The organism is Geobacillus sp. FSL W8-1251, assembly GCF_038005945.1.
Lineage (GTDB): Bacteria > Bacillota > Bacilli > Bacillales > Anoxybacillaceae > Geobacillus > Geobacillus stearothermophilus.
Map to the genome: position 1 here is coordinate 1,515,965 of NZ_JBBOUF010000001.1, position 57,671 is coordinate 1,573,635.

Here is a 57,671-nt window from a genome sequence, read left to right on the forward strand (position 1 = left end):
CGCGAGCGCCCGACGGGTCATCGTGTTTTTATACACTTTGAACTCAATGCCTGCTTCGCGCAGCTGTTTGCGCAGCTCGGTCATTTCCGCCACGTTCAGGCCGCGGTAATCGACGATGACGGTTGCCTTGCTGGCGCGGAATTTGTCCGCAATCTCGGCAACCACTTGTTTTTTCAGTTCAATCGCGCTCGACACGTCCTGCACCTCCTGCAAAGAAAATGGTGGAATACCAGTTATACCGTTTGGCGGCTCAATAAAAAACCTCCATGCCGCGTAGACATGGAGGTAGCGTTCAACGCACGGCCGCCGGCTGCTGCCGGCCTATGGCGCGCTGCTTATCGTCCACATACCTCGGTAGGAAATTAAGCCGGGAACGGCACCTACTGTCTACGGTATAAATGATATTCGTTTGTTCAGCCAAATGGCATTTTATCAGACTCGACACAGAAAGTCAACCGTTACTGTGCAACAGCCACCGTCGTCGGGTCCACTTTAATGCCAGGACCCATCGTTGACGTAATCGTCACGTTTTTGACGTATGTCCCTTTCGCTGCCGCCGGTTTGGCTTTCAAAATCGCCTCGTAGACGGCGGCGAAGTTTTCGACCAGTTTCTCGTTGTCGAACGATACTTTGCCGATCGGCACATGAATGTTGCCGGCTTTATCAACGCGGTATTCCACTTTACCAGCTTTGATCTCCTGCACAGCTTTCGCAACGTCAAACGTGACCGTGCCGGTTTTCGGGTTTGGCATTAACCCTTTCGGACCCAAAATACGACCGAGTTTCCCGACCTCGCCCATCATATCCGGCGTGGCAACAACGACGTCAAAGTCAAACCAGCCTTGCTGGATTTTATTGATGTATTCTGTATCGCCGACATAGTCAGCGCCAGCTGCTTCTGCTTCTTTCGCTTTTTCCCCTTTTGCGAACACTAACACGCGCGCTACTTTCCCCGTGCCGTGCGGCAGGACGACAGCGCCGCGAATTTGTTGGTCCGCTTTTTTCGGGTCAACGCCCAATCGGAACGCAACTTCCACCGTCGCATCAAATTTCGCGACGTTCGTTTTTTTCACGAGCTCGATCGCTTCTGCAACCGGATAAGCCTTGAAGCGATCAACGAGCTTCAACGCTTCTAAGTATTTTTTTCCTCTTTTCGGCATGTAAAATCCTCCTCAATTGTGGTTTTAGCGGAAAAAACCTCCCACGATCAAACAACCTTCGCTTCTTTCGAAGGCGAACCATTCAGCAGACAGCGACCTTCTGAAAAGGACTGTCCTTCATTCATAAAAGACTTTTTTGCCCATGGAGAGAGAGGTTGCGGAATACGCAACCCCCCGGACAACAAACCAGCCTTAGTCTTCGATCACGATGCCCATGCTGCGAGCCGTGCCTTCAATCATACGCATGGCTGCTTCAATGCTCGCTGCATTCAAATCCGGCATTTTCAATTCAGCAATCTCGCGCACTTTGTCACGTTTGATCGTCGCTACTTTGTTGCGGTTCGGTTCGCCGGAGCCCGATTCGATGCCCGCCGCTTTTTTCAACAGTACAGCGGCCGGCGGCGTTTTCGTGATGAATGTAAACGAACGGTCTTCAAAAACCGTAATTTCAACCGGAATGATCAAGCCTGCCTGGTCAGCGGTACGGGCATTAAACTCTTTGCAAAACGCCATAATATTAACACCGGCTTGACCTAACGCAGGACCTACTGGCGGCGCCGGATTTGCTTTCCCTGCAGGAATTTGCAGTTTGACGATCTTGATTACTTTTTTCGCCACGAGACACACCTCCTTAAGTCCGTGATGTGGTATTAGGGATTGCCCCTCCCACTCCATCCGGCTCCGATCTGACGAGCCGCTTTCATATCTCCCGTTTCGGCCGGGAGGATTAGCGCATCAAGCACGTTCGCTCCCTTATACAGCACGTATAAGTTCATCGCTGCATGCCTTGTCTAAGATTCAAGACATACTGACTTTAAAATAGTATCACTTTTCAACAACGATTGCAAGTTCTTTTCCATTAGATTTTTTCTATTTGCGAAAACTCCAATTCCACCCGTGTTTCGCGGCCAAACATATCGACAAGCAGCTTCACCTTATGTTTGTCGAGGTCAATCACCTCAATTTTTCCAGTGAAGTTGGCAAACGGCCCTTCTTTAATCCGAACCGTTTCATTCACCTCGTAGTCGACATCAATCTCAGTAAGCGGCATGCCCATCCGCTTCAAAATCATTTTGACTTCTTCCTCCATGAGCGGCGTCGGTTTCGAACCAGCCCCGCTCGAACCGACAAATCCGGTCACGCCCGGCGTGTTGCGCACGACGTACCACGAATCGTCGGTCATGATCATTTCGACAAGCACATAACCGGGGAACACTTTCTTTTTCGTCGTTTTCCGTTTGCCGTTTTTGATGTCCGTTTCCGTTTCTTCCGGGACGACAACACGGAAAATCTTGTCTTGCATTCCCATTGATTCAACGCGTTTCTCCAAATTGGCTTTCACCTTATTTTCGTATCCCGAATATGTATGGACGACATACCAGTTTTTCTCCATCAGCGAGCCTCCCTAGGGCGGTTTTCATTTTGTTTTCTGCGCAAAACAAAAACCCGTTTCCGGGTTCCATGTTCGCACGATTATCTTTCATTATAGCATATCATCCGCCCGCTTATTCAAATACAAGGCGAATCAACTGCGAAATGCCGAGGTCGACAACGGCGAAAAAGATGGTGAAAAACGCCACCGTAGCCAATACGATTCCCGTATAGTTCACTAGTTCTTTCCGGCTCGGCCAGCTCACTTTTTTCAACTCCCGCACGACTTCTTTGAAAAAGTTGATTACTCGCTGCATCCCTCGTACCTCCACGATTGATCAAAACTGTCCCCACCGCCTGCTTCGTCTCGCGATGGACGGTATGATTGTTGCTCATCGAACAAAACTTGTTGGCCGCCAAGCGCCTGCACCAAGGCAACCGGCCTGTTTTGCAGCCGTGCAGTTTCGGCTCCCGCATTGCGCGCGAGCCAACGTTGCTCGTTAACATAAACGTTTGACCGTTCCCGCGAGATGTCCATAAAAATTTATCATATCAGCATTTCCGCTGTCAATGCCATCTTTTGGCCTCCGTTCGGCCATCGGCCGATGCACCGCCTACAAACTGATTTCCCGATATTCCAAATATTTCTCCAACTTCCGTTTGACGCGCTGCAAGGCGTTGTCGATCGATTTGACATGGCGGTTTAACTCTTCGGAAATTTCTTGGTACGAGCGCCCGTCCAAATACAACGCGAGCACTTTCCGCTCCAAATCGCTGAGCAATTCCGCCATTTTCAGCTCAATATCGTCAACTTCCTCGCGGTTGACAATCAGCTCTTCCGGGTCGGTCACCTGCGTGCCGGACAACACGTCCATCAGCGTCCGGTCCGACTCGTCGTCGTAAATCGGCTTGTCCAAGGAAACGTAAGAGTTGAGCGGAATGTGCTTTTGGCGGGTCGCGGTTTTAATCGCGGTAATCATTTGCCTCGTGATGCATAGTTCTGCAAACGCTTTAAATGAAGAGAGCTTGTCCCCCTTAAAATCGCGGACTGCCTTGTACAGCCCGATCATCCCTTCCTGCACAATGTCCTCGCGGTCAGCCCCGACTAAAAAGTATGAGCGGGCTTTGGCGCGCACAAAGTTTTGGTATTTGTGGATCAAAAAATCAAGCGCTTCTCCATCCCCTTCGTGAACAAGTGTAACAAGCTGTTCATCCTCTAAATGTTTATAATCCTTTGGCTTGTCTACTTTTAAGCATTCCCCCACGCTGATCCCCCCCGACCGCATCAATCGCTAACATTTATTATACAGTGCAAATTTTTACAGCGTCAACCGCTCATTTTTGCCCTCTCCGCCATTTTTCAAAAATTTCGGCAACTCTGTCATTGAGCGGCACTTTCAAGGTCGGTGTATGCTGCTTCATTGACTGCAACTTTTTTGAAATATCCCGCTCCACCTCTTCGATTTCGTGCAGAAGTTCGCGCGCCGATTTGCGCAAGGCGCCTTGACCGAACACCGTCCATTGTTCCGTATAATCCGATGTCGCGACATACACTTTGGTGCGCGCGTTGATGAGCGTTTTCGCCAACCGCTCAATCCGTTCGTCCGCTGTCTCATTTTCCTTTGTAAAAATGACATCGATATCGTAGTTTTTATACTTTTTCTCGTTTCCCTGCACGAGATGGGCGTCAAACACGACCACGACGTGATCCCCGGTGAACCCTTTGTAATCGGCCAGTTTGTCAATCAACAAATCCCTTGCCGCTGCCAGATCGCCTTCCTCTTTCAGCCGGCGCAGCGCCGGCCATGCCCCGATGATGTTGTAACCGTCGACAATTAAAACGTTCATCGGCTATTCCCCTAGCGGATACCGCTTTCGGTACACCTCGTACATGAGCAAACTGGCGGCGACAGAAGCGTTGAGCGAAGTGACGTGCCCCCGCATCGGCAGCCGAAACAAGAAATCACACTTTTCCCGCACTAACCGGCTGATGCCTTTTCCCTCGCTGCCGATGACCAGCGCCAACGGCATCGTGCCGTCAAGGAAGCGGTAGTCATCTTTGGCGTCTGCATCGGTGCCAGCCACCCAAACGCCCCGCTCTTTCAGCTCGTCGATCGTCCGCGCCAAGTTCGTCACGCGCGCGACCGGAACGTGCTCGATCGCTCCGGTTGACGCCTTCGCTACGGTCGGCGTCAACCCCACCGACCGCCGTTTCGGGATGATGAGCCCGTGCGCTCCGACCGCATCTGCGGTGCGCATAATGGCGCCCAAGTTATGCGGGTCTTCGATTTCGTCCAAAATGAGGAAAAACGGCGCTTCTTCCCGTCGGGCGGCGCGGGCAAACAAATCGTCGACCTCGTAATAGCGGTATGCGGCCGCCTGGGCGATCACCCCTTGGTGCACCCCGTCAACCATTTGGTCAAGCTTGCGCTTCGGAACATATTGGACGAGCACGCCCCGCCGCTTCGCCCATTCGAGGACAGGCTCGACGGCGTGGCGCTGCGCTCCTTCCGCGATCCAGATTTTATTGATGTCGCGCCCGGATTTGAGCGCCTCGATGACCGGGTTTCTGCCGATAATGTAATCCATCATTCCAACGCCCTTTCTTCCCTTTCAATAATCGCAAATGAACGGCCGATTAACTCGTCGACCCGCCGGCCGTTGTCCTGTAAAAAATGATAGCCGATCAACGCTTCGAACGCGGTGCTGTGCCGGTATGTCTGCACATCCGTATTTTTCGGAATCGTGCCTGATTTCGCGTTGCGGCCGCGGCGGACGATGGCTTGCTCCTCTTCCGTCAACACGCCTTCATCAAGCAAGGTTAAAATGACTCTTGCTTGCGCCCGGGCCGACACGTAGCGGATCGCCCGCCGATGCAGCTCGTGCGGCCGTACGCTGCCCATCGCCAGCAAGTGGCGGCGCACGTACACTTCATAAACCGCATCGCCAATATAGGCGAGCGCCAAGCCATTTAATTGTTTGACATCATGAACGGTCTCAAACTGCGCCATTGCTTATGATCCCCGTTTCCATCTTGTCCCTTGAGGCGTATCTTCCAAAATAATGTTTTTGGCCTTCAACTCGTCGCGAATGCGGTCAGCCAGCGCGAAATCGCGGTTTTTCCGCGCTTCGTTGCGCTGTTGGATCAGCGCCTCGATTTCCTCATCAAGCAGCTCTTCTTGCTTTGGCTTTGGATCGAGGCCAAGCACGTCCATCAACTGTTCAAATTCACGCAAAAAGGCGCCAATAACGGTTTCCGATGTCGTCTTTTCCTGCAAATACAAGTTCGCTTGTTTCGCCAGCTCAAATAGAACCGCAATGCCGTTCGCCGTGTTGAAATCGTCGTCCATTTCGCGGATGAACGATTCGCGGACCGCAGCGATGCGCGACAGCCATTTGTCATCGTCGTCGGTTAAATTCGTGCTCGCTCCGAGCCGGTGCTGCAAGTTGCCATATGCCGTCCTTAAGCGTTCGAGCCCGCGCCGGGCGCTCTCGAGCAGCTCTTCGCTGTAGTTGATCGGATGGCGATAGTGCACCGACAACATAAAGAAGCGCAGCACTTGCGGGTCAATCTGCCGGATGATATCGTGGACGAGCACGAAGTTGCCGAGCGACTTCGACATTTTTTCGTTGTTAATATTTAAATACCCGTTGTGCAGCCAATATTTCGCAAACGGTTTGCCGGTCAAAGCCTCTGACTGGGCGATTTCGTTTTCATGGTGCGGGAACGTCAAATCTTGGCCGCCGGCGTGGATATCGATCGTATCGCCTAAATATTTGCGCGCCATCGCCGAGCATTCGATATGCCAACCCGGCCGCCCTTTCCCCCATGGACTGTCCCAACAAATCTCTCCTTCTTTCGCCGCTTTCCAAAGGGCGAAATCGAGCGGGTCGTCTTTTTTCTCGCCGACTTCGATGCGCGCTCCAGCCTGCAATTCATCGATCGATTGGTGCGACAGCTTGCCGTAACCGGGAAACTTGCGCGTCCGGTAGTAGACGTCGCCATCCACCTCGTACGCATACCCCTTGTCGATGAGCGCTTGGATGAATTCGATAATCGTCCCGATATTTTCTGTCACGCGCGGGTGGATGTCCGCCTTTTTGCAGCCAAGCGCCTGAATGTCTTCAAAATACGCCTCGATAAACCGCTCGGCAATCGCCGGAACGCTTTCGCCAAGCTCGCGGGCCGCCTTAATCAGTTTGTCGTCGACATCGGTAAAATTGGATACGTACGTCACGTCGTAGCCGCGGAACTCCAAATAGCGGCGGATCGTGTCAAAGACGATGGCGGCCCGGGCGTTCCCGATATGGATATAGTTGTAAACGGTAGGACCGCATACATACATTTTGACCTTGTTGGGCTCAAGCGGCTCAAACGGTTCCTTTTTTCGCGTCAACGTATTATAAAGCCGGATGCTGCTCATACTCGCTCTTCCTTTCTTGCTGTTTCAATGCCTCCAACTCGCTTTTCAGCCGGACGATCTCCTCTTCAAGCTCCCGGAACCGGTCAGCGATCGGATCTGGCAGGTCGGTGTGGTTCAAATCTTTTTTCACTTTCACTCCATCACGCACAACCACGCGGCCCGGAATGCCAACGACGGTTGAGTTGGGCGGCACGTCTTTTAACACGACCGACCCGGCGCCAATTTTCGAGTTTTCGCCGATCGTAATCGACCCGAGCACTTTCGCGCCGGCAGCGATCAAACAGTTGTCTTTGATCGTCGGGTGCCGCTTCCCTTTTTCTTTCCCTGTCCCTCCTAATGTGACCCCTTGATAGACCGTGACATTGTCGCCGATTTCGCACGTTTCTCCGATCACCACACCCATGCCGTGGTCGATGAAAAAGCGGCGGCCGATTTTGGCGCCCGGATGAATTTCAATGCCGGTGAAAAAGCGGCTGATTTGCGAAATCAACCGGGCAAGAAAGTAAAATTTCCGTTTGTAAAGCGCATGAGCGATCCGATGCGCCCAAATGGCATGCAGACCGGAGTACGTTAAAATGACTTCCAGGTAGCTTCTTGCCGCCGGGTCTTGCTCAAAAATGACCTCAATATCCTCTTTTAACGTTTTAAACATCATGTCCTCCCTCCATCCCTCTAAGTTGTTTTGAATAAAAAAGCGTCCCTGTGCCGAAGACACAGAGACGCTTTTGGCGCGGTTCCACTCTGTTTAGCGAAACGGGAAAACGCCGTTTCACTCACTCGAGTCCGATAACGGAGAGGCTCCGCTCCTCTCTACTGCAGAACGTCTCTGTTCCGGTTCGAAAGGAGACTCCGAGGCGCATTTCGGATAACGCCGGGCATAAGCCGCTTCCAGCCAAGGCGACTCTCTCTGGGATGACGGCGTTTCCTACTTCTCCTCGTCAACGCTTTTTCACTATGCGCTTGTTCAACCGATAAACTTTGTATTATTATACCACACGCACTACGCAAACGTGCACACCTATTCCGCTAAAATTTTTCTTGCAGCGCCCGCTCGAGCCGCTCGATTACTTTTTGTTTGCCGAGCAGCTGAATGGCAAACGGAAGCTCCGGCCCGTGCGTTTGCCCGGTCACCGCGGCGCGAATTGGCATAAACAGCTTTTTCCCTTTTTGTCCGGTCGCCTTTTGCACCGCCTTAATCGCCGCTTTAATTTCGTCGGCTGTAAACGGGTCGAGGTCCCGCACATGGGCCAAAAAGGCCGAAAGCACGTCGGGCACTTGTTCTTCGGCGAGCACTTGGCGCGCCTCATCTTCGTATTCGACTTCTTCCTTAAAGAACAACTCGGACAACGGAACAATCTCCGCCCCGTAGCTCATTTGCTCTTGATACAGTGCGATTAAATCGCGCGCCCACTGCCGCTGTTCGTCGCTCATGTCCGCCGGCAAGCGCCCGGCTTTCACCAAATGCGGCAAAGCCAATTCGACGAGCCGGTCCAAATCGAGTTTTTTGATGTATTGATTGTTCATCCATGTCAGCTTTTTCGTGTCAAACATCGACGGCGACTTTGACAGCCGCGAAACGTCGAAGATGCGGATGAGCTCGTCTTTCGAAAAAATTTCTTCCTCCCCTTCCGGCGACCAGCCTAAGAGGGCGAAAAAGTTGAACATCGCTTCCGGCAAATAGCCGAGCTCTTTGTATTGCGACACGAACTGAATGATTGACTCATCGCGCTTGGACAACTTTTTCCGCTGTTCGTTGACAATCAACGTCAAATGGGCAAACTGCGGCGGCTCCCAGCCAAAATATTCATACACCATCAGCTGCTTCGGCGTGTTGGACAAATGCTCCTCACCGCGGAACACATGGCTGATCTCCATAAGGTGGTCGTCGATGACGACGGCAAAGTTGTACGTCGGAATACCGTTCGCCTTCACAATGACCCAATCGCCGATATCTTTCGATTCAAACGTCACTTTGCCGCGCACCAGATCGTCGACTTCGTATGTTTTCCCTTCCGGCACCTTGAGGCGGATCGTATACGGCTTGCCTTGCGCCTCAAGTTCCGCGACCTGTTCCGGCGTCAAACGGCGGCACTTGCCGCTGTATTGCGGAGCGGCGATGCCGGCCGCACGCTGCTCCTCCCGCTCCCGCTCAAGCTCTTCCGGCGTGCAAAAACATTTGTACGCATGTCCTTGCTCGAGCAGTTCGTCCACATACTTCCGGTATATATCAAGCCGCTCCGTCTGGCGGTACGGCCCATAGCCGCCATCTTTATCAACGGACTCGTCATAATCGATGCCGAGCCATTGTAAGTTTTCGAGCTGCGACTGTTCGCCGCCTTCCACGTTCCGTTCGATATCCGTATCCTCGATGCGGACGATCATTTTTCCGCCGTGATGGCGAGCAAACAAATAGTTAAACAGCGCGGTCCGCGCCCCTCCGATATGCAAATGGCCGGTCGGGCTCGGCGCATAGCGCACGCGCACATCTTTTGCCATCGTCCAACCCTCCACTTTCATCCAAACTTGTACCCTTATTGTACCGTTTATCGCGGCAAAGTTCAAAACGGACGGCTCGCCCCATTCGGCGCCTAACGGTTGCGCCTTACTCCCCGCTCTTTTTAAGCAACACGACCGCTTGGGCGGCAATGCCTTCCCCGCGCCCGGTGAACCCGAGTTTTTCCGTTGTCGTCGCCTTGACGTTCACTTGTGTGCGCTCGGCTTCAAGCAGGCGGGCGATCACGGCTTTCATCTCCTCAATGTACGGAGCCATTTTCGGCTTTTGAGCGATAATCGTACAGTCGGCGTTCACCAATGCATACCCTTCCTTCCGGACGAGCGTCCATACGTGCGCCAACAATTCGGTTGAGTCCGCGTCTTTATAGCGCGGGTCATCATCAGGAAAATGCCGTCCGATATCGCCGGCGCCAATCGCTCCAAGGCACGCGTCCGCCACCGCGTGGAGCAGCACATCGGCATCCGAATGGCCGAGCAGCCCTTTCTCATGCGGAATATGTACGCCGCCAATGATAAGCGGACGCCCTTCAACGAGCTGGTGAACGTCAAACCCTTGTCCGATGCGAAACATGTCTTCACCTCCGTTTACTCTGCGACGCGGCTCGCTAAAATCGCCTCGGCAAACAAAATGTCTTCCGGAGTCGTCAGTTTAATGTTGCGGTAGTCCCCTTCTACAATTTTCACCGGCTTGCCGAGCCGCTCGACGAGGCTGGCGTCGTCCGTGCCAAGATAGCCTTCCCGTTTCGCAGCCTCATGCGCCTCGGCGATCAAAGACAGACGAAAAGCTTGTGGCGTCTGCACCGCCCACAAGCTGGAACGATCAATCGTCTGTTCGACAAACAAACCGTCCACTTTTTTGATTGTGTCTTTCACCCGCACAGCCGGGACCGCTGCCCCGTATCGGGCGGCTGCATCCGCCAGCTCATGCAAATGGCGGACGTGAATAAACGGGCGGGCGCCGTCGTGGATCAGGACAATGCCCCGTCCCTCTAACGCCTGCAGCCCGTTATAGACGCTATGTTGCCGCTCCTCGCCGCCCTCAGCGAACGCTGCCACTTTTTTGATACGAAAACGAACGACAAGTTGCTCAAAGCGGCTTCGCTCCGCCGGATTCACGACAAGCACGACGCGGGCGCACCGTTCATCGCGGTCGAACACCTTCAGCGTCCGGACGATGAGCGGTTCGCCGCCTAGTTCAATAAACTGCTTATTCATACCGGCGTTCATCCTCTTTCCTTGTCCGGCCGCCAAGACAATCGCTTCGTAGTTCATTGGACGTTTCCCCTGTTCTGTTTACAGCGCTTTTTGCAACAACTTCAGCTTGGCAAAAATCATTCTCCCCGCAGATGTTTGTAACACGCTGGTGACTAGGACGTCAACCCGTTTGCCGATATATTCTTTGCCGTCTTCGACAACAATCATCGTTCCGTCATCCAAGTAAGCAACGCCCTGGTTATGTTCCTTTCCGTCCTTAATGACATGCACATTCAGCTCCTCGCCCGGCAGGACGATCGGCTTGACGGCATTAGCCAAATCGTTGATATTAAGGACGCGCACGTTTTGCAGCTCACACACTTTGTTCAAGTTGAAATCGTTTGTGACGACGACGCCTTGAAGCTGTTTGGCTAGTTTGACGAGCTTGCTGTCGACTTCTTGCACATCGCTGAAGTCGGCCTCATGAATTTCCACCTTCATCGCCATCTCTTTTTGAATGCGGTTTAAAATATCCAAGCCGCGGCGGCCGCGGTTTCGCTTCAGCACATCGGAGGAGTCGGCGATATGCTGGAGCTCCTCTAACACAAAACGGGGAATGACAAGCGGGCCTTCCAAAAACCCGGTTTGGCAAATGTCCGCAATCCGCCCATCGATGATGACGCTTGTGTCCAAAATTTTCACCGCTCCACCTTTCGGCGCCTCGTTCTCGGTTTCTCCGCCTTTTTTCTTTGTCATTCGATTGGAAAGAGAAAATAAGTTCATCAGCTCATTCCGTTTCTTTAAGCCGACACGAAACCCTAAATAGCCAAGCAAGATCGTCAAAAAAATCGGCAGCACCGTGTTCAACACTTGAATTCGAAACGATTGCAGCGGCATGACGACCAAAAACGCAATAATAAGACCAAAAATCAGCCCGAGGCTGCCAAACAGCACGTCAGCAGCAGGCGCCCTTACCAATGTTTCCTCGACCCAGCGCACCATGTCCACAACATAATCCACAAGCCAAAACGTCAACAAAAAGAAAAGAACAGCGCCCAACACCGCCAACGTATAGGAATTATGGATGAGCGGCATGTCGCTTACATTCAACAGCGCAAGCAAATCAGGCAAAAACATGGCGCCCAGCGTTCCGCCTACGGCGAGAAAAAATAGTTGTACGACACGTTTGACCATCGGCTCATCTTCACCTCCCTATCTAACATTATAAACAGTTTCCAATGTTTGAAACCAACCGAAACCCAATTTTTAACCATTTTTGAACATTCGACATCCGCTTGTAACAATTCGCGCTGGACGCCCGTGCACAGCGGAAGGACGTTGCCCCCCTATATATATTTACGTTGTTCGAAACAAAAAGTTCGGTCATTTCATGCAAAACATGATCGGGGCGGAGCAAGAGGATGCTTTAGCGAGCGCCCCCAGCCGTTTCCTATTTGCCCGTTCCCCCGAAGAAAGCATTCAAATCATCGTATGCTCGAGCGCCTCAGCCACATGGGAAACGCCGATCACCTGAACGCTTGCCGGCGGCTGCCAACCTGCCAAATTGTTTTTCGGTACAATGACACGGGAAAAACCTAGTTTGACAGCCTCTTGCACACGCTGTTCAATGCGGGAGACACGCCGCACTTCCCCGGTCAACCCGACTTCACCGATAATGACGTCGGTCGGATTGGTCGGCCGATCGCGAAAGCTTGAGGCGATGCTGACGGCGATGGCTAGGTCAATGGCCGGCTCATCAAGCTTCACTCCGCCCGCCACCTTCAAATAGGCATCTTGGTTTTGCAACAGCAGCCCGACCCGCTTTTCCAATACGGCCATAAGCAACGACACGCGGTTATGATCGAGGCCGGTCGCCATCCGCCTCGGGTTGCCGAAGCTTGTCGGCGAAACGAGCGCTTGAATTTCCACCAGAACCGGGCGCGTCCCTTCCATGGCCGCCACCACCGTCGAACCCGCCGCCCCGTGCGATCGCTCTTCCAAAAACACTTCGGACGGATTTTCCACTTCCCGCAGCCCGATGTCGCGCATTTCAAAAATACCGATTTCATTCGTCGAACCGAAGCGGTTTTTCACCGCCCGCAAAATGCGGTACGTATGATGCCGCTCCCCCTCAAAATAAAGGACGGTATCGACCATATGCTCGAGAATGCGCGGCCCGGCGATCGCCCCTTCTTTCGTCACATGGCCGACGATAAAAATGGCGACGCCTTTTGTTTTGGCGATTTTCATCAACTCAGCGGTGCACTCGCGCACTTGGGCGACACTGCCCGGCGCTGACGTAATATCCGTCCGGTACACCGTCTGGATTGAATCAATCACGACACAGGAGGGCTGAATCGTTTCAATCGCTGATACAATATATTCCAAATTCGCCTCCGCTAACACATACAGATGATCGGACTCGGCGCGAAGGCGCCCAGCGCGCAGTTTTACCTGTTTGACGGATTCCTCGCCCGATACATACAACACTGTATGCCTAGCCGCCAGTTGCGCTGAGGCCTGCAGCAACAGCGTCGACTTGCCGATGCCGGGGTCGCCGCCGATTAAGACGAGCGACCCTTTGACGATCCCCCCACCGAGCACTCGATTGAACTCTGCACTGTTCGTTTCGATGCGCGGCTCTTGCACCGCGGCAACGGCAGTAATCGGAACCGGTTTAGCGGACCCGGACGGCTCCGAATGGAGAAATGCCCCACGCACAGCGGTTCTGACCGGCTCGATTTCCTCGACGAATGAGTTCCACGTTTGGCATCCCGGGCAGCGGCCGAGCCACTTCGCCGATTCGTATCCGCACTCTTGGCAAACAAATTTCGTCTTCTTTTTCGCCATTGAACTAACCCTTTCTCTCTTGTGTTCCATATGGAAAAAAGGTATGGGCAGCATCGTGCCGCATACCTTTTTTCATCACATCACGGCCTGTTTTGCCAATACGACAAATTCCCCATCTTTCACATCAACGACGACTTTTTGTCCTTTGGCGATCGTGCCTTTTAACAGTTCTTCGGACAAACGGTCTTCAATATGTTTTTGCAAAGCGCGGCGCAACGGGCGAGCCCCGTATTCCGGATCGAAACCTTCAGCAGCGATTTTCTCAATCGCCGCCTCCGTCAATTCAAGGTCAATATCTTGCTCTTTCAGCCGTTTCACCAGCGTATCAGCCATCAGACGGACAATTTGTTTTAGATGGTCTTTTTCAAGCGAATGGAAGACGATAATTTCATCGATCCGGTTCAAAAACTCCGGACGGAACGCTTTTTTCAGCTCATCCATGACCTTGCTTTTCATGTCTTTGTATTGCTGGTTTCCATCCTGGATGTTAAAGCCGACATACTTGTTCCGCTTCAAAGCATCCGCGCCGACGTTCGATGTCATAATGATGATCGTGTTGCGGAAGTCAACCGTCCGCCCTTTCGAGTCAGTCAACCGCCCGTCTTCGAGCACCTGCAGCAAGATGTTAAACACGTCCGGATGCGCTTTTTCCATCTCATCCAACAGAACGACCGAGTATGGCTTGCGACGCACTTTTTCGGTCAGCTGACCGCCTTCTTCGTAGCCGACATACCCCGGCGGCGAACCGATGAGCCGCGATGTCGAGTGTTTTTCCATATACTCGGACATATCGATGCGAATGAGGGCATCTTCATCTCCAAACATTGCCTCGGCCAATGCACGGGCCAATTCCGTTTTCCCGACGCCGGTCGGGCCGAGGAAAATGAACGAACCGATCGGGCGTTTCGGGTCTTTGAGGCCAGCCCGGGCGCGGCGCACCGCTTTGGCCACCGCTTTGACCGCCTCGTCTTGGCCGACGACGCGCGAATGCAAAATTTCTTCCAGTTTCAACAGCCGCTCGGTTTCCGTCTCGGCCAGCTTCGATACCGGAATCCCGGTCCAACTCGAGACGACCGCGGCAATGTCTTCGACCGTCACTTCCAAATTTTCTTGGCCTTGTTTTTCTTTCCACGCACGTTTCGTTTCTTCAAGCTCTTCACGCAGCCGCTGCTCCATATCACGCAGCGACGCCGCTTTTTCAAATTCTTGGCTTTGCACGGCCGCATCTTTCTCTTTTCGCACTTCTTCAAGCTTTTGCTCCAGTTCTTTCAGTTTCGGCGGCGCCGTGAACGAACGGAGACGCACTTTCGAGCAAGCTTCATCAATCAAGTCGATCGCTTTATCCGGCAGGAACCGGTCGGTAATATACCGGTCGGAAAGTTTGACTGCCTGAATGATCGCCTCATCGGAAATCGAGACGCGATGATGCGCTTCATACCGGTCGCGCAGCCCTTTTAAAATTTGAATCGACTCTTCAACTGTCGGCTCATCGACGTGAATCGGCTGGAAGCGGCGCTCGAGCGCAGCATCTTTCTCAATGTATTTGCGGTATTCATCAAGCGTTGTCGCACCGATACATTGCAATTCTCCACGCGCCAAGGCCGGCTTTAAAATGTTCGACGCGTCGATGGCCCCTTCGGCTCCGCCAGCGCCGATTAACGTATGGAGTTCATCGATGAACAAAATGATATTGCCCGCCTGGCGAATTTCGTCCATCACTTTTTTCAGCCGGTCTTCAAATTCGCCGCGGTATTTCGTCCCGGCGACGACCGTCCCCATATCGAGCGTCATGACCCGTTTGTCGCGCAGCGTTTCCGGCACTTCGTTGTTGACGATTTGCTGGGCCAATCCTTCCGCGATCGCTGTTTTTCCAACCCCCGGTTCACCGATGAGCACCGGGTTGTTTTTTGTCCGTCGGCTCAACACTTCAATAACACGCTGAATTTCTTTGCTGCGGCCGATGACCGGATCAAGCCGCCCTTCGCGGGCAATCGCCGTCAAATCGCGGGCAAGGCTGTCAAGCGTCGGCGTGCTTACATGCGAAGCCCCCCCACCGCTGTGGCCCGATACCGATTCATTGCTGCCGAGCAGTTGCAACACTTGTTGGCGCGCCTTGTTCAAGCTCACCCCGAGGTTGTTCAGCACGCGAGCGGCCACGCCTTCCCCCTCGCGGATCAAGCCAAGCAAAATATGCTCCGTGCCGACATACGAATGGCCAAGTTTCCTCGCTTCGTCCATTGACAGCTCGATCACTTTTTTCGCCCGCGGCGTGTAATGGAGCGTATGGGACACTTCATTGCCGCGGCCGATGAGCGATTCGACTTCTTTTTGGATTTTATCCGGGTCAAGTCCAAGCGCCATGAGCGCTTTAGCAGCGATTCCTTCCCCCTCACGGATCAGCCCAAGCAAAATATGTTCGGTTCCGATATTGTTATGGCCGAGGCGGATGGCTTCCTCTTGCGCCAACGCCAGCACTTTTTGCGCCCGTTCCGTAAATCTGCCAAACATCATCGTTCATCACCCTCCATCTTTCTTCGTGTTTCCATCCTTAAGCGTTCCCGAATCAACGCCGCCCGGCGGACATCCCGTTCCTCAGGGCGAAGCACCCCTCCGGCATATTGTTGCAAAAATCCTGGCTGCGTCAAAATCATCAGCTCATTTAAAATGTTGCGCGAGACGTTTTTGATATATCCTAAATCGATCCCTAAACGCACATCCGACAGGCATTGCGCCGCCTCCTTCGAATCGATGACGCGGCAGTTGGCCAATATGCCGTATGAACGGAATACCTTGTCTTCTAATTGTATGCCCAACGTTTTCACTAATGCCTGGCGAGCCGCCCTTTCTTGGGCGATGAGCTGCTCAACGATCGTATGCAAATCAGCGACAATATCTTCTTCTGATTTTCCGAGCGTAATTTGGTTCGAAATTTGGAAAATGTTCCCTAAAGCCTCACTTCCTTCCCCGTACGTGCCGCGGACGACGAGTCCCAACTGGTTGATGGCAGGGATGATGCGGTTGATCTGCTGCGTCAGCACCAGCGCCGGAAGATGCATCATCACCGACGCCCGCAACCCCGTTCCGACGTTCGTCGGACAGCTCGTTAAGTAACCAAGCCGTTCATCGAACGCATAGTTGACATGCCCTTCAATCCAATCATCCAACTCGCTCGCCGCCTCAAGCGCCTCGGCAAGCTGAAGCCCTGGAAACAGACACTGAATGCGGATATGGTCTTCCTCGTTGATCATAATGCTGATTTCCTCATTTTCCGAAAGCAGGCAGGCGCCAAACGGCGAATCTTCAGCCAAATGCGGGCTGATTAAGTGCTTTTCCACCAATACCCGTTTTTCAATCGGTTGAAGCTCCGACATTTTCAACAGTTCAAACCGTCCCGCTTCCCCATACGGACGATGGACGAACGCGCGCTCAAACAAGGCAACGATTTGTTTCGCCTCTTCGCTGCTAAACAGCGTTGGGAAACGAAAATCAACAATATTGCGCGCCAGCCGGATGCGGCTGCTCAACACGATGTCCGAATTCGGCCCCTCCTGGCTCATCCAAGCGCTGACCGCTGTGTTGAAAAACTTTCCAAATGACATACCGCTACATCTCCCCCTCTCCACGTCGGCGAAGTTCGTCCTCTAACGAACGAATCTGGTCGCGCACCTCGGCCGCCCGCTCAAATTCCTCGCGGGCAACTAATTCCTGAAGCTTTTGTTTCAACGTGGCCAGCTGCTTCCGCAAATGGAGGACGCCGCCTTTTCGCTTCGGAATTTTCCCTGAATGAGCAGTATTTCCGCTATGAAGCCGTTTTAAAATCGGCGGAAGGTAACGGGCAAACGTCCGATAGCAGTCGGCGCAACCGAACCGCCCAATTTGCGTAAACTGGTGGTATGTCATTTGGCACGTCTCGCATTGAAGCAAATCCGGATTCGGGAACGCATTGGCCGTCACTTCTTTCATCGGAGCTTGAAAGTTGAGAAGCCCCGCTAACAAATTGTTGAGCGGAAAGTCGTCATGGCCATAGAGCATAAACGTATGACCATGTTCTTTGGCGCATTGCTCGCAAAGGTGAAATTCCGTTTTTTCCCCGTTGACTATTTTCGTAAAATGCATCGTCGCCGGGCGTTGCTTGCATTCTTGGCAAATCAATGCCTCCCCCTCCCCTACTTATACTTTAGCGACGTCAGCATCGCCTTTAACATGCGCGCCCGCAGTTCATCCCGCTCGGGCAAATCGATATATAAAACGGAGCGATCCATCACGCTCAACATCATTTTCGCTTCCCGCTCCGAAATCACCTTTTCTTCCATAAGTCGTTTTATCACATCTTCGGCGCTCGACTGGCTGATGCGGTGGTCGATCAGCTCGAGCAACTGGTCAATCAGCTGCGCCTCGCTTTTCGTCTTTACTTTCATAATGCGGATATAGCCGCCGCCACCGCGCTTGCTTTCAACAATATATCCGCGCTCGAGCGTGAATCTCGTGTTGATGACATAGTTGATTTGCGAGGGAACACATCGGAATTTATTAGCAATTTCACTTCGTTTAATTTCAACGATGTCTTGGTCGCTCATATTGAGTACTTGCTTCAAATATTGCTCGATAATGTCGGAAATGTTTGGCACTCTACCTCCCACCTTCCTCACAACCAAGCTGCTTGGCGGTCAAGCTGCTCCCTGCCCAATAATAAACGGGCATTCCTTGGGAGGAAGCATCACCGCCATCTTGTTGACTTTGACTATATTTGACCTTGCTTTTACTATACAATGTATGACGAAAAATTGCAAGGGCTACCGAAACAAGGGAGACTATCTATAGCCTGAATCCGTGACAGCAGCTCATCAAAAGCACCGGAAAACGTAATCATATCAAGGGTTTAGCCCAGTTTCGGATGTTCACTTATTGAGTGAAAAGCAAAAAGTGTGATATTTGTTGATTTATCAAGCTTTCTCAGCAGTTTGAACGCGTTTTTATCACGGATTCAGGTATAGAATATCCGTTTTTTCGCCCAGTAAAACGCTTCTCGGTCAGATAAACGAAAAAGCACGCTTTTTCTCCTAATGAAGAAAAAGGCGTGCTTTCTGCTTAGCCTAGCAGCGACCTACTCTTGCAGGGGCGCTGGCCCCAACTACCATCGGCGCTGGAGGGCTTAACTTCCGTGTTCGGGATGGGAACGGGTGTTTCCCCTCCGCTATCACCACTAGGCCATATGAGGTTGTCAGGAATTCGTTCCCTGAAAACTAGATAACCGTTTCAGGAAGAAGCCGGGGCGCTTTCACTTTTCATTGTCTAGCTCCGGCTCGCCGCCGCTCGGGGTCAAATAACCTTCCCCCTCGGGGTGCTAGCACCCCTGCGGGTGAAGAACATTTGCCCGTCGCGGCGAACCGCTCGCCTGCGCTTTTCGCTGTCTAGTTCCGGCCGCCATCGGCTCGCGACGCTTCGGTCCTGCTACGGCGGGCTAAGCCCGCTCGCAGGCCCTCCAGCGCGCCTCGCCGATAAGCAGGCGGCCTCCACTTTTCTTGTTAGGTTAAGCCCTCGATCGATTAGTATCCGTCAGCTCCACGTGTCGCCACGCTTCCACCTCGGACCTATCGACCTCGTCATCTTCGAGGGATCTTACCCGCCTGACGCGGTGGGAAATCTCATCTTGAGGGGGGCTTCACGCTTAGATGCTTTCAGCGCTTATCCCGTCCGCACATAGCTACCCAGCGGTGCCCCTGGCGGGACAACTGGTACACCAGCGGTGCGTCCATCCCGGTCCTCTCGTACTAAGGACAGCTCCTCTCAAATTTCCTGCGCCCGCGACGGATAGGGACCGAACTGTCTCACGACGTTCTGAACCCAGCTCGCGTACCGCTTTAATGGGCGAACAGCCCAACCCTTGGGACCGACTACAGCCCCAGGATGCGATGAGCCGACATCGAGGTGCCAAACCTCCCCGTCGATGTGGACTCTTGGGGGAGATCAGCCTGTTATCCCCGGGGTAGCTTTTATCCGTTGAGCGATGGCCCTTCCATGCGGAACCACCGGATCACTAAGCCCGACTTTCGTCCCTGCTCGACCTGTCCGTCTCGCAGTCAAGCTCCCTTGTGCCTTTGCACTCTCCGAATGATTTCCAACCATTCTGAGGGAACCTTTGGGCGCCTCCGTTACCTTTTGGGAGGCGACCGCCCCAGTCAAACTGCCCGCCTGACACTGTCTCCCACCCCGCTAAGGGGTGCGGGTTAGAATTTCAATATCGCCAGGGTGGTATCCCACCGGCGCCTCCACCGAAGCTGGCGCTCCGGCTTCCCAGGCTCCCACCTATCCTGTACAAGCGATACCAAAATTCCATATCAGGCTGCAGTAAAGCTCCACGGGGTCTTTCCGTCCTGTCGCGGGTAACCTGCATCTTCACAGGTAGTATAATTTCACCGGGTCTCTCGTTGAGACAGCGCCCAAGTCGTTACACCTTTCGTGCGGGTCGGAACTTACCCGACAAGGAATTTCGCTACCTTAGGACCGTTATAGTTACGGCCGCCGTTTACTGGGGCTTCGGTTCGCACCTTCGCTTCCGCTAAGCGCTCCCCTTAACCTTCCAGCACCGGGCAGGTGTCAGCCCCTATACGTCGCCTTTCGGCTTCGCAGAGACCTGTGTTTTTGATAAACAGTCGCTTGGGCCTTTTCACTGCGGCTCGTTCGGGCTCTTCACCCAAACGAGCACCCCTTCTCCCGAAGTTACGGGGTCATTTTGCCGAGTTCCTTAACGAGAGTTCTCCCGCGCGCCTTAGGATTCTCTCCTCGCCTACCTGTGTCGGTTTGCGGTACGGGCACCTCTTCCCTCGCTAGAGGCTTTTCTTGGCAGTGTGAAATCGGGGACTTCCGGATGACTCCGTCGCCATCACCGCTTGGCCTTACAATCCGCGGATTTGCCTACGGATCAGCCTTGCGGCTTGGACAGGCTCTTCCAGCCGCCTGCTCGCCCTATCCTCCTGCGTCCCCCCATCGCTCAAACGGGAAGGAGGTGGTACAGGAATCTCAACCTGTTGTCCATCACCTACGCCTTTCGGCCTCGGCTTAGGTCCCGACTAACCCTGAGCGGACGAACCTTCCTCAGGAACCCTTAGGCTTTCGGCGCAGAGGATTCTCACCTCTGTTTTCGCTACTCATACCGGCATTCTCACTTCTAAGCGCTCCACCAGTCCTTCCGGTCTGGCTTCAACGCCCTTAGAACGCTCCCCTACCGATGACCAACGGTCATCCCGCAGCTTCGGCGGCACGTTTAGCCCCGGTACATTTTCGGCGCAGAGTCACTCGACCAGTGAGCTATTACGCACTCTTTAAATGGTGGCTGCTTCTAAGCCAACATCCTGGTTGTCTTTGCAACTCCACATCCTTTTCCACTGAACGTGCACTTTGGGGCCTTAGCTGGCGATCTGGGCTGTTTCCCTCTCGACCACGGATCTTATCACTCGCAGTCTGACTCCCGGGCATAAGTCGTTGGCATTCGGAGTTTGACTGGGTTCGGTAACCCGATGAGGGCCCCTAGCCCAATCAGTGCTCTACCTCCAACACTCTCCATCCCGAGGCTAGCCCTAAAGCTATTTCGGGGAGAACCAGCTATCTCCAAGTTCGATTGGCATTTCACCCCTACCCACACCTCATCCCCGCACTTTTCAACGTGCGTGGGTTCGGGCCTCCAGCCGGTGTTACCCGGCCTTCACCCTGGACATGGGTAGATCACCTGGTTTCGGGTCGACGACGACGTACTTTTCGCCCTGTTCAGACTCGCTTTCGCTGCGGCTCCGCCTCTTCGGCTTAACCTCGCACGCCATCGTCACTCGCCGGTTCATTCTACAAAAGGCACGCCATCACGCATGAACGCGCTCTGACTACTTGTAGGCACACGGTTTCAGGTTCTCTTTCACTCCCCTTCCGGGGTGCTTTTCACCTTTCCCTCACGGTACTGGTGCACTATCGGTCACTAGGGAGTATTTAGCCTTGGGAGATGGTCCTCCCTGCTTCCGACGGGATTTCCCGTGTCCCGCCGTACTCAGGATCCGCTCGGGAGGGAACGAAGTTTCGACTACAGGGCTGTCACCTTCTCTGGCCGGCCGTTCCAGACCGGTTCGTCTACCCCGTTCCTTTCTCACTCCCACAATGAGCGGTCCTACAACCCCAAGAGGCACGCCTCTTGGTTTGGGCTGTTCCCGTTTCGCTCGCCGCTACTCAGGGAATCGCGTTTGCTTTCTTCTCCTCCGGGTACTAAGATGTTTCAGTTCCCCGGGTGTGCCCTCCATGCCCTATGGATTCAGGCATGGATACTGCCCCATTACGGACAGTGGGTTCCCCCATTCGGACATCTCCGGATCAACGCTTGCTTACAGCTCCCCGGAGCGTTTCGGCGTTTGCCCCGTCCTTCATCGGCTCCTAGTGCCAAGGCATCCACCGTGCGCCCTTTCTAGCTTAACCTACAGCGCTCTCGGCTTCTTCCTTATTGTCTAGCGTCGGCTCGCCGCCGCTCGGGGTCAAATAACCTTCGCCTTCCGGGTGCAAGCACCCTTGCAGGCGAAGAACATTTGCCCATCGCGGCGAAACACTCGCCTCCGCTTTTCCGGTTATCTAGTTTTCAAGGAACGATTTTTTGTCATTGAGAGAACATGACTCGTTCCCTCAAAACTGAACGAAACGAAAGCGCTGTGTATCGACAGTTGGCCATTGCGGCCTCCACTTTTCGTCTTGTCTAGCTCCAGCGCCTGGCTCTCTTCTGCCAAATAACCTTCCCCCTCGGGGTGCCAGCACCCCTCCGGGTGAAGAACATTTGGCTTCGAGAGCCGAACGCGGCGCTTCCGCTTTTCGTCCTTAGAAAGGAGGTGATCCAGCCGCACCTTCCGGTACGGCTACCTTGTTACGACTTCACCCCAATCACTTGCCCCACCTTCGGCGGCTGGCTCCCTTGCGGGTTACCTCACCGACTTCGGGTGTTGCAAGCTCTCGTGGTGTGACGGGCGGTGTGTACAAGGCCCGGGAACGTATTCACCGCGGCATGCTGATCCGCGATTACTAGCGATTCCGGCTTCATGCAGGCGAGTTGCAGCCTGCAATCCGAACTGAGAGCGGCTTTTTGGGATTCGCTCCCCCTCGCGGGTTCGCAGCCCTTTGTACCGCCCATTGTAGCACGTGTGTAGCCCAGGTCATAAGGGGCATGATGATTTGACGTCATCCCCACCTTCCTCCGACTTGTCGCCGGCAGTCCCTCTAGAGTGCCCAACCGAATGCTGGCAACTAGAGGCGAGGGTTGCGCTCGTTGCGGGACTTAACCCAACATCTCACGACACGAGCTGACGACAACCATGCACCACCTGTCACCCTGTCCCCCCGAAGGGGGAACGCCCAATCTCTTGGGTTGTCAGGGGATGTCAAGACCTGGTAAGGTTCTTCGCGTTGCTTCGAATTAAACCACATGCTCCACCGCTTGTGCGGGCCCCCGTCAATTCCTTTGAGTTTCAGCCTTGCGGCCGTACTCCCCAGGCGGAGTGCTTATCGCGTTAGCTGCAGCACTAAAGGGTGTGACCCCTCTAACACTTAGCACTCATCGTTTACGGCGTGGACTACCAGGGTATCTAATCCTGTTTGCTCCCCACGCTTTCGCGCCTCAGCGTCAGGTGCAGGCCAGAGAGCCGCCTTCGCCACTGGTGTTCCTCCACATCTCTACGCATTTCACCGCTACACGTGGAATTCCGCTCTCCTCTCCTGCCCTCAAGTCCCCCAGTTTCCAATGACCCTCCACGGTTGAGCCGTGGGCTTTCACATCAGACTTAAGAGACCGCCTGCGCGCGCTTTACGCCCAATAATTCCGGACAACGCTCGCCCCCTACGTATTACCGCGGCTGCTGGCACGTAGTTAGCCGGGGCTTTCTCGTGAGGTACCGTCACCGCGCCGCCCTCTTCGAACGGCGCTCCTTCGTCCCTCACAACAGAGCTTTACGACCCGAAGGCCTTCTTCGCTCACGCGGCGTCGCTCCGTCAGGCTTTCGCCCATTGCGGAAGATTCCCTACTGCTGCCTCCCGTAGGAGTCTGGGCCGTGTCTCAGTCCCAGTGTGGCCGGTCACCCTCTCAGGCCGGCTACGCATCGTCGCCTTGGTGAGCCGTTACCTCACCAACTAGCTAATGCGCCGCGGGCCCATCCGCAAGTGACAGCCCAAAGGCCGCCTTTCAACCGAAGACCATGCGGTCTTCGGTGTTATCCGGTATTAGCTCCGGTTTCCCGGAGTTATCCCGGTCTTGCGGGCAGGTTGCCCACGTGTTACTCACCCGTCCGCCGCTGACCGAACAAGAGCAAGCCCTCGTTCGGTCCGCTCGACTTGCATGTATTAGGCACGCCGCCAGCGTTCGTCCTGAGCCAGGATCAAACTCTCCAAAGAAAGTTGATTGGCTTTTGCTTCGGCCCATGCGGACCTCCGCTTTTCGTATTGTCCAGCTTCGGTCCGCCGCCGCTCGGGGTCAAATAACCTTCGCCTTCCGGGTGCAAGCACCCTTGCAGGCGAAGAACATTTGCCCATCGCGGCGACCCGCGGACCTCCGCTTTTCGTCGCGCTTCGTTTCGTTCAGTTTTCAAGGAACGATAATGGAGCCTATCGGGATCGAACCGATGACCTCCTGCGTGCAAAGCAGGCGCTCTCCCAGCTGAGCTAAGGCCCCATGCGGACGCTATCGGGAAGACAGGATTTGAACCTGCGACCCCATGGTCCCAAACCATGTGCTCTGCCAAGCTGAGCTACTTCCCGCTAACGCGCTCGAGAGGATTCGAACCCCTAACCTTCTGATCCGTAGTCAGATGCTCTATCCAATTGAGCTACGAGCGCAAGTGCCGAGGGCCGGACTCGAACCGGCACGGTAGTTACCTACCCCAGGATTTTAAGTCCTGTGCGTCTGCCAATTCCGCCACCCCGGCTAATAGGAAAATAAATGGAGCGGAAGACGGGACTCGAACCCGCGACCCCCACCTTGGCAAGGTGGTGTTCTACCACTGAACTACTTCCGCCCAAATCATTATGCGGGTGAAGGGACTCGAACCCCCACGCCCGTAAAGGGCACTAGACCCTGAATCTAGCGCGTCTGCCAATTCCGCCACACCCGCAAATATATAGTTGGTAGTGAGCCATGGAGGACTCGAACCTCCGACCCTCTGATTAAAAGTCAGATGCTCTACCTACTGAGCTAATGGCTCATGGTTGGGTATACACTCACAGCGAACGATGCCCCTTCCTCTGCTAGCGTATTCGAAGATGCAAGATGCGTCGGGGCAACTCGCAGCGAACTCGAAGATGCAACGCTCGTTACTGAGCTAATGGCTCATGGTATATAAATGGTGGAGGATGACGGGATCGAACCGCCGACCCCTTGCTTGTAAGGCAAGTGCTCTCCCAGCTGAGCTAATCCTCCACGCTGTTGCCTAGCGACGACCTACTCTCGCAGGGGCGCTGGCCCCAACTACCATCGGCGCTGGAGGGCTTAACTTCCGTGTTCGGGATGGGAACGGGTGTTTCCCCTCCGCTATCATCACTAGGCAGTCAACAGAACAGACAAGTTATATTATAATCAAATTTGTTTGCTTGTCAATATCCTTTTGTTCGTCATTATTGACGTCTCACGTGCTATCATAATATAACACACTGAAGAAAGCTTGTCAACTCATTTCGTTTTTTGTTTTGTTCTCAAAAACAACATTGCTCATTATATACATTCTATGACTAAAAGTCAATCGTCGAACGAAAATTAGCGTTGGTACGTGTTATAGGCAAATGCGAGTGGTGTATGATGCAAATATGATTTGCCAAGACGATAGTAATGATCAACGATTTTCCGGTTTAGATCTTTCCATTTGTCTAGGACGGGCGGCAAATTGAGAAACTTTGCAACACTATAACTTCGTTCCTTTCGATTTCTCAAAAACCAAACGAATCCGTTGTTTTTCACCGGCCTTCTTAGGGGCTGGCAGCAGCCGGCTTTTTCTTGAATCGAGTTCTCATAACAAACTGTCCCCTGCCGTTGTTCGCAACAGGGGACGATCGTGGTTATTTATGGCGCATTTGCGGGAAGAGCAATACATCGCGAATGGACGGTGAATTGGTCAAAAGCATGACTAACCGGTCGACCCCGATCCCGAGTCCGCCCGTCGGCGGCATGCCGTATTCGAGCGCTTCGAGGAAATCTTCGTCCATTTCGTGCGCTTCATCGTTTCCTTGTTCGCGCTCCTTCAGCTGCTCCTCAAACCGTTGACGCTGATCGATCGGGTCGTTTAGTTCCGTAAAGGCGTTCGCATGTTCGCGCCCGACGATGAACAGCTCAAACCGATCGGTAAAGCGCGGGTCGTCTGGGTTTTTCTTGGCTAATGGCGAGATTTCGACCGGGTGGCCGTAAATGAACGTCGGCTGGATCAGTTTATCCTCTACTTTTTGTTCAAAAAATTCATTGACGATATGGCCGAACGTCATGTGCGGCGCGACTTCGACACCGTGTTCTTTGGCCAGCTCCCGCGCCTCTTCGTCGCTCATCTGCCGCCAGAAATCGACGCCGACATATTCCTTGATCGCATCGACCATATGGAGGCGCCGCCATTCAGGCGTCAAGTCGACAAGATGTTCGCCGTACTGGATTTTTGTTGTGCCAAGCACTTCCGTGGCAATATGAGCGATCAAGTTCTCCGTTAATTTCATGATATCGCGGAAGTCGGCATACGCCTCGTACAATTCGAGCATCGTAAACTCCGGGTTATGGCGGGTGGAAATGCCTTCATTCCGGAAAACGCGCCCGATTTCATACACTTTTTCCAAGCCGCCGACGATGAGCCGTTTCAAATGCAGCTCGATGGCGATCCGCATATACAGCGTCATATCGAGCGCATTATGATGCGTAATGAACGGGCGCGCCGCCGCACCGCCTGCTACGGCGTGCATCATCGGTGTTTCGACTTCTAAGTAGCCATGGCTGTCAAGATAGCGACGCATCGATTGAATAATGAGACTGCGGGTGATGAACGTCTTTTTGCTCTCCGGATTCATAATTAAATCGAGGTAGCGTTGGCGGTAGCGCTGCTCGATATCTTTTAAGCCGTGGTATTTTTCCGGCAGCGGACGCAGCGCTTTTGTTAAAAATTCATACGACGATACTTTGATCGAAAGTTCGCCGACCTTTGTTTTAAACATCGTGCCGCGCACGCCGACGATGTCGCCGAGGTCGGAGATTTTAAACAGCTCGTATTGCTGTTCGCCAACATCGTCTTGGCGGACGTAAATTTGAATTTGTCCCGTCACGTCCTGGATGTGAGCAAAGCCCGCTTTTCCCTTGCCTCTCTTTGTCATGATGCGGCCGGCGACGGCGACTTCGATTTGTTGCTCTTCGAGTTCCTCTTTTGACAAATCTCCGTACAGTTCAAACAGCTCTTCCGCTTTATGCGTGCGCTCGAACCGTTTGCCAAACGGATCGACACCCAATTCCTCAATTTTTTTCAGCTTTTCCCTGCGGACGCGCAGTTGGTCGTTCAATTCTTCATGGCTCATACCTCATTCACTCCATTTAGCGATTTTTTACGAAAAATACTGCCAGCACCCGCTGGCAGTCTTCCGCTGCATGAACGTCATCTCCGTTGTGTGAACTACCCGCTACCTACGCTTCGCTTAGAGGTGAAGGCTTCAAGCGACTTGTGCGTGTTCGCCGAACGGTAAGCCACACACCAGAACCCTTTACGCTTCCCTTCGTTCCGAAGGTGTCCGTTCTAGCCATATTCTATCCTATTCGTTGGCTAACGCCAACCAACATTCATCTCCCACTTACTCACTGGGTTACACCCTTCGCGTTCCTTGAGGTGGGAGACTTCTTTCGGAAATCCGTTAAACGGCTTCGGCGTTCGCCGCCCGGCTTTCCGCTTCTTCGGCGACTTGAAGCAAGAGCGCGGCCAATTCGTCCCGCGTCTCGCACTCGTTGATGGCGTTGCGGATTTTCGCCGCCCCGCGGATGCCTTTTAAATACCAAGCCGCGTGCTTGCGCATTTCTTTCACCGCAATGTACTCGCCTTTAAGGGCGATCAGACGGTCCAAGTGCAGCAGGCAGACATCGATTTTTTCCCTTGGGGTCGGTTCGGGAATGAGCTCCCCTGTTTCTAAATAGCGGACCGTGCGATAGATTATCCACGGGTTGCCGAGCGCCGCCCGCCCGATCATCACGCCGTCAACCCCAGTTTCTTCGAGCATCCGCTTGGCATCCTGCGGCGTTTTGACATCACCGTTTCCGATGACTGGAATGTTGACGGCCTCTTTGACTTGCTTAATGATGTCCCAATTCGCCTTCCCTTCATACATTTGCACCCTTGTCCGTCCATGGACGGCGACGGCTTTGCCGCCGGCGCGTTCGACCGCTTGGGCGTTTTCAACAGCGTAAATATGTTGGTCATCCCAACCGATTCGCATCTTGACCGTGACGGGTTTTTCGACGGCGTCGACAATGGCGGCGACGACATCGTAAATTTTGTTCGGGTCGAGGAGCCATTTCGCTCCGGCATCGCAATTCGTAATTTTCGGCACTGGGCAGCCCATGTTGATGTCGATAATATCGGCATTTGTATTTTTGTCGACAAATTTCGCTGCTTTGACAAGTGTTTCCTTTTCACCGCCGAAAATTTGCAAGCTGAGCGGCTTTTCGCGTTCGTCGATATAGAGCATATTTAACGTCTTTTCATTGTTGTATACGATTCCTTTATCGCTCACCATCTCTGCGCATACAAGACCGGCGCCGAACTCCTTTACGGTCAGGCGGAAAGCCGAATTGCACACGCCTGCCATCGGCGCAAGGACGACACGGTTTTGAATTTCCACATCACCAATGCGAAACATAAAAACGCCTCCTTTCTACCTGTTTGATTCGAACTTTGGCGGTTCCAGCTCCTCAACCGATACGTTCAGCCGCTCGGCGATCTGTCCGACAAGCGTGTCGGACGGCATCCGGTTCCCCCGTTCAATTTCGCCGAGAATCGAAACGGAAATGCCGAGTTCCTTGGCCAACTTTTCTTGTGTATATCCTTTCAGCTTTCGAAAAGCGCGAATACGTCTTCCCCATCTTTCTGCTTCCATACACGAACTCCTTTTTTGTCGGGTAGTCGGTCAATAATGTCTGCTAACGGTTCCGAAACGTTCGGTATTGTCAAATGGGAATTGATCTCGAGCAACGGGATTAAAACAAACGCCCGCTCCGCCATGCGCGGATGCGGAATGACAAGTCGCTCTGTCTCAATATTTTCATGATTGTACAACAAAATGTCAAGGTCTAACGTGCGCGGCCCCCAGCGAGTTTCCCTTTTCCTGCCAAATTCCTGTTCGATTTGTTGCGTCACGTCAAACAAAGCAAATGGCGACAAAGCGGTCGCCACCTCAATCACCATGTTTAAAAACTTGTCTTGGTTGACGTAACCGACCGGGTCGGTTTCATAGATGGACGAACCCGATGTGACAAAAATTCCCTTATGGCGATGAAGCGCCGCGACGGCTGAACGCAAATAGTACGCACGATCTCCAAGGTTGGAACCTAAAGCAATATACGCAATGTTTTCCATCTTACCGCCCCCTGTAGATTTCAACGGCGACATGCTGATAATGGCCGCGAATGGGCGGATTCGGCTTGATTACTTTCACCGTGCACCGCTGAACGGCGGGGAAAGCGGCAAGCAGCTCATCCGCGATCGCCTCGGCAACCGCTTCGATCAAGGCGAGCGTCCTCTCTTCCACGATCGTCCGACAGCGCTCGTATACTTCCGCATAGTTCACCGTATGCTCGAGACGGTCGCTCCGGCCGGCTGGACGCAAGTCGAGCTCAAGGGCCACATCGACCAAAAACCGCTGGCCGAGGACGTTTTCTTCTCGGAGCACTCCGTGATAACCGTAAAATTCCATACCTTGAATATAAATTTTATCGATGGCCGCTCTCTCCTTTCCCGAGCATCGCATCCATCATTTTCGCCATGCGGGCGATCGGCAATACGTCATGGACGCGGACGATATGCGCCCCCTTCACGATGCCAAGGCAAACCGTCGCCCCCGTTCCTTCGACCCGCTCCTCAACCGGCACATCGAGCACATGGCCGATAAACCGTTTGCGCGATGTGCCAAGCAAAAGTGGGTATCCCAAAGCAGCAAACTCATCGAGACGCCGCATCACTTCCAGGTTATGTTCAACCGTTTTGGCAAATCCGATCCCCGGATCTACAATAATGTTTTCCTCTTTTACTCCCGCCTGTTTGACAATACGGATGCTCTCCTTCAAGTCGGCGATCATGTCGGAAATGAGATCGCGGTATGCCATATCGTGACGGTTGTGCATTAAAATGATCGGCACTCCGTACGAAGCGGCGACGTGGGCCATATCCGGATCGGCTTTGGCGCCCCAAACGTCGTTGATGATATGCGCTCCCGCTTCAATGGCCTGCCTTGCGACCTCGGCTTTATACGTGTCGACGGAAATCGGCACGTCCACCGCATCGGCGATCGCTTTGACTGCCGGAATGACGCGCTGTAGCTCTTCATCAAGCGGCACTGGATCCGCCCCCGGACGAGTTGATTCACCGCCGATGTCAATGATGTCGGCTCCTTCCGCCACGAGCCGTTTCGCATGCTCGACCGCTTTTTCCACTTCATAAAACCGGCCGCCGTCGGAAAACGAGTCAGGCGTCACATTGACAATGCCCATGATCAACGTTTTTTGGCGCAAATCCAGCTCATGTCCGCGGCATTTTAATACAAAGGAACGCGTCATCGTTGCCATCATTCGTTCATCCTTTCTTTCAGTTCGTTCCTCGTCCATAATGTATCGGTAAAGCGGCGGTAATGATGTTGCAGCGCACAGGTCACCGGGCCATGTTTTCCGCTATAAGAGCGGCGGCCGATGCGGTGAAGCGGCACAATTTCCTGCAGTGAATTCGTAATAAAGACCTCATCAGCCTCCTGCAAATGGGACAGGGGATACGCTCCCTCTTTAATCGGGATATGAAGCCGTTCGAGCAAGGCGATGACGAACTGCCTCGTAACGCCGTTTAATATGCCGACAGACGGCGCCGGGGTGTAGACAACGCCGTCCTTGACCCAAAAAATATTCGAAACGATTCCCTCGGCTACTTGCCCGTCCCGATTTAAAAAAATGCCTTCCACATCCACACGGCGGCCAAGCTCCCACTTTCCAATTATATTGTTTAAATAATGATGCGATTTTAACCGTTCATCGCCTTCAGGGCTGTTCCGCCTCGTTGTTAAAACGACCCCTTCTTTCCCTTCTGGAGGGGCGGATGGCGGCAGCGGCTTCATATAGACGATCACCGTTGGATGGCTATACTGCTCCATCGACAAGCCAAGACCGCCAACCCCAGCCGAGACGTTGAAACGTACATAGGCGTCCTGAAGACCATTGGCCCTGAGCAACCGCTCGATGATCCCGAGCGCCTCCGCACGGCTTACCTGCTTTTGGATGCGCAACTCGGAAAGCCCGCGATTTAGCCGCGCTAAATGATCGTCAAGCAAAAACGGATGTCCCTCATACGTGCGGAACGTCTCAAACAAGCCGATCCCGTATAAAAAACCGTGGTCAAACGCCGAAACCCTCGCCTCCTCATACGGGACAATCTCCCCATTGACATACACATACATATGCCCATCACGCCTTTTTGTACGTATCAATAAAATTTTTCAGCAGCTGCATCCCATGGCTGGTCATAATCGACTCCGGGTGGAACTGCACTCCTTCGATTGGCAATGTTTTATGGCGAATGGCCATCACTTCGTCTTCGTCCGTCCAAGCCGACACGATGAAACAGTCTGGAAGCGTCTCTTTCTCAACGATAAGGGAATGGTAGCGCGTCGCTGTAAACGGGCTTGGCACGCCGCGGAAAATCGTTTCCCCGTCATGGTAAACGGACGACGTTTTCCCGTGCATCAGCCTTGGGGCACGGATGACGCGGCCGCCAAACGCCTGGGCGATCGCCTGATGGCCGAGGCAGACGCCAAAAATCGGGATGCGGCCGGCGAAGCGATCGATAACGGCCAAGCTGATTCCCGCCTCATTCGGTGTACATGGGCCGGGGGAAATCATGATAAAATCGGGATGAAGCTGCTCAATCTCGTCCACCGTAATTTCGTCGTTCCGCTTTACGAACAGCTCTTCGCCTAAAACCCCTAAATATTGCACCAAATTGTACGTAAACGAATCATAGTTATCGATCATGACGATCATCCTTCTCACCTCATGCTCTGAAATAAAGTCTCTGCTTCGCTCAGCTCTTTCGCTTTCCAGAGGGCAGCGGCTTTTTTCAAACATTCTTTGTACTCGTGCTCCGGGTTGGAATCGATGACAATGCCTGCGCCTGCTTGCACATGGGCCAGCCCGTTTTTCACAACCATCGTGCGGATGGCGATGTTTAGCTCCATATTCCCTTGAAAATCGATCCAGCCGATCGAACCGGTGTACAAACCGCGGCGAACCGGCTCCAATTCTTCGATGATTTCCATCGTCCGCACTTTCGGAGCGCCGGTGATCGTTCCGCCGGGAAACATCGCACGAATAACAGAAAACGCATCATGTTCCGGAGCCATGATGCCGGATACGTGGGAAACAATATGCATCACATGCGAATACTTTTCCACCGTCATCCACTCATCGACACGCACCGTCCCATAGACACAGACACGCCCAAGGTCATTCCGCTCAAGATCAACGAGCATGGCGTGCTCGGCCCGCTCTTTTTCGCTGGCTAGCAGTTGGCGGGCGATTTGCCCGTCTTCCGCTTCCGTGCGTCCGCGCGAGCGGGTTCCGGCTATCGGGCGTGTTTCCAGCCGTTCTCCCTGCTTGCGGACGAGCAGCTCCGGCGAACCGCTGACAATTTGACATTCAGGGGTATGCACATACGCCATGTACGGCGACGGGTTAATGGTCCGCAGTTGTTTGTACACAGCGAACGGGTGGGTCAACAGCGGACGGGACTGGCGCACCGACAAATTAACTTGGAACACATCGCCCGCTGCAATATAATGTTGAACGCGGCGGACCGCTTCCATAAACTGCTCCTTTGTCATGGAAACCGATGGACAAGCCGATGAGACAACGGACGGCCAAACCGGCGGGCTGCTTCGCTCTTCAAGCCACAGCCGTTCATACATCTCCAACCGCCGCTCCGCTTCTCCTTCTTCCCCTTCATCTGCATAAGCGAGCAAATGAAGGCGATCGGTTTGATGATCGTAAATCGCCACATCGTCAAATACAAAAAACTGCATAGACGGTAGCTGCAAATCATCTACAGCCAGCGATGGAAGCCGTTCGATATAACGAGCGGCGTCATAGCTGATATAGCCGACCAACCCGCCTTGGCACGGGAGCGGCTCCCCCTCCCCCGGCGCCACACGTTGTGAAAACCATTGCTGCAGCAACTCGAGCGGTGGCCCGTTCAGCACCGTTTCTTTTCCACGATAGATAATGGACAGCTGATGCCCGGCGGCACGAATGATCCCGCTCGGATTGAGGCCGATGATGCTGTATCTTCCCCCTTGTCCGCTCTCCAGCAACACGTGGTGCCGCCGGCCGTATGCCAGTTGCTCATACTGATAAAACCAATCCCGCCCGCTGTAATGAATGGTCCGCTTCAGCCGCCTTCGTCTTTGTTTCATCACAGCCAACCCCTTTACGACGCTCATCATTATCCTTATTGTACAATGAGTCGGCGCTCATATCACCCATAAACATAAAAAAGTTCGACAGGGTCACCCCTGCCGAAAGTAAAGCTGCTTAGTCTTCGAATTGGTAAAGCGGCGTGCTCAAATAGCGCTCCCCATTGCTCGGGATGATGGCAAGCACTTTTTTTCCTTTGCCGAGCTCTTTCGCCACCTTCAATGCCGCATGAATGGCAGCGCCGGACGAAATGCCGCCAAGGATGCCTTCTTCGCGGGCGGCGCGGCGGGCAGCCGCAAACGCTTCGTCGGTTGTGACGGTAATGACTTCATCGTAAATGCTTGTATCCAAAATATCCGGGATAAATCCGGCTCCGATTCCTTGAATTTTATGCGGGCCCGGTTTGCCGCCCGACAAGACCGGCGAATCAGCCGGCTCAACCGCATAAATTTTAATGTTTGGATACGCTTCACGCAACACTTTGCCGGCGCCTGTGATCGTTCCGCCCGTCCCGATGCCGGCCACAAACGCGTCAAGCTGGTCGCCCATTTGTTCGACGATTTCTTTGCCCGTTGTCAAACGATGAATTTCCGGGTTGGCTTCGTTTTTGAATTGCTGCGGCATAAAATAGCCATGCTCGCGAGCGAGCTCTTCCGCTTTTTCGATCGCACCACGCATTCCTTGAGCGCCCGGCGTGAGCACCAGCTCAGCTCCATACGCCCGCAACAGGTTGCGGCGCTCTAAGCTCATCGTATCCGGCATGACCAACACTGCTTTGTATCCTTTCGCCGCCGCGACCATTGCCAGCCCGATTCCGGTGTTGCCGCTTGTCGGTTCGACGATCGTATCGCCTGGCTTCAGTTTTCCTTCTTTTTCCGCCGCCTCAATCATCGCCAATGCAATCCGGTCTTTGACGCTGCTGCCCGGGTTCATGAACTCCAATTTTACATAAACATCAGCGCTGTCCTCATCGACGATACGATTTAGTTTCACGGCTGGTGTATCGCCGATCAGTTCCGTTACAGAATTGACTGTGCGTGCCATGGTTCCACCCCTAATCCCGATTAATTTTATCGAATTTATCTCCAATGTATCAGCTATTAGTGAAATTGTCAATCATTTTCGCGTTTTCACCGTTTTTCGGCAAGTTGCTTCAGCTGTTCGAGCTCTTCTTTCGCAAAATGGTATGTTTCATTGCAAAAATGGCATGACGCTTCCGCCTGCCCTTCCTTGTCGATGATATCTTGAATCTCCCCTGGCCCCAGGCTGATGAGCGCATCCGCGATCCGCTCGCGCGAACAGCGGCAGACAAATGACACCGGCATCGTCTCCAACACCCGGACGCCGCCGCCTAATTGTTCCAATATTTGCTCCGGTGTTAGGCCGTTTTCAATCATGCGCGACACAGGCGGAATTTGTTTCAACCGCTCCTCAATGCGGCTGATCGTTTGTTCTTCCGTTCCAGGCATCAATTGAATGATAAACCCTCCCGCGGCCCGGATCGTGTAATCGGGGTTGACGAGCACGCCGACGCCGACGGACGACGGGATTTGCTCGGAAGAAGCGAAATAATAGGTGAAATCCTCACCGAGCTCCCCCGAGATGATCGGCACTTGACCGGTGAAAAAGTCGCGCAGCCCGAGGTCTTTGACGACCGTCAGCATCCCGTTTTTGCCGACCGCCCGCGCGACATCGAGTTTCCCGTGTTCATTCAGCTCGAAATGCACGTGCGGATTGGTCACATAGCCGCGCACTTCCCCTTTGGCATTGCTGTCGATTAAAATCGTGCCGATCGGCCCGCCGCCATCAATTTTGATGGTCAACGTTTCATCCCCTTTTAACATTGCTCCCATCATAACGCCGGCCGTCAGCGCCCGTCCGAGCGCCGCCGAGGCGGTCGGCCACGTTTGATGGCGGCGCTGCGCTTCCGCCACCGTCTCCGTCGTCCTTGCCGCATACGCCCTCACCTGTCCGTCATAGGCGAGCGCTTTGACTAAGTAATCTCCCATCTTCACCAAACCCTTCATCCTTTTTTCTCGGTGTTTTTCTCGTACAACAATTTTAAGCCTGTCAGCGTCAAAAACGGATCCACGACATCGATCACGTCCGATTCGCCGGCAATGAGAGGCGCAAGGCCGCCAGTGGCGATGACTTTCGGCGGAACTTTGCTTTTCGCCTTCATGCGCGACACGATGCCTTCCACTTGTCCAACATATCCGTATAAAATGCCGGCCTGCATGGCGCTGACTGTATTTTTGCCGATGATATCGTCCGGACGGGCGATTTCAATGCGCGGCAATTTTGCTGCCCGCGCAAACAGCGCCTCCGTCGAAATCATAATTCCCGGGGCAATAGCCCCTCCCATATATTGTTTATGTTCGTTAATATAACAATACGTGGTCGCCGTGCCAAAATCGACAATAATGAGCGGGCTGCCGTACAAATGGATGCCCGCGACCGCATTGACGATCCGGTCGGCGCCCACTTCGCGCGGATTATCGTATTTAATGTCCAGCCCGGTTTTAATGCCCGGTCCGACAACGAGCGGCTTTACGTGGAAATATTTTAAGCACATGCGTTCAAGGGCAAACATAATCGGCGGCACAACCGAAGAAATGATGATGCCGCGGATGTCGGAAAACTGCAAGCCGACATGGCTCAAGAGCGCCTTGATGGTCATGCCATACTCGTCTTCCGTTTTCGCCCGGCTCGTCTCGATGCGCCAATGGTGTTTTAATTCATCGCCGTCATAAACCCCCAACACGGTATTGGTGTTGCCGACGTCCAACACAAAAATCATGGCCTCATTCCCCACTTTTCTTCAATAAGTTCCTTTCTCTATCATATCATACTTGATTTTCCCGCGGAAAAAACAGCGCCAACCTACGGGGCCGCGGCTAAAAAAAAGATGCCTCTGAATAGAGACATCGATTACTCCTCTTTCTTTTGAATATTGATTTTCACGTCGATGTCGCCCTTGCCTGCTTCATCGCGGCCTTTGCGGTCGGGCGGCAGCGTGCCGTGCTCAAATAAATGTTTAATTTGTTCCGCATCAAGCGTTTCGACTTCCAACAGCGTTGTGGCGATTAGATCCAGTTTGTCACGGTGCTGCGTTAAAATCTGCTTCGCCTTTTCGTAGCACTCTTTAATGATGCGCTGGATTTCCAAGTCAATTTCGTAAGCAATTTTATCGCTGTAATTTTGCTCATTATGCAAGTCGCGTCCTAAAAACACTTGCCCGCTCGGTTGGCCGAATTGCAGCGGACCAAGCTTTTCGCTCATGCCGAACTCCGTCACCATCCGGCGCGCGATGTTTGTCGCCCGCTGAAAATCGTTGTGGGCCCCCGTGCTCACTTCGTTGAACACGATTTCCTCGGCGACGCGCCCGCCGAGCAGGCCGGTGATTTTATCCATTAATTCGGCTTTCGTCATAAAGTACCGGTCTTCTTTCGGCAGCATGACCGCATAGCCTCCGGCTTGGCCGCGCGGAACGATCGTCACTTTATGCACCATTTCCGCGTCGGCAAGCACCATGCCGATGACCGTATGCCCAGCTTCGTGAAACGCGACGATCCGCCGCTCTTTTTCCGAAATGACGCGGCTTTTTTTCGCCGGTCCGGCAATGACGCGGTCGGTCGCCTCGTCGATGTCGCTCATGTCGATTTTCTTTTTGTTGCGGCGCGCTGCAACGAGCGCCGCTTCGTTCAACAAGTTTTCCAAATCGGCGCCGGAAAATCCCGGCGTGCGCATGGCGATCGCCTTCAAATCAACCGACTCATCGAGCGGCTTGTTGCGGGCATGCACGCGCAACACCGCTTCGCGCCCTTTCACATCCGGCCGGTCGACGGTAATCTGCCGGTCGAAGCGGCCCGGGCGCAACAGCGCCGGGTCTAAAATGTCCGGCCGGTTTGTTGCCGCAATAATGATGATGCCTTCATTGCCGTTAAAACCGTCCATTTCCACAAGCAGCTGGTTGAGCGTCTGCTCCCTCTCATCGTGGCCGCCGCCAAGGCCGGCGCCGCGCTGGCGGCCGACGGCGTCAATCTCGTCGATGAAAATGATGCACGGTGCGTTCTTTTTCGCTGTTTCAAACAAGTCGCGCACGCGCGAAGCGCCAACCCCAACGAACATTTCTACGAAATCCGACCCGCTGATCGAGAAAAACGGCACGCCCGCTTCCCCGGCAACCGCGCGCGCCAACAACGTTTTCCCGGTCCCCGGCGGCCCGACAAGCAACACCCCTTTTGGAATGCGGGCGCCGAGTTCGGCGAATTTGCGCGGATCTTTCAAAAACTCAACAATTTCCACGAGCTCTTCTTTTTCCTCGTCCGCTCCAGCCACATCGCGAAAACGGACCTTCCGCTTGTCATCCGTATACAGCCGCGCCCGGCTTTTGCCGAAATTCATCACCCGGCTGCCGCCGCCCTGTGCCTGGTTCAAAAGGAAGAAGAACAAAATAAAAATAATAACAAATGGGATGATGGAAGTGAAAAACGTCACCCATCCGCTCGTTTCATCCGCAGGCACGACTTCCACCCGCGTCCGCGCCGCCGCCGCATCGATGCGGTCAAGCACTTTGTCACTGTTCATGACGTAGGTGGAAAAGTACTGCCCTTCGCTATATGTTTTCAACTGGCCTTTGATTTCATATACGCCGCGCTCCGGCTTAATAGAAAACGACTTAACGTCCCCGTTTTCCAGATGAGTGATAAACGCATCGTACGTCATCGGCTCAGTCCGCTGGTTCGTGCCGTTAAAAAAGCTGACGACGCCGATCACGACGAGGAAAATCAGCAAATAAAAGATGGTGTTGCGGAAAATCCGGTTCATTTCTTGCCTCCTCCCATATGAAACACACTATACTCAATACTAGCATAGAAATTTGCTTAAATACAAACAATTCGGCCGGTGCACGACAATCGCTTCACTTTTGGTACACTTCTGGCTTTAAGACGCCGATAAACGGGAGGTTGCGGTATTTTTCAGCATAATCGAGGCCATAGCCGACAACGAATTCGTCGGGGACGGTAAATCCAGTGTAATCAGCCTGAATATCCGCCTTCCGGCCCGACGGCTTGTCAAGGAGGGTGACGATTTTAATCGAATTCGCTTTCCGGTAGCGGAACAAATCCACCAAATAACTGAGCGTCAATCCGCTGTCGATAATGTCTTCAATGATCAAAATGTCGCGGCCCTCAACCGATGTATTTAAGTCTTTGACAATTTTCACTTCACCGGATGAAACAGTCGCATTGCCGTAGCTTGACACATCCATAAAATCCATTTCCAAGTATGTATCGATATGTTTGAGCAAATCGGCCATAAACGGCATCGCCCCTTTGAGGACGCCGACGGCGAGCGGAAAACGCCCCTCATACTCTTTCGTCAACAAGCCGCCGAGTTCTTTGACTTTCGCCTGAATTTCCTCCTCAGTGATCAACACTTTTTGAATATCGTCTTTCATTCCCATCTTTTTTCCTCCTAGCTGTTCATCGCCTCATAATGGAGCAGGATATAACGGGCTTGCCCGCGGTCTTCGGCTTCAAAAGCCGATTTTTTCAGCCCTGGCACCCAGAGAATGCGGCCGTCGGCATCTTCGACGATCGGCCAGCCATCCCTTTCCGTCCGCGGAACTTTGGCTTCAATGAAAATCTCTTTAATTTTTTTCGTGCCTCCCGTCCCTTTCAGCACCATCCGGTCGCCCTCGCGGCGCGTCCGCACGCGAAGCGGAAGGGACACCGCATCGGGGTCAACCACAAACGAATCGTTTCCCAGCCGTCCCTTCGGATAGTGTTCCCTAAATTCACTCACGATTGCACCACCGGTTGGGAGGGGCAATAGCGCTGGAACCGGCAAGTCAAGCTGATAGCTTGGAGCGCCGCTTTGGACGCCAAACGTAAACAAACAGCGGTCATACGAGCGGATCGCTTTGAGCCCTTTTGGCAAATCAATTTGTCCGGAAGGGTGGGCGCGTTCGCAAAGCATCAGTATATGACCGATATGTACAAAAGTCAACGCCGCCGGAACGGCGTCGTAAAGGCGAAGCAGCAAAAGCTGCAACACCCGACGCTGCAACGGCCGAGGCAATGCGAGAAACGGGCGGAGATGCAACACAACTTCATTATATTGTTTTTCCATTACTTTATTCAGCGCGTCGATTGCCAATTCCTCCAAGAACTGCTCATCTTCCGCCATCATTTCACTATATTGTTGAAATCGCTCATGCAAGCGCGGATTTTCCTGTTTCAGCAACGGAATAATATAGCGGCGGAACCGGTTGCGCGTGTAGTCGTCTTTTTCGTTACTTGGGTCGCGGCGCGGGGCGAGCCCTGCCTTTTCGCAATACTCCTCGATGTCCGCCCGGCTGACGGCTAAAAACGGGCGGATGAGATACCCGCCGTGAAACGGCCGCTTGACGGGGATACCGGCATATCCTTTTCCTGTGCTGCCGCGCACAAGCCGCATTAAAATCGTCTCGACTTGGTCATCGCCGTGATGGCCGACAGCGACATACTGGGCTTGATGTTTTTTCACCAGTTCGGCAAAAAAGCGGTATCGACAGTTGCGCGCCGCCTCTTGGGCGCCAAGGCCCGTGCGGCGCTGGAAAGCAGGAACGTCGATTTGCGCCGTCTCACATAAAATACGGTGTTCGGCGCAAAAATGTTTCACAAACTCCATCTCCTCTTCCGATTCCCGCCCGCGAAACATATGGTCGACATGAGCCGCTACAAGGCGAAGCTTCCACTCATCGCGAAGCGAAAGAAACACGTGCAGCAGAGCAAGCGAGTCGGGGCCCCCGGAAACGCCGACAATGACTGTCGCCCCTTTTGAAAGCAGTCCGTGCCTGTCAATAAAGGCGCGCACTTTATCCATCATCGCCGAAACCCTCTTTACCCTCTTTTAGCTTCATCGTAACACGACCGCCCCATTTTCTCAAAACTTCCGTTTCTTTATTATTTTACTAGGTTACATCGACAGATGCCAGTATATATAAAAACCGTACGCGCCAAGCAGCAAAACAGCGATCAGCACCGTTTCGGCAACCCTGCCCGTTTTGCGGCGCTTGGCGGCCCGCCGACCCGACCGGCGGTTCGGTGCGGCCGCTGCTGTCTTGACCTCATAGTGTGCCGCCACGCGGCGGGAAGAGGCAGCCAATAAGTCGCGGCGCATGTCCTCGGCCTTCGCATACCGGCCGTCAAGCGCATTTTGCAAAACTTCTTTATATTGGGCTAAAAAACGATCCGTTTCAATGATGGACAAAAGTTGCGCCCTCCCGTTCCCTTTTTTCTCGAGCGGCCCCGGATAACAGGCGGCAATCATCACCATCGCCGCCGCAAACAAATCGTACGACGGCTCTGCTTTGCGCGACCCGAGCCCCCAATAGCCGCGGTCATACAGCTCGGTAAACTCTTTGATCGCCCGCCCCTGCATCGTCGTCCCCCCGACATCCAACAGTCGGACGGACGGCGGCGGCCCGGTGACGATCAAATTGTCCGGCTTCAAATCACCGAATACCCATCCTTCTTCATGAAGCCGTCCGAGCACAGACAAAAGCTGCATAAGCAGCACCGGCGCCCATTCTTTTCCGCGCCGGCGGACGAAAGCGGAGAACTGCTCCCCTTCAATGTACTCCATGGCATAAAACGGAACCACCCTCCGGGCAAACGGGCTTTGCCAATCATCGGCTTCCAGCAAAGAAGGCCCGAGGGCGGCTCCCTGGACCTTGGCAAAACGGCGCAATATATTCATTTCCGAGGCTAGCGACGCATAGTCGTCGCTCAGTTTCAGCGCAACGCGGCGGCGGCCGCTCTCCGCCAGATAGACGACGCCGTTCGCCCCGCTGCCGAGCCGACGCAGCAACCGGTACGAATGGCCGTGCCATTTGCCAGTGATGACCGTGCCGGGCGGAAGATTACCAAGACGATCCTTCGATGTATGGCTCATCGCCATCATGAATCCAACTCCTTAGCGACCGATTGCGGCCGAAATAGGCCATCGCTTCACGCAACGCCGGTCCGGTCGGCGTCAGCCCGCCTGATGAAAGCTTTGGAAAGATGGTGGACAGCTCTTCAATTTTCGGCGTCCAATCCATCATTTTCTCAGCGTAATTCCGTTTGCCCGGGAAAATAAACACAGAAAAGCGATTTTCGCCCATGCGCGCGTTTAAACTGAGCGACAAGTCAAGGAGCGCCTCTTTGACCATCGGCAGTTTCGTCTTCATGCTTCCGCTCGTATCGATTAAGATGAGCACATCAAGTGCGGCCGTTTCCCCAAGTTCATCGACGACTTCCATCACTTGGCCGCGCTTGTCCGGCGGCAAGTCCTCAAGCGAAACGTCAGAACCAAAGATTTGTTTCAACTCGCGATTGACGAGCCCTTGCAGCGTCTGCGTCATCGCCTGGCGCGTCACCATTTGCACCGTCTGCGACAGCTGTTTCGCGTACACGATTTGGCTCATGCCGCCGCCGGCGGCAGCGATCGCTTCAATTTCCCGCCGTCCGTTTTCGTCAATCGTGTCTTGATCCAACACGCCGATTACGTTCACTGTAATGCCTTGTTCGCGAGCCAATGCCGCCATCGCAGCCGGGTCCTCGCCATGGTTTGAGCAGCCGTCCGTAATCAACAAAATTTGCCGCAACGTTCCTTTCCGCATGTTCGTTCCCCTCCTTGGCGAATAAGTATTACCATCATCGCCGCCAGGGAACATTTTTATACGCGCATTACTGCGCCTTTTTCATATACATATACGCGGGAATCGTCGCCCATTTTGGCGTGTTGTGCCGCACTTTCGCGACAACGACCGTCATATCGTCTTCAATTTCCCCGCCGCATTGGCGGATCACTTCTTCTATGATCAAATCAGCGACTTCCTGCGGGTCGTTCGTTTTTAACTCTTGAATTTTTCGCTTCATCCATACATCATGGTTCTCTACGTTCATCGGCCCTTCAAACACCCCATCGCTCATCATGATGAGCAAGTCGCCCGATTTTAACTGTTCGCTGACGACATCAAATTCGACCTCTTTAAGGATCCCCATCGGCAAGTTGCTCGCCTCTACCTTGATCACTTTGTTGCCCCGCTTGATGAAACTCGGCATCGACCCGATTTTCAAAAACTTTGTCGCGGCGTTTTGCAAGTCGATGATGGCCAAATCGAGCGTCGCATACATGTCCTCTGTCGTCCGCAGCGCCAGGATCGAATTGATCGATTTAATGGCAATCGATTCGTCCATCCCTGTCTGCAAAATTTTTTGCAGCAGGCGCAGCGTCTCGCGGCTTTCGTAGTGCGCCCGTTCGCCGTTGCCCATGCCGTCGCTGACGGCAACCGCATATTTGCCGGTGCCAAGCTCAATCGTCGCATAGCTGTCGCCGGAAATGAGCTCGCCCCCTTTAGCCGCAAACGCGACTCCCGTTTCCACGACAAACGCTTTGGTTGAACCAAAGGCAACACGGCAGTAGCCGTTCGGGTAAGCGGCGCACTCTTCACGCTTGACAACAATTGTTTCCCCTAAAATGTCCGACAGCATCGGCGCGATCAGTTTTTCGCACTCGCCGCGCCCATCGCAATACGGAATGCTCATTTCAATATCGATATTTCCCTTTTCCAAACTGTAAATATCGACGTGGCCGATTTCAATGCCAAACTCTTGCAAAGCGTGGTAAATTTGCTCTTCCTGCAAATAATGGTTTTCCTGTTCCTTTTGCATTTCTTTGGCGAAATCGTCCATCACCTGGGAAATGCCCAGCAACTGCTCGGCGACGAGTTTTCGGCTTTCATAAATTTGCTGTTTGAGTTTGCGATTCGCCTGATAAATGACCATCTCCTTTTCCATCGCGTCAACGACTTTGCCTGCTTTTACGCAATGGCGCTCCCATTCGCGCAGCAGCTGATGGTTGTGCGCCAATGTTTTTTCTTCGGCTTCATGCATCATTCGCTTCATATACGCATAGGTTGTACTAAAGTTTGTCACCCAGCACTGGGCCTTTTTGAAACACGTTTGGCACGTTTGCCCCGTAATATCGCCAAGAAAGTAGTCTTCTTCGCGCTCCTGATGTTCACTGTCATCTGACAATGGTTCGGGTGAAAAACTTTCCGCCAATGCTTGGAAGACGTTCGAAAACTGTGAAACGCGCTGGGCGGTCACGTCGCGAATTTTGCGGACGTATTGTTGCTGCTCATTGATATATTCGGCCGTACCCGGAATGTATTTGGCGATTTTCTCTGTCAAGGAGTGGGCCGTGAACAAAAACAGCACAATGGCGATGCCTGATTCAAGCAACGTCGGCACAAGCTCCGCCTTTCCATTCCCGTATAAACCCATTAACAACGTCGCGACGATAAGCCCGAACGCGACCCCAAGCTTTCGCCCTTCTTTAAGCAGCCCACCGAGCAGCCCAGCGAAGGCAAGCAAGCTCATTTCCAACAAGTTGCCGACGTTCGCTAAGCTCAAAATGAGGCCGGTGACCACTCCGACAGTCGAACCGGTCGCCGCCCCGGCGACAAATGCGAACAGCAGCACGAGATAACGCGACATCACATGCTCAAGCGACAAGCCATACGCCGACCAACCGATCATCCCTGTCAACATCGAGGCAAGCAAAATAATCAATGAAATGATTTCCTCAGCCCGCAAGGCATGTTTGTGTTTCCGGACCGTCAGCAAAGGGATGCTTTGCATAAAAATCAGTGTAAGCACAAGCGAAAGCCCGGCTTCGACAACCGCCATGGCCGTCCCGTAAACCGTCCGCTCCCCGACCCAGTAGTAGGAGATCAGCCATTTCGCTGCCAATGAGACCGCAAAGACGACGAACGGGACGATTTTTAACGATTCGCTGATCACCCTGCGCACCCATCCGTAAATAAAGAGAAAGCCGAAAATGGAAACGCCGACAAACAGCAAAACATCGAACGACAGTGTCAATGCGCCGGCCATTAGGGCAATCAAAGCAAAGGCCGCCTTGTCACGGCGCAACATATAGACGGAAACGAAAAACGGCAGCGCAAACGGGGTCAGCTTCGCCAAAATGAGTGCTCGTCCAAGCAAAAAGCCGACGAGAAGAAGCAAAAATCCTTGATGGACGAACAAGTGGCCAAGGCGCAGCTTCACATGGCGTATCCAACGCGATACGGTCGCTTGCGTGTCATGAATCGGCACTTCCGAAATACGGCGCAACGTCCCTCTTTCTACTCTTTCCATTCCCGATCCTCTCCTTTGCTTTTCTATTACCCCCTATTATATATTTGAAATTGCCAAAAATTTGTCAAAACAACGGAGAAAAATAAAAAATCGTTCGACGTTTTTCCCGACAATGTGCAGGCAACGTTTTTGTTCCGACAGAAGCAGACAAAAACGAAAAACGAGCATGTCGCTTCATGGCGCATGCTCGTTCGTCAATGATGATGACCCGTACGGGATTCGAACCCGTGTTACCGCCGTGAAAGGGCGGTGTCTTAACCACTTGACCAACGGGCCATATTGAATTTTGGTGGCGGTGGAGGGGATCGAACCCCCGACCTCACGGGTATGAACCGTACGCTCTAGCCAGCTGAGCTACACCGCCGTGTGGCAACATTTAATATAATACTGGAGCCCATACCGATTGTCAATATGTATCGTTCCGGAAAATACATCCTTTCTTTCGCCAAACCCAACAAAGAAGCATCCATGACCATGGATGCTTTGTTGTCCCCCTATTCGTCATCTTTCCGGCATTCATTCAGCAGCAAGTTACCCGCGTCTCGATCCACGACCTCCCCGCTTCGATTCGGTATGGCGGCGCAACGACGCCAATCGGTCTTCACTCTCTTTCAGGAAACGGCTGATTTTTTGCTCTAAGCTGTCAGCCGCAGAGCGGTCATGCGCCCGGCGCGGCCGCTGCGAAGAAGGCGTATCCTTTGCTTTGCGAATGGACAAGCCGATCTTTCCGTCTTGGCCGACGTTAATGACTTTGACATACACCGTGTCGCCGACTTTCAAATGGTCGTTGATATCTTTGACGTAGTTATCGGCTACCTCGCTGATATGAACGAGTCCTGTCACACCTTCCGGCAGCTCCACAAACGCCCCGAATTTCGTAATGCCTGTGACTTTGCCTTGTAACTTGCTGCCTACTTCAATCGACATAAAAAAAGTGCTCCTCCTTAAAACGCTTTAAAGATGGTGTTGATTTCATTATAGCGAATAAAAAAAATAAGTGTCAATATGACGAATGCCCGTATTGAACGGGCATTGGAGGGATTTGTTACTTTTCGGGCAACACAAAAATAATTTCCCCATCCTTTGACAAATAATATTTTTTTCGCGCCAGCTCAGCGATGTAGTCATCATCATGCAGCCTTTTCATTTCCTCTTTCATCTGCTTTTTCTGGCGTTTCAGTTCCGCAAGCTGTTTGGTCAACCTTTCTTTTTCCGCCCTTTTCGCATCAACCGTCTTTGCATGCAGGTGCAAAGCATAGACAAGGACGGAGGCGACCACGGCCAACAGCAACGACCAAAAGGCAAAACGGATGGCCAAAATTCGCCGTCTTCGCGACGCCCTCCGCTGTTTCTCCTCCTGCTCGGCCGCATACGTCGATGCCAGCTTCGTCACGTTTGTTCTCCTGGGCATGTTCATTGCCTTTGCACCTCTTTTACTTTCGCCATTTCGCCAGCCACATGCCTATTTTCTCTTGTGTATTCTTGATTTGTCCAGCAAATCCCTTCAAACGGCGAAAAAATTTTTCCACCCAGGCCCGGCGGGACGGCGGAATCCGCCGCCAAACGGCGATGCCCGTCCAACGAAACGGGGCAAACAGAAGAACAACGGCTTTCCAAACCGCAAGCAACAAAAATCGTCCCATCCATATCACAAGCCGCCAGGCAAACAAAAGAAGCGCAAGCGCCATTTGCCCGAGAAGAACGAGCGGGCGGATCACGATGTAACGGAACAGCTGGGCGATGATGTTTCCGGTTCTGACCGCCAGCTGAATGAGCCATTCCAGCACCCGAACGTACAACGAACGGAGCAGGCTTTGATAGGCGGCATAGCCGCACAACAGCGCCAAAAACAGATAAAAGCGAAGCTCGCCATTGTTGACGAGCAGCAACACATAAAATACGAGAAGCGCCTGCACCGCCCAAAACAGTACATCGTTCACGAAAACGAGCCAGTGCGCCCGTTCACGCCGGTTGAGAAACCGATTGTACGTGTCCAGCGCCATGCCGAGCCAGCCCCCCATGCCAATCATCGCGAGCATGGTGAGGAACTGTGTGGTGATGGTCATTTGAACAACTTGCTAAAGAATCCTTTAGCCTTCTCCTGATGATCGTCTAAGTAAACGAGGTCAAAAATGCGCCCTTTAATCGAAACGACGCCTTTGTCGACATCTAAGTTTTTCATTTGCAAATTCTGCCCGCGGATCGCCAAAAAACCCATGACCGTCTCAAGCAAAAACTCCTCATTGTCAAAGCTTTCCACTTGTTTGACCCCGGTAATGTCAAGGAGGCGCCGGCCGCGCATGATCACGTCGTGTTCTTGGACCGGGCCTTTGTTCGTGTTTCCGCCAAATTCCTCATGTCGGTTCATGTTCATCCCCCGCATTTCCGATTTAGAATGAAAGCCGGCTAGGCCGCCCGTTGTTTCTCATCCGCTGTCTGTACCATATGTATGTCAGCGGGGGATCGTTTAGAACAAGCCTTAAGGACAAAGTGAACCCCCACCGCCTGCGCTTCACTTAGAGGCAGGGGCTTCCAGCGCCTTGTGCGTGCTCCGCTGAACGGCAGCCCTGCACAGGAATCCTTGACGCTTCCCTTCGTTCCGAAGGCGCCCGTTCGAACAAGAACCGAATGATATTCAATTGGCGATTGCCGGCCGAAATTCACTTCCCCCTATTCACTAGGCTTCGCCCTTCGCGCTCCCTGAGACAGGAGACGTCTTTCGGAAATCCGTTAAACGCCGCCTTGATCCGGATCAGGGGCCGTCCGTTCCTCGCGAACGAGCTCGTACATTTCGGCTGCCTCTTCTTTTTTCACCGTTTCTTTTACACTAGTCACTTTTACCGTTACCCGTTTTTGCCCGAACTGAATCGTCAGTTCATCGCCGATTTTTACATCTGAACTTGCCTTCGCGACGTGGCCGTTGATCCACACCCGGCCTTGGTCGGCGACTTCTTTTGCCAATGTGCGGCGTTTAATGAGGCGGGATACTTTTAAAAATTTATCAAGGCGCATGCCCTTTCCCCCCTTACTGTTCGTTTTCTTTTGCTTCTTCCCAAAAGCGGTCGAGCTCAGCGAGCGAGAACGATGTGATCGGTCGGCCGCTTTTTCGCACTTGCTCCTCAATGTAGGCGAAGCGGCGGGCGAATTTGTCGTTCGCCATCTGCAATGCTTCTTCGGGCTGAATATCATAATAGCGGGCAAGGTTGATAAGCGCAAACAATACGTCGCCGAACTCGCTGACGAGCGCCGCGCGGCGGCCGCCCGAAGCTTCAGCCCGGAACTCCGCCATTTCTTCCTCTACCTTTTCCCAAATGGGAGCGGCATCGTCCCAGTCAAAGCCGACGTTTGCTGCTTTTTTCTGCAGCTCATACGCCCGCATCGTCCCCGGCAGGCTTTTTGGAACATCCGCTAAAATCGACGCTGGCCGGCCGGTCCCTTTTTCCTTCTCCTTAATTTTTTCCCAGTTCGCTGTAACTTGCTCAGCTGTTTCAGCCGTCGCATCGCCAAATACGTGCGGATGGCGGCGAATCATCTTCGCAGTCAATGTCCGGATGACGTCATCAATCGAAAACATCCCACGGTCAGCGCCGATCTGGGCATGGAGCATCACTTGCAGCAGCACGTCACCGAGCTCTTCGACCATATGGTCATCGTCATCATCGTCAATGGCTTCAAGCAACTCATACGCCTCTTCAAGCAAGTACCGCTTCAGCGACGCATGCGTCTGCTTCCGGTCCCACGGGCAGCCGTGCGGCCCTCTCAACGTCGCGATGACGCGGCGCAACGTTTCAAACCGATGGTATAGCAGCGGCTCATCCTTGACCGGCGGCACATAGACGCTCGTTAAATTGTCAAGCGCCGCCTGACGGTCCAATTCATAGAGCGGCACTTGCTTCACTTGTTCGCTCTTCGTCCCGGCCGCGGTCACAATATAGACCGGATAGTCGTCCGGAAGCTGTTCCATCAGCGACAGTTTCACATTCGAAGCGACGAACGGGTCGTACACTTGGCAAAAGACAGCATGCAGCGATGGCGACCATTCGTCCCCTTGGAAAGCGGTCGCATCCAACAGCTGGAACCCCTCGATTGGATCAATGCGCACCGCTGTAAACAACGCATCTAAAAAGCTTTGCCCGCCCTCGATGACCACCCGGCAATCGCCGCGTTGCTCCGCTTCCAACAACAGCTGCACCGTCCGTTCGGCGACAAGCGGATGGCCAGGGACAGCGTAAAACACATCCCCGTGTTTTGCCTGCTCGATGAGAGTGCCGGCAATTTCTTCATATACATCAGCAAATTGCTCATGCTTTTCGTAAACATCATCAAACGATGTAAACGCGATGCCCTCTTCTTGAAGCCCTTCGGCCGCCGGATGCTCCTTCGTCCGCAAAAAAAGCGGATGCGCCTTTTTTAGCTTTCGATACACGCCGACCGTCAGCTGCTCCACATCCCCGGCGCCAAGGCCGAAAATATAAATCGTATTCACCGCTGATCACCTGCTTCCTAATCGTAAATGAAATTTGTGAACGAACGGGAGAGCGGACAACTCTTGTTCGGAAAATACACTCCCCCTCACGATGCATGCGATATAGACAGCCGCGCCGAGAACGACGCCGCCAAGCGCCTCGGCGGACGCCCATAGGCGTCCCCCGCCTGAAGCGTCCATTAACCATGTATACAACTTCAGCACCGCCATCATGGCGACAGCCGCCTTCACAATTGGATATATGCATACTCGGGCGCGCGCTGACCGGCATTCACGCGGCAAACGCACGTATAAGAAGCCTGCCATAAGCGCATAAGCCCCTGTTGTCGCCAAGGCGGCGCCAAGGGCGCCGAACGACGGCACAAGCCAGCGCATAAGGACGATTTTCCCTGCCAAAGCCGCCGCCACGCTGGCCGCCGCTGTCCACTCTTTCCCCATTCCTTGCAATAAAGCGGAGGCAGTCAACGCCATCGTCGCAAAAAAGACAGAAGCGGACAAGACGGCAAGGACCAACGAACCGCGGTCGTTTTCAAACAGCATGGTGTTGATCGGGCGAATGAGGCAAATGAGCCCCGATGAAGCGCCGACGCCGATGACCGCGGCGAACCGGATCGGCAACATGCTGTGCAGAAAGGACGGCTCCCGCCCGCGCCGCATGCCGGAAACGAACGGAACAAGCGCCAATGAAAGCGATGTGCCGACAGCCGTGCCAAGCTGAATCAGCGGCTGGCCGCGGTCGTACACCCCTTTTAACTCTTTCACCTCATTCAACTCCAGCCCGGTTTCTTGGAGAAGCGGGACGAACAAAAACGAGTCGACGAGCGGAACAAGCGTCAACACCATGTTGGTGAAACAAATGACCGTTCCAACTGTAAGCAAATGCCATCCCGCCTGTCGCACCGAGCCGGGCGGCGTATGCCCGGCCGGTTTTTGCCGTCCGCGCCGGACCAGATAAAAGAGCAAGATGAGAAGCGCGGCCGCCATGCCCGCCAACGTCCCGCCGACCGCAGCCATGCCGCACGCATAGGCGTCAGCGCCGCGCTTGATCGCCCAATAAGACAACCCTAAAATCGCCGTCACACGCACCGTCTGCTCGCCGACTTGGGACACTGCCGTCGGCGCCATGTCATGGCGCCCTTGAAAAACGCCGCGCAACACCGCAATGAGCGGAAAGAATAAGCATGAAAATGAAAGCACCCGCACCAACCCTTCAAGCTGCCTGTCGCCCATCCATAACGAAATGGCGCCGGCTCCTATATATAACACGGCAAACAACACCGCTCCCGCCCCGCCCAACAGCAGCAGCGCGATGCGGCCGACAGCGGCCGCTCCCGCCTCGTCCCGCGCCGCCAGCCGCTCAGCGATGAGCTTCGAAATGGCAACCGGGTAACCGGTCAGCGACAGCGCGACAACGATTCCATAAATGGGGTAAACTTGTTGGTAAATATAAAAACCGACATCCCCGACCATATTTTGATACGGGATGCGGTAGAGCGCGCTTAACAGCTTCGTAAGCAAAGTGGCAGCAGTCAAGGCAGCTGCACCTTTCCATACGTTTCCCATGCCCCTTCTCCTCCCGCTTGTATGGCGCCAGATGGCGAACAGTCCATCAAGAGCACTGGCCGCACAAACCGTCAACATTACCGCAACAAACGGCTACGCTCGATATTATAGCGCAATGCAGGCGATGAGACAAAAGCGGGAGCCGCCCATCGGCCATGGCCTCAGTCCAGCGGAACGGGAACGGACCAACCAACATAGCAACCCCATTGCAGACAAAGCAGAAAGGAAAAGATCCCGACCTTCTCCCATCAACGATAAATGTGCGGCCCGATCAAAAAGGGTGTCCCGATCTTTTGGGACACCCTCTTTTTGCGTTCCATTTATTGTTCCATTTGCCGGGCCAAAAAGCTGGCCGCTGTTTCCACTGCTTTATGTTCAACTTCGCCGAGCGTTTTCTCGCGCGATAAAATGATGACGGCTCCAATCGGATCGCCGTTGGCCACAATCGGGCCGATCGTATACGACTTCAACGTTTCCGTCATCCCGTCGACCAGCTCGACCTCGCCCTCCTCCGTATGGAGAACGGAGTTGCGATCTTCCATGGCTCTCTCCACTAACGGGCTGACGCTTTTGTTCATGTATTCTTTTTTCGAAACACCGGCAACGGCAATAAATACGTCGCGGTCGCAAATGAGCACCGGCTGTCCGAGGCTGTCAAACAGCGCCTCGGCGTACTCCTTGGCAAAGTCGCCGAGCTCACTGATCGGCGAATATTTTTTCAAAATGACCTCTCCATCGCGATCGACAAATATTTCGAGCGGATCTCCTTCGCGAATGCGTAATGTTCTGCGAATTTCCTTCGGAATTACAACCCTGCCTAAGTCGTCAATCCGACGAACAATACCGGTTGCTTTCATGCCTTTTATATCCTCACTTTCATCTAGGATTTGAAGGATACTCCGATGAACCCTGTTGTAATGGGGAATTCACCATTGTTGTCATTAGTATCCTTCACAATCCACGTTCTATGCACGATGAAAGTGATTTTGGCCATTTTAGATAAAATTGCCCATCCTTCACTATCGCCACATCAGCAAAACCGTAAACGTATAAAATGAACATAACGCCTCATTTTTTCTTTATAGCTAGGCGATGATCGACTTTTCGTTTTTCACTTCGGACAATTCCCTCAACGTCTCATATAAAATCGCCAGCCACTCGTGCGCTTTCATTTGCTTAATGTAAAGCACAATTTTCAGCTTCACCCCCTCCATGCCAAACCCAAACAGGCGCCCGTACTGCCGGCCGACGCCGGACAAGCGCTGAATCTCCACCGTTTTCGACGCTTCTTCAGTGAATAGAATGTCAACTTGCTGCTTATGTTGCTTAATCGATTCAACACCGAGCTGTTTCGCCAGCGCTTTGATCTCGGCAATCTGCAGCAAATAGGCGACGGCATCCGGATAATCGCCGAAGCGGTCCACCATCTCTTCGCGCAGCGCTTCAACATCTTCGAGCGTCTCGACCGCTTTAAACCGCTTGTACATCTCGATTTTTTGCAACCCATCGGAAATGTAGGCATCCGGAATGTAGGCGTCGACTTCCACGTCGATCGTCACTTCCGGCCGCTCGTCTTCCCGTTTCAAGCCGCGCCGTTTTTCGATCGCCTCTTTCAACATTTGCGAATATAAGTCAAATCCGACCGAGTCGATAAAGCCGTGCTGTTCAGCGCCGAGAATATTGCCGGCGCCACGGATCGACAAGTCACGCATGGCGATTTTAAAGCCGGAGCCAAGCTCGGTGAACTCTTTAATGGCTTGCAGCCGTTTTTCCGCCGTTTCATTCAGCACTTTGTCTTTCCGGTAGGTGAAATACGCGTAGGCAACGCGGTTCGAACGGCCGACGCGCCCGCGCAGCTGGTACAGCTGCGACAGCCCCATCCGGTCGGCATCATACACGATGAGTGTATTGACGTTTGGAATATCGACGCCTGTCTCAATAATCGTCGTCGTCACGAGCACGTCATATTGTCCTTCCAAAAACGCTAAAATCGTTGATTCAAGTTCGGTTTCTGACATCCGCCCGTGCGCGAACGTGACGCGTGCTTCCGGGACAAGCTGGGCGATTTCTTCCGCTTTCAAGTCGATGTCTTCAATATGGTTGTAGAGGAAAAACACTTGCCCATCGCGGGCGAGCTCACGTTCAATCGCCTCTTTGACAAGCTCCGGCGTATACTCCATGACATACGTCTGCACCGGGAACCGGTTTTCCGGCGGCGTCTCGATGATCGATAAATCGCGCACGCCGATCATCGACATATGAAGCGTCCGCGGAATCGGCGTCGCCGTTAAGGTGAGCACGTCGATATTCGCTTTCAGCTGCTTGATTTTTTCTTTATGCGCCACGCCAAACCGCTGCTCCTCGTCGATGATGAGCAACCCTAAATCCTTAAACTTGACATCCTTCGACAGCAGCCGGTGCGTGCCAATGACCATATCGATTGTGCCGTCTTTCAACCCTTTGATCGTCTCCGCCTGCTGTTTTTTCGTGCGGAACCGGTTGAGCAGCCCGACGTTAATCGGAAATCCTTGAAACCGCTCACGCACCGTTTCGTAATGCTGCTGAGCCAAAATCGTCGTCGGCACAAGAAAAGCGACTTGCTTGCCGTCCATAATGGCTTTAAACGCCGCGCGCAGCGCCACTTCCGTTTTCCCGTAGCCGACATCGCCGCAAAGGAGGCGGTCCATCGGCTTTTCGCTTTCCATATCGCGCTTAATTTCTTCAATCGACCGGAGCTGGTCTTCCGTCTCTTGATATGGAAACGCGGCCTCAAATTCGCGCTGCATTTCCGTGTCCGGCGAAAACGCGTACCCCTTGCTCGCCTCGCGCTCGGCATACAACTTGATCAAATCTTCCGCGATATCTTGAACAGACGATTCCACTTTCTTTTTGACTTTTTTCCATTCCGAGCCGCCAAGCTTATAAATTTTCGGCTCTTTTCCTTCCGAACCGACGTACTTTTGCACTTGATCCATTTGGTCGACCGGGACGTACAGCGTGTCGCCGCCTTGATATTGGATATGGATGTAGTCTTTATGCACTCCATTGATTTCTAACGTCTCGATGCCTAAATATTTTCCGATGCCGTGGTTGACATGGACGACGTAATCGCCGACTTGCAGTTCAGCGTAGCTTTTGATCCGCTCGGCGTTGGACAGCTTTTGCCGGCGCACCGGGCGTTTCGCTCGCTTCTTAAACAGTTCCTCTTCCGTAATAACAGCCAGCTTTTGCAGCGGCAGCTCAAATCCTGTATTTAAATCGCCTTCGAGAAGTTGGCATTTGCCGTAAAGCAGTGCGGCCTCAGGCGGAAGCGGCGCTGCATCGACCCCATAATCTTCCAAAACTGACTGCAGCCTTTTTGCCCGTTCGGCATCCGGCGCCAAAAAGACGACGGCGTAATTCGCTTTCTTCCAACGCTCGACTTCAGACTGGAGAAGCGCCATTTGTCCGTGGAAGTTTTGCATTTGCTTGCACGTAATATTGACGACATTTTGCGGATGGGTATAAGGCGCATAGCGCAAAAACAAGGACAAATAAACCCGCTGGAATCGATGTTTTTTCAACAATTCAGAAAGTGAGTGTGAAATGGGCACATCATGAATGATTTTCCCGCTGTCAAGCAGGCTTGTATACCAATCCGCTTCTTCGCGGTCGAGCCGCTCCGCCGTCTCCTGCAACCGGCTCATTTCATCCATCAGCAGCACGCCGTCTTCCGGCATATAATCTAGCAAACTTGAAACGTTCTCATAGAAAAGGGACATATATTTATATTGTTGCTCGATTTCCCGGCCCTCGCGCAACTGTTCCAATTCGGCATGGATCTGTTCGTACATCCGCTGCTTGGCGGCGTCATCCTTCATTTTTTCGAGGCTGGCCGCCAAACCGGCTTCAATTCGTTCAATCCCCCGCTGCCGCGTCCCCTCGTCGAGAATGATTTCGTCGGCTGGGCTGATGGCGATGCTCTCTACTTGCCCGTGCGAGCGCTGATCATCGGGGGTGAACGTGCGAATCGATTCGATTTCCGTATCAAACAGCTCGATCCGGTACGGGAGCTCGGCCGTGAGCGGATAAATATCCACGATGCCGCCGCGGATGCTGAACTCCCCAGGGGCGGAAACAGTTGCCACCCGCTTGTATCCCATTTGGACAAACCGCTGTTTATACTGCTCGAGATCCAGCTCTTGTCCAACCGTGAACGTGAACAAATACTGTTTCCAAAGCGATGGCGGCGGCAGCAAGCGCCGCAGGCCGGCGACCGGACAGACGACGATCCCCTTCCCGCCTTGCACCCAATGGTTCATAATTTCGAGGCGTTGTGCCTTCAGCTCCGGACTGGCGACTGCCATTTCGGCGGCGATCACTTCATCGACGGAATACAGAAACACCTCGTCCGGACCGAGCAGCGAAACGAGGTCATCATACATTTTTTGCGCCTGAAACAAGTTGTAAGCCACTACGAGCAACGGGCGTCCCGTTTCCTTATAAAGCGTGGAAACAAAAACAGACCGGGCCGACCCCGACAGCCCGGCGACAAGCTGTTCTTTCAGGCGGGCGTGGATTCCTTCTATGATGGTGCGAACATCTTGGTTCTCAGCTAAATAGCGATGCAATGAAAGCACCCCTATTCTCCCTCCTCTCAATGCTAGTTTCTTTCTCTTTCCGCGTTCAGCCAAAACATAAAAATGCTTTGGTCGCCCAAAGCTGCGCCTAATGGATAAATTTTTCGTATTGATGCCACTCCGGATTTCGCGCCAACACTTCTTGACAGTCTTCGCAAATGGTTTTGACGTGAATATCCCCGTTCGGCTTGTACGAAATCATATCAAGCCGTTCCTCTTCCGTTAAATGGTGGAATCCGAGCTTTTCGCTATAGACGGATACCTGTTCAATAGTTCCGACTCTGGCGCCGCAATGGCGGCAATAGTAATGCAATGCCATCGAAGCAAACCTCCTCACTGGGCTGTTCCGTCCGCAGGGCGGATGGAGCCGGCGCCCCATGCCTTCCGTACTCACATTGTGCACCAGTTTGGAGGAAAATATTCACTTGTTAAACTCGTTCATCACCTGGGTAAACGGCGCCGCCACCGCCTGTTCGCACGCATCGGCAGCCCGCAAAACCGCTTCAGCGACCGCCGGCTTCTCCTCCTCCGTAAAACGGCTGAGCACATAATCCGCCACCGGCTGCCCGCCGGCCGGCCGGCCGATGCCGATGCGAATGCGCTTAAACTGCTCGGTGCCGAGGTGATGGATAAGCGATTTGACACCGTTGTGACCGCCGGAGCTCCCTTTCAAGCGAAGACGGATTTTTCCTGGCGGAAGATCGAGGTCATCGTAAATGACAATGACATCTTCAATGGCGATGCCATAGTAATCGATGAGCGGGCGAACACATTCCCCTGATAAATTCATATATGTCAACGGTTTGCATAATGCCACTTTTTCGCCGGAAACGGACGCCGTTCCGAACAGGCCGCGGAACTTGGCGGTTTTCAACGAAACGTCCCAACGTTTGGCCAGCTCATCAATGACGAAAAAACCGATGTTGTGCCGCGTTTGCTCGTATTCCTTGCCCGGATTTCCAAGCCCGACAAACAGCTTCAATCGTTGCGCCCCTCTCTATGCATGATACTACAAAAGACGTAACCGAAACGGTTACGTCTGTCACTTTTCTGGCGTCGTCTCTCTTCCTTCCTCGGCATCAGGCTGCCCCGACTCTTGCTGCTCGCCGCTATGGATTTCCTCTTCCTGCTGCGGCGGCAAGATCGTCGCAATCACTTCGGAAGGTTCATGGTTAATTTCAAATTTTCCATCTGTCTGCACATCGCCAACCGTGACGGTATCGCCGACTTGCAAACCGGAGATGTCCACTTCAATCGCTGGCGGAATGTTCGCCGGCAAGACGCGGATCGACAACTCATGCAAGTTTTGCTGCAACACGCCGCCGTCTTTTACCCCCGGCGCTTCGCCCACCAATCGGACTTCTACGTCAATATCGACTTCTGTCGACATGTCGACCGCTTGAAAATCAGCGTGAAGGAGCTCGCCGCGCAGCGGATCGCGCTGCAGCTCGCGCAAGAGCACCGAATAGTCGTCGCCGCCGACTTTCAATGTTATCAAGCTCGTGCGCCCACCTTCACGAAGCACCTTCTCCAATTCAGCAGCGCTGACAAAAATCATTTTGTTTTCGACTTTTTTGCCGTACAAAATCGCTGGAATGCCCCCTTGCGAACGAATACGCCGCAATGTCGAACGTTTTTTGTCTGTGCGTTCTTTCGCTTCCAACACAATCGCCATGTTTCTTCACCTTCCTGAATTAGAATCTATTGACTACTTTATCCTAAAACAAGAAGGGCTAAACATGTTTTCTTGCGTTAGTCGAACAGGACGCTGACAGACTTCATTTCATACACGCGCGTAATCGCTTCAGCAATGAGCGGCGCCACCGACAGCTCTACAATTTTATCAATTTTCTTTTCTTCTGGCAAGGCAATCGAATTGGTGACGACCAGTTCCTTAATTTTGGAACTTTGAATGCGCTCGATCGCTGGACCAGACAGCACCGGATGGGTGCAACACGCGTACACTTCCTTCGCCCCATGTTCAACAAGAGCGTTCGCCGCGAGCGTAATCGTGCCGGCCGTGTCGATCATGTCGTCAATCAAAATGGCCGTTTTCCCGCTCACTTGCCCAATAATGTTCATCACTTCCACCGCGTTCGGGCGCGGCCGGCGTTTATCGATGATCGCCAATGGCGCTTTCAGACGGTCGGCGAGTTTGCGCGCCCGCGTTACGCCGCCGTGATCCGGGGACACAACGACAATGTCATCCAACTGTCTGCTTTTAAAATAATCAGCCAAAATCGGCACGCCCATTAGATGATCGATCGGGATATCAAAAAACCCTTGGATTTGCGGGGCATGCAAATCAAGCGTAATGACGCGCGACGCCCCGGCCGTCTCAAGCAAGTTCGCCACCAGCTTGGCCGTGATCGGCTCGCGCGCCCGCGCTTTCCGGTCTTGGCGGGCATAGCCGTAATACGGGATGACGATATTGATCGTGCGCGCGGACGCCCGCTTTAACGCATCGATCATAATGAGCAGCTCCATTAAATGCTCATTGACCGGGACGCTCGTCGATTGAATGACAAATACATCGGCGCCGCGGATGCTTTCCTCAATGTTAATTTGGATCTCCCCGTCGCTAAAGCGGGAAACGGAACATTTGCCAAGC

At 53.3% G+C, this 57,671-nt stretch carries 51 protein-coding genes, 10 tRNA genes, 4 rRNA genes and 2 other annotated features (2 of these 67 running past the window's edge); all 65 genes read right to left on the reverse strand.

All coding sequences use genetic code 11. The annotated features are described in order from the left end of the window. Positions 1-195 carry the start of a 50S ribosomal protein L10 gene (rplJ, locus tag NSS88_RS07980; protein WP_055358133.1) on the reverse strand. Its footprint begins 306 nt before the window's first position, so 195 of the gene's 501 nt are visible here — the first part of the coding sequence; its start codon is at positions 193-195; the stop codon falls past the left edge of the window. A gap of 51 nt (positions 196-246) precedes the next feature. Further along, positions 247-411: a sequence feature (ribosomal protein L10 leader region), on the reverse strand. 47 nt (positions 412-458) lie between these two features. Then, entirely contained in the window at positions 459-1,160 is a 702-nt protein-coding gene (gene rplA, locus NSS88_RS07985; RefSeq protein ID WP_050368058.1) for a 50S ribosomal protein L1, read from the reverse strand. Between the two features lie 192 nt (positions 1,161-1,352). Then, complete coding sequence (gene rplK, locus NSS88_RS07990) at positions 1,353-1,778, reverse strand: 50S ribosomal protein L11 (protein WP_044746824.1); 426 nt, start codon at positions 1,776-1,778, stop codon at positions 1,353-1,355. A 241-nt stretch (positions 1,779-2,019) separates the two neighbouring features. Further along, positions 2,020-2,553 (reverse strand): transcription termination/antitermination protein NusG, encoded by a 534-nt coding sequence (gene nusG, locus NSS88_RS07995; protein WP_055358134.1) that lies wholly within the window; start codon positions 2,551-2,553, stop codon positions 2,020-2,022. A 112-nt stretch (positions 2,554-2,665) separates the two neighbouring features. Further along, positions 2,666-2,848, reverse strand: a complete 183-nt coding sequence (gene secE / locus NSS88_RS08000; RefSeq protein ID WP_033017257.1) for a preprotein translocase subunit SecE — start codon at positions 2,846-2,848, stop codon at positions 2,666-2,668. Between the two features lie 297 nt (positions 2,849-3,145). Beyond that, positions 3,146-3,796 (reverse strand): RNA polymerase sporulation sigma factor SigH, encoded by a 651-nt coding sequence (gene sigH, locus NSS88_RS08005; RefSeq protein WP_033017272.1) that lies wholly within the window; start codon positions 3,794-3,796, stop codon positions 3,146-3,148. Between the two features lie 70 nt (positions 3,797-3,866). Next, positions 3,867-4,379, reverse strand: a complete 513-nt coding sequence (locus NSS88_RS08010) for an NYN domain-containing protein (protein ID WP_033008628.1) — start codon at positions 4,377-4,379, stop codon at positions 3,867-3,869. Positions 4,380-4,382: 3 nt separating this feature from the next. Beyond that, positions 4,383-5,120 (reverse strand): 23S rRNA (guanosine(2251)-2'-O)-methyltransferase RlmB, encoded by a 738-nt coding sequence (gene rlmB, locus NSS88_RS08015; RefSeq protein ID WP_033017258.1) that lies wholly within the window; start codon positions 5,118-5,120, stop codon positions 4,383-4,385. Then, on the reverse strand, positions 5,120-5,542 hold the full coding sequence (locus NSS88_RS08020) for a Mini-ribonuclease 3 (RefSeq protein ID WP_033017259.1): 423 nt from the start codon (positions 5,540-5,542) through the stop codon (positions 5,120-5,122). The genes rlmB and NSS88_RS08020 overlap by 1 nt, the downstream gene beginning before the upstream one ends. Positions 5,543-5,545: 3 nt before the next feature. Further along, the gene (cysS, locus tag NSS88_RS08025; protein WP_033017262.1) at positions 5,546-6,955 is read right to left on the reverse strand and encodes a cysteine--tRNA ligase; all 1,410 of its coding nucleotides are present in this window, start codon (positions 6,953-6,955) and stop codon (positions 5,546-5,548) included. Next, positions 6,933-7,670: a serine O-acetyltransferase gene (gene cysE, locus NSS88_RS08030; RefSeq protein WP_080706580.1), complete on the reverse strand. Its 738-nt coding sequence runs from the start codon at positions 7,668-7,670 to the stop codon at positions 6,933-6,935. The genes cysS and cysE overlap by 23 nt, the downstream gene beginning before the upstream one ends. Continuing rightward, positions 7,668-7,906, reverse strand: a binding site (T-box leader). (Overlaps the previous gene by 3 nt.) A gap of 75 nt (positions 7,907-7,981) precedes the next feature. After that, positions 7,982-9,451 carry a glutamate--tRNA ligase gene (gltX, locus tag NSS88_RS08035; RefSeq protein WP_033008710.1) on the reverse strand — a complete coding sequence of 490 codons (1,470 nt, stop codon included), beginning with the start codon at positions 9,449-9,451 and terminating at the stop codon, positions 7,982-7,984. A 106-nt stretch (positions 9,452-9,557) separates the two neighbouring features. Continuing rightward, complete coding sequence (ispF, locus tag NSS88_RS08040; protein ID WP_033008623.1) at positions 9,558-10,040, reverse strand: 2-C-methyl-D-erythritol 2,4-cyclodiphosphate synthase; 483 nt, start codon at positions 10,038-10,040, stop codon at positions 9,558-9,560. Between the two features lie 14 nt (positions 10,041-10,054). Beyond that, positions 10,055-10,741 (reverse strand): 2-C-methyl-D-erythritol 4-phosphate cytidylyltransferase, encoded by a 687-nt coding sequence (gene ispD, locus NSS88_RS08045; protein ID WP_033008621.1) that lies wholly within the window; start codon positions 10,739-10,741, stop codon positions 10,055-10,057. A 21-nt stretch (positions 10,742-10,762) separates the two neighbouring features. Next, a complete protein-coding gene (locus tag NSS88_RS08050; protein WP_049624211.1) occupies positions 10,763-11,857 on the reverse strand; it encodes a PIN/TRAM domain-containing protein in 1,095 nt (364 codons plus the stop codon). A 285-nt stretch (positions 11,858-12,142) separates the two neighbouring features. Continuing rightward, on the reverse strand, positions 12,143-13,513 hold the full coding sequence (radA, locus tag NSS88_RS08055) for a DNA repair protein RadA (protein ID WP_033017265.1): 1,371 nt from the start codon (positions 13,511-13,513) through the stop codon (positions 12,143-12,145). 75 nt (positions 13,514-13,588) lie between these two features. Further along, positions 13,589-16,024, reverse strand: a complete 2,436-nt coding sequence (gene clpC / locus NSS88_RS08060) for an ATP-dependent protease ATP-binding subunit ClpC (protein ID WP_061580980.1) — start codon at positions 16,022-16,024, stop codon at positions 13,589-13,591. Next, on the reverse strand, positions 16,021-17,112 hold the full coding sequence (locus NSS88_RS08065; RefSeq protein WP_033017267.1) for a protein arginine kinase: 1,092 nt from the start codon (positions 17,110-17,112) through the stop codon (positions 16,021-16,023). Before NSS88_RS08065 ends, clpC begins: the two co-directional genes overlap by 4 nt. A 4-nt stretch (positions 17,113-17,116) precedes the next feature. Then, positions 17,117-17,665, reverse strand: a complete 549-nt coding sequence (locus NSS88_RS08070; protein ID WP_033008611.1) for a UvrB/UvrC motif-containing protein — start codon at positions 17,663-17,665, stop codon at positions 17,117-17,119. Positions 17,666-17,679: 14 nt separating this feature from the next. Next, positions 17,680-18,141 (reverse strand): transcriptional regulator CtsR, encoded by a 462-nt coding sequence (gene ctsR / locus NSS88_RS08075; protein ID WP_033017268.1) that lies wholly within the window; start codon positions 18,139-18,141, stop codon positions 17,680-17,682. Between the two features lie 463 nt (positions 18,142-18,604). After that, positions 18,605-18,721: ribosomal RNA gene (gene rrf, locus NSS88_RS08080) — 5S ribosomal RNA — on the reverse strand. Positions 18,722-19,039: 318 nt separating this feature from the next. Next, positions 19,040-21,967, reverse strand: a 23S ribosomal RNA gene (locus NSS88_RS08085). 394 nt (positions 21,968-22,361) lie between these two features. Beyond that, a 16S ribosomal RNA gene (locus NSS88_RS08090) occupies positions 22,362-23,920 on the reverse strand. 204 nt (positions 23,921-24,124) lie between these two features. Continuing rightward, positions 24,125-24,197 (reverse strand) — tRNA-Ala (locus NSS88_RS08095). 12 nt (positions 24,198-24,209) lie between these two features. Next, positions 24,210-24,283, reverse strand: a tRNA-Pro gene (locus tag NSS88_RS08100). A 4-nt stretch (positions 24,284-24,287) separates the two neighbouring features. Further along, positions 24,288-24,361, reverse strand: a tRNA-Arg gene (locus NSS88_RS08105). 3 nt (positions 24,362-24,364) lie between these two features. After that, positions 24,365-24,450, reverse strand: a tRNA-Leu gene (locus NSS88_RS08110). Between the two features lie 15 nt (positions 24,451-24,465). Beyond that, positions 24,466-24,540: transfer RNA gene (locus NSS88_RS08115), tRNA-Gly, on the reverse strand. An 11-nt stretch (positions 24,541-24,551) separates the two neighbouring features. Beyond that, positions 24,552-24,636: transfer RNA gene (locus tag NSS88_RS08120), tRNA-Leu, on the reverse strand. A 17-nt stretch (positions 24,637-24,653) separates the two neighbouring features. Then, positions 24,654-24,726, reverse strand: a tRNA-Lys gene (locus tag NSS88_RS08125). Positions 24,727-24,865: 139 nt separating this feature from the next. Next, a tRNA-Val gene (locus tag NSS88_RS08130) sits at positions 24,866-24,941 on the reverse strand. Between the two features lie 8 nt (positions 24,942-24,949). After that, positions 24,950-25,066, reverse strand: a 5S ribosomal RNA gene (rrf, locus tag NSS88_RS08135). The 16S, 23S and 5S rRNA genes sit together here with 8 tRNA genes alongside, the layout of an rRNA operon. Positions 25,067-25,573: 507 nt before the next feature. Then, a complete protein-coding gene (gene lysS, locus NSS88_RS08140) occupies positions 25,574-27,058 on the reverse strand; it encodes a lysine--tRNA ligase (protein WP_033008952.1) in 1,485 nt (494 codons plus the stop codon). A 330-nt stretch (positions 27,059-27,388) separates the two neighbouring features. Next, complete coding sequence (gene dusB, locus NSS88_RS08145; RefSeq protein WP_055358733.1) at positions 27,389-28,387, reverse strand: tRNA dihydrouridine synthase DusB; 999 nt, start codon at positions 28,385-28,387, stop codon at positions 27,389-27,391. A gap of 15 nt (positions 28,388-28,402) precedes the next feature. Beyond that, positions 28,403-28,624, reverse strand: a complete 222-nt coding sequence (locus NSS88_RS08150; protein ID WP_055358734.1) for a helix-turn-helix domain-containing protein — start codon at positions 28,622-28,624, stop codon at positions 28,403-28,405. Then, a complete protein-coding gene (gene folK, locus NSS88_RS08155; RefSeq protein WP_033008956.1) occupies positions 28,576-29,103 on the reverse strand; it encodes a 2-amino-4-hydroxy-6-hydroxymethyldihydropteridine diphosphokinase in 528 nt (175 codons plus the stop codon). Before folK ends, NSS88_RS08150 begins: the two co-directional genes overlap by 49 nt. Position 29,104: 1 nt before the next feature. Then, positions 29,105-29,464, reverse strand: coding sequence for a dihydroneopterin aldolase (gene folB / locus NSS88_RS08160; protein WP_287136198.1), 360 nt, complete (start codon positions 29,462-29,464; stop codon positions 29,105-29,107). After that, a complete protein-coding gene (gene folP, locus NSS88_RS08165) occupies positions 29,457-30,311 on the reverse strand; it encodes a dihydropteroate synthase (protein WP_050368050.1) in 855 nt (284 codons plus the stop codon). Before folP ends, folB begins: the two co-directional genes overlap by 8 nt. Beyond that, the gene (gene pabC, locus NSS88_RS08170) at positions 30,308-31,183 is read right to left on the reverse strand and encodes an aminodeoxychorismate lyase (protein ID WP_055358735.1); all 876 of its coding nucleotides are present in this window, start codon (positions 31,181-31,183) and stop codon (positions 30,308-30,310) included. The genes folP and pabC overlap by 4 nt, the downstream gene beginning before the upstream one ends. A gap of 7 nt (positions 31,184-31,190) precedes the next feature. Further along, positions 31,191-31,766 carry an aminodeoxychorismate/anthranilate synthase component II gene (gene pabA, locus NSS88_RS08175; protein ID WP_033014185.1) on the reverse strand — a complete coding sequence of 192 codons (576 nt, stop codon included), beginning with the start codon at positions 31,764-31,766 and terminating at the stop codon, positions 31,191-31,193. 5 nt (positions 31,767-31,771) lie between these two features. Further along, positions 31,772-33,193, reverse strand: coding sequence for an aminodeoxychorismate synthase, component I (pabB, locus tag NSS88_RS08180; RefSeq protein WP_049624449.1), 1,422 nt, complete (start codon positions 33,191-33,193; stop codon positions 31,772-31,774). A 118-nt stretch (positions 33,194-33,311) separates the two neighbouring features. After that, the gene (gene cysK, locus NSS88_RS08185) at positions 33,312-34,238 is read right to left on the reverse strand and encodes a cysteine synthase A (RefSeq protein WP_033014187.1); all 927 of its coding nucleotides are present in this window, start codon (positions 34,236-34,238) and stop codon (positions 33,312-33,314) included. Between the two features lie 86 nt (positions 34,239-34,324). Continuing rightward, the gene (hslO, locus tag NSS88_RS08190; RefSeq protein ID WP_033014188.1) at positions 34,325-35,203 is read right to left on the reverse strand and encodes an Hsp33 family molecular chaperone HslO; all 879 of its coding nucleotides are present in this window, start codon (positions 35,201-35,203) and stop codon (positions 34,325-34,327) included. 14 nt (positions 35,204-35,217) lie between these two features. Next, complete coding sequence (locus NSS88_RS08195) at positions 35,218-35,994, reverse strand: type III pantothenate kinase (protein WP_033009019.1); 777 nt, start codon at positions 35,992-35,994, stop codon at positions 35,218-35,220. 131 nt (positions 35,995-36,125) lie between these two features. Beyond that, positions 36,126-38,024, reverse strand: coding sequence for an ATP-dependent zinc metalloprotease FtsH (gene ftsH, locus NSS88_RS08200; RefSeq protein ID WP_049624448.1), 1,899 nt, complete (start codon positions 38,022-38,024; stop codon positions 36,126-36,128). Between the two features lie 94 nt (positions 38,025-38,118). Beyond that, positions 38,119-38,664: a hypoxanthine phosphoribosyltransferase gene (gene hpt / locus NSS88_RS08205; protein WP_012820458.1), complete on the reverse strand. Its 546-nt coding sequence runs from the start codon at positions 38,662-38,664 to the stop codon at positions 38,119-38,121. Between the two features lie 11 nt (positions 38,665-38,675). Further along, the gene (tilS, locus tag NSS88_RS08210; protein ID WP_049624447.1) at positions 38,676-40,070 is read right to left on the reverse strand and encodes a tRNA lysidine(34) synthetase TilS; all 1,395 of its coding nucleotides are present in this window, start codon (positions 40,068-40,070) and stop codon (positions 38,676-38,678) included. 90 nt (positions 40,071-40,160) lie between these two features. After that, the gene (locus NSS88_RS08215) at positions 40,161-41,144 is read right to left on the reverse strand and encodes a protein kinase domain-containing protein (protein ID WP_033014215.1); all 984 of its coding nucleotides are present in this window, start codon (positions 41,142-41,144) and stop codon (positions 40,161-40,163) included. Beyond that, positions 41,107-41,901, reverse strand: a complete 795-nt coding sequence (locus tag NSS88_RS08220; RefSeq protein ID WP_080706498.1) for a vWA domain-containing protein — start codon at positions 41,899-41,901, stop codon at positions 41,107-41,109. Before NSS88_RS08220 ends, NSS88_RS08215 begins: the two co-directional genes overlap by 38 nt. Before the next feature lie 13 nt (positions 41,902-41,914). Then, a complete protein-coding gene (gene spoIIE, locus NSS88_RS08225) occupies positions 41,915-44,392 on the reverse strand; it encodes a stage II sporulation protein E (protein WP_049624446.1) in 2,478 nt (825 codons plus the stop codon). A 204-nt stretch (positions 44,393-44,596) separates the two neighbouring features. Further along, positions 44,597-44,668: transfer RNA gene (locus NSS88_RS08230), tRNA-Glu, on the reverse strand. A gap of 11 nt (positions 44,669-44,679) precedes the next feature. Then, a tRNA-Met gene (locus NSS88_RS08235) sits at positions 44,680-44,756 on the reverse strand. Positions 44,757-44,923: 167 nt separating this feature from the next. Then, positions 44,924-45,319, reverse strand: a complete 396-nt coding sequence (locus NSS88_RS08240) for a S1 domain-containing RNA-binding protein (RefSeq protein WP_049624445.1) — start codon at positions 45,317-45,319, stop codon at positions 44,924-44,926. Between the two features lie 118 nt (positions 45,320-45,437). Next, positions 45,438-45,809 (reverse strand): FtsB family cell division protein, encoded by a 372-nt coding sequence (locus NSS88_RS08245; RefSeq protein ID WP_121649987.1) that lies wholly within the window; start codon positions 45,807-45,809, stop codon positions 45,438-45,440. Positions 45,810-45,825: 16 nt separating this feature from the next. After that, positions 45,826-46,458, reverse strand: coding sequence for a spore cortex biosynthesis protein YabQ (yabQ, locus tag NSS88_RS08250; RefSeq protein ID WP_049624443.1), 633 nt, complete (start codon positions 46,456-46,458; stop codon positions 45,826-45,828). Then, positions 46,455-46,760, reverse strand: coding sequence for a sporulation protein YabP (gene yabP / locus NSS88_RS08255; protein WP_033008977.1), 306 nt, complete (start codon positions 46,758-46,760; stop codon positions 46,455-46,457). Before yabP ends, yabQ begins: the two co-directional genes overlap by 4 nt. Before the next feature lie 362 nt (positions 46,761-47,122). Beyond that, positions 47,123-47,404 carry an RNA-binding S4 domain-containing protein gene (locus NSS88_RS08260; protein WP_033008978.1) on the reverse strand — a complete coding sequence of 94 codons (282 nt, stop codon included), beginning with the start codon at positions 47,402-47,404 and terminating at the stop codon, positions 47,123-47,125. A gap of 13 nt (positions 47,405-47,417) precedes the next feature. Further along, entirely contained in the window at positions 47,418-48,878 is a 1,461-nt protein-coding gene (mazG, locus tag NSS88_RS08265) for a nucleoside triphosphate pyrophosphohydrolase (RefSeq protein ID WP_033008979.1), read from the reverse strand. 6 nt (positions 48,879-48,884) lie between these two features. Then, positions 48,885-50,441, reverse strand: coding sequence for a putative polysaccharide biosynthesis protein (locus NSS88_RS08270; RefSeq protein WP_232854442.1), 1,557 nt, complete (start codon positions 50,439-50,441; stop codon positions 48,885-48,887). 320 nt (positions 50,442-50,761) lie between these two features. Then, positions 50,762-51,298: a stage V sporulation protein T gene (gene spoVT / locus NSS88_RS08275; protein WP_033014196.1), complete on the reverse strand. Its 537-nt coding sequence runs from the start codon at positions 51,296-51,298 to the stop codon at positions 50,762-50,764. 228 nt (positions 51,299-51,526) lie between these two features. Next, positions 51,527-55,060, reverse strand: coding sequence for a transcription-repair coupling factor (mfd, locus tag NSS88_RS08280; protein ID WP_341083976.1), 3,534 nt, complete (start codon positions 55,058-55,060; stop codon positions 51,527-51,529). Positions 55,061-55,148: 88 nt separating this feature from the next. Continuing rightward, entirely contained in the window at positions 55,149-55,379 is a 231-nt protein-coding gene (locus tag NSS88_RS08285; RefSeq protein WP_049624440.1) for an anti-sigma-F factor Fin family protein, read from the reverse strand. Between the two features lie 102 nt (positions 55,380-55,481). Then, positions 55,482-56,042, reverse strand: a complete 561-nt coding sequence (gene pth / locus NSS88_RS08290; RefSeq protein ID WP_033008986.1) for an aminoacyl-tRNA hydrolase — start codon at positions 56,040-56,042, stop codon at positions 55,482-55,484. Between the two features lie 60 nt (positions 56,043-56,102). Beyond that, positions 56,103-56,735, reverse strand: coding sequence for a 50S ribosomal protein L25/general stress protein Ctc (locus NSS88_RS08295; protein ID WP_049626432.1), 633 nt, complete (start codon positions 56,733-56,735; stop codon positions 56,103-56,105). A 77-nt stretch (positions 56,736-56,812) separates the two neighbouring features. Continuing rightward, on the reverse strand, positions 56,813-57,671 hold the 3' portion of the coding sequence (locus NSS88_RS08300) for a ribose-phosphate diphosphokinase (protein ID WP_055358743.1). 89 nt of this gene lie beyond the right edge of the window; 859 of the gene's 948 nt are visible here — the last part of the coding sequence; its start codon lies beyond the right edge, outside the window — the gene reads right to left on this strand; it ends in the stop codon at positions 56,813-56,815.

Coding starts and splice junctions, on each gene's coding strand:
- rplA (WP_050368058.1), bottom strand. CDS start 1,160: ATGCCGAAAAGAGGAAAAAAATACTTAGAAGCGTTGAAGCTCGTTGAT.
- nusG (WP_055358134.1), bottom strand. CDS start 2,553: ATGGAGAAAAACTGGTATGTCGTCCATACATATTCGGGATACGAAAAT.
- secE (WP_033017257.1), bottom strand. CDS start 2,848: ATGCAGCGAGTAATCAACTTTTTCAAAGAAGTCGTGCGGGAGTTGAAA.
- NSS88_RS08010 (WP_033008628.1), bottom strand. CDS start 4,379: ATGAACGTTTTAATTGTCGACGGTTACAACATCATCGGGGCATGGCCG.
- rlmB (WP_033017258.1), bottom strand. CDS start 5,120: ATGGATTACATTATCGGCAGAAACCCGGTCATCGAGGCGCTCAAATCC.
- NSS88_RS08020 (WP_033017259.1), bottom strand. CDS start 5,542: ATGGCGCAGTTTGAGACCGTTCATGATGTCAAACAATTAAATGGCTTG.
- cysS (WP_033017262.1), bottom strand. CDS start 6,955: ATGAGCAGCATCCGGCTTTATAATACGTTGACGCGAAAAAAGGAACCG.
- gltX (WP_033008710.1), bottom strand. CDS start 9,451: ATGGCAAAAGATGTGCGCGTGCGCTATGCGCCGAGCCCGACCGGCCAT.
- ispF (WP_033008623.1), bottom strand. CDS start 10,040: ATGTTTCGCATCGGACAAGGGTTTGACGTTCACCAGCTCGTTGAAGGG.
- ispD (WP_033008621.1), bottom strand. CDS start 10,741: ATGAACTACGAAGCGATTGTCTTGGCGGCCGGACAAGGAAAGAGGATG.
- NSS88_RS08050 (WP_049624211.1), bottom strand. CDS start 11,857: ATGGTCAAACGTGTCGTACAACTATTTTTTCTCGCCGTAGGCGGAACG.
- radA (WP_033017265.1), bottom strand. CDS start 13,513: ATGGCGAAAAAGAAGACGAAATTTGTTTGCCAAGAGTGCGGATACGAA.
- clpC (WP_061580980.1), bottom strand. CDS start 16,024: ATGATGTTTGGCAGATTTACGGAACGGGCGCAAAAAGTGCTGGCGTTG.
- NSS88_RS08065 (WP_033017267.1), bottom strand. CDS start 17,112: ATGTCATTTGGAAAGTTTTTCAACACAGCGGTCAGCGCTTGGATGAGC.
- lysS (WP_033008952.1), bottom strand. CDS start 27,058: ATGAGCCATGAAGAATTGAACGACCAACTGCGCGTCCGCAGGGAAAAG.
- dusB (WP_055358733.1), bottom strand. CDS start 28,387: ATGTTTCGCATTGGTGATGTGGAAATTCAAAACCGTGTCGTCCTTGCG.
- NSS88_RS08150 (WP_055358734.1), bottom strand. CDS start 28,624: ATGGAAGCAGAAAGATGGGGAAGACGTATTCGCGCTTTTCGAAAGCTG.
- folK (WP_033008956.1), bottom strand. CDS start 29,103: ATGGAAAACATTGCGTATATTGCTTTAGGTTCCAACCTTGGAGATCGT.
- folP (WP_050368050.1), bottom strand. CDS start 30,311: ATGATGGCAACGATGACGCGTTCCTTTGTATTAAAATGCCGCGGACAT.
- pabC (WP_055358735.1), bottom strand. CDS start 31,183: ATGTATGTGTATGTCAATGGGGAGATTGTCCCGTATGAGGAGGCGAGG.
- pabA (WP_033014185.1), bottom strand. CDS start 31,766: ATGATCGTCATGATCGATAACTATGATTCGTTTACGTACAATTTGGTG.
- pabB (WP_049624449.1), bottom strand. CDS start 33,193: ATGAAACAAAGACGAAGGCGGCTGAAGCGGACCATTCATTACAGCGGG.
- cysK (WP_033014187.1), bottom strand. CDS start 34,238: ATGGCACGCACAGTCAATTCTGTAACGGAACTGATCGGCGATACACCA.
- hslO (WP_033014188.1), bottom strand. CDS start 35,203: ATGGGAGATTACTTAGTCAAAGCGCTCGCCTATGACGGACAGGTGAGG.
- NSS88_RS08195 (WP_033009019.1), bottom strand. CDS start 35,994: ATGATTTTTGTGTTGGACGTCGGCAACACCAATACCGTGTTGGGGGTT.
- ftsH (WP_049624448.1), bottom strand. CDS start 38,024: ATGAACCGGATTTTCCGCAACACCATCTTTTATTTGCTGATTTTCCTC.
- hpt (WP_012820458.1), bottom strand. CDS start 38,664: ATGGGAATGAAAGACGATATTCAAAAAGTGTTGATCACTGAGGAGGAA.
- tilS (WP_049624447.1), bottom strand. CDS start 40,070: ATGATGGATAAAGTGCGCGCCTTTATTGACAGGCACGGACTGCTTTCA.
- NSS88_RS08215 (WP_033014215.1), bottom strand. CDS start 41,144: ATGGCGATGAGCCATACATCGAAGGATCGTCTTGGTAATCTTCCGCCC.
- NSS88_RS08220 (WP_080706498.1), bottom strand. CDS start 41,901: ATGTTCCCTGGCGGCGATGATGGTAATACTTATTCGCCAAGGAGGGGA.
- spoIIE (WP_049624446.1), bottom strand. CDS start 44,392: ATGGAAAGAGTAGAAAGAGGGACGTTGCGCCGTATTTCGGAAGTGCCG.
- NSS88_RS08240 (WP_049624445.1), bottom strand. CDS start 45,319: ATGTCGATTGAAGTAGGCAGCAAGTTACAAGGCAAAGTCACAGGCATT.
- NSS88_RS08245 (WP_121649987.1), bottom strand. CDS start 45,809: ATGAACATGCCCAGGAGAACAAACGTGACGAAGCTGGCATCGACGTAT.
- yabQ (WP_049624443.1), bottom strand. CDS start 46,458: ATGACCATCACCACACAGTTCCTCACCATGCTCGCGATGATTGGCATG.
- yabP (WP_033008977.1), bottom strand. CDS start 46,760: ATGAACCGACATGAGGAATTTGGCGGAAACACGAACAAAGGCCCGGTC.
- NSS88_RS08260 (WP_033008978.1), bottom strand. CDS start 47,404: ATGCGCCTTGATAAATTTTTAAAAGTATCCCGCCTCATTAAACGCCGC.
- NSS88_RS08270 (WP_232854442.1), bottom strand. CDS start 50,441: ATGGGAAACGTATGGAAAGGTGCAGCTGCCTTGACTGCTGCCACTTTG.
- spoVT (WP_033014196.1), bottom strand. CDS start 51,298: ATGAAAGCAACCGGTATTGTTCGTCGGATTGACGACTTAGGCAGGGTT.
- NSS88_RS08285 (WP_049624440.1), bottom strand. CDS start 55,379: ATGGCATTGCATTACTATTGCCGCCATTGCGGCGCCAGAGTCGGAACT.
- NSS88_RS08295 (WP_049626432.1), bottom strand. CDS start 56,735: ATGGCGATTGTGTTGGAAGCGAAAGAACGCACAGACAAAAAACGTTCG.